This window comes from Olleya namhaensis, from assembly GCF_900114005.1.
GTDB lineage: Bacteria > Bacteroidota > Bacteroidia > Flavobacteriales > Flavobacteriaceae > Olleya > Olleya namhaensis.
This window is the reverse complement of the sequence record NZ_FORM01000002.1, coordinates 403,701-461,371: the sequence shown is the minus strand read 5'-3', so window position 1 is coordinate 461,371 and position 57,671 is coordinate 403,701. Positions and strand designations below refer to the sequence as shown.

At 33.0% G+C, this 57,671-nt stretch carries 54 protein-coding genes and 1 tRNA gene (2 of these 55 cut by a window edge); 17 read left to right on the top strand and 38 right to left on the bottom strand.

Annotation, left to right across the window (positions count from 1 at the left end):
* The 6 genes from BMZ09_RS05165 to BMZ09_RS05140 all read right to left on the bottom strand — a co-directional run.
* On the bottom strand, positions 1-633 hold the 5' portion of the coding sequence (locus BMZ09_RS05165) for a chloride channel protein (RefSeq protein WP_090838144.1). The gene continues 1,149 nt to the left of window position 1, outside the view; only the first 633 of its 1,782 coding nucleotides appear in the window; the start codon lies at positions 631-633; its stop codon lies off the left edge, out of view.
* A 47-nt stretch (positions 634-680) separates the two neighbouring features.
* Positions 681-2,435, bottom strand: a complete 1,755-nt coding sequence (gene aspS / locus BMZ09_RS05160; protein ID WP_090838142.1) for an aspartate--tRNA ligase — start codon at positions 2,433-2,435, stop codon at positions 681-683.
* A gap of 92 nt (positions 2,436-2,527) precedes the next feature.
* A complete protein-coding gene (locus BMZ09_RS05155) occupies positions 2,528-6,040 on the bottom strand; it encodes an efflux RND transporter permease subunit (protein WP_090838140.1) in 3,513 nt (1,170 codons plus the stop codon).
* Between the two features lie 11 nt (positions 6,041-6,051).
* Complete coding sequence (locus BMZ09_RS05150; protein ID WP_090838138.1) at positions 6,052-7,221, bottom strand: efflux RND transporter periplasmic adaptor subunit; 1,170 nt, start codon at positions 7,219-7,221, stop codon at positions 6,052-6,054.
* A gap of 20 nt (positions 7,222-7,241) precedes the next feature.
* On the bottom strand, positions 7,242-8,549 hold the full coding sequence (locus tag BMZ09_RS05145) for a TolC family protein (RefSeq protein ID WP_090838136.1): 1,308 nt from the start codon (positions 8,547-8,549) through the stop codon (positions 7,242-7,244).
* Between the two features lie 3 nt (positions 8,550-8,552).
* Entirely contained in the window at positions 8,553-9,158 is a 606-nt protein-coding gene (locus BMZ09_RS05140; protein ID WP_090838134.1) for a TetR/AcrR family transcriptional regulator, read from the bottom strand.
* Between the two features lie 127 nt (positions 9,159-9,285).
* Here BMZ09_RS05140 and BMZ09_RS05135 point away from each other — a divergent pair, with 127 nt between their 5' ends.
* The 4 genes from BMZ09_RS05135 (at position 9,286) to ric (ending at position 11,897) form a co-directional block, all read left to right on the top strand.
* Positions 9,286-10,260, top strand: coding sequence for a polyprenyl synthetase family protein (locus BMZ09_RS05135; RefSeq protein WP_090838132.1), 975 nt, complete (start codon positions 9,286-9,288; stop codon positions 10,258-10,260).
* A 5-nt stretch (positions 10,261-10,265) separates the two neighbouring features.
* Positions 10,266-10,616 carry a hypothetical protein gene (locus BMZ09_RS05130; protein ID WP_090838130.1) on the top strand — a complete coding sequence of 117 codons (351 nt, stop codon included), beginning with the start codon at positions 10,266-10,268 and terminating at the stop codon, positions 10,614-10,616.
* A 62-nt stretch (positions 10,617-10,678) separates the two neighbouring features.
* Complete coding sequence (locus BMZ09_RS05125; RefSeq protein ID WP_090838128.1) at positions 10,679-11,113, top strand: RrF2 family transcriptional regulator; 435 nt, start codon at positions 10,679-10,681, stop codon at positions 11,111-11,113.
* A gap of 49 nt (positions 11,114-11,162) precedes the next feature.
* Positions 11,163-11,897 (top strand): iron-sulfur cluster repair di-iron protein, encoded by a 735-nt coding sequence (gene ric / locus BMZ09_RS05120; RefSeq protein ID WP_090838126.1) that lies wholly within the window; start codon positions 11,163-11,165, stop codon positions 11,895-11,897.
* A gap of 76 nt (positions 11,898-11,973) precedes the next feature.
* Here ric and BMZ09_RS05115 read toward each other — a convergent pair whose 3' ends face one another.
* The 12 genes from BMZ09_RS05115 to BMZ09_RS05060 form a co-directional block, all read right to left on the bottom strand.
* The gene (locus BMZ09_RS05115) at positions 11,974-13,971 is read right to left on the bottom strand and encodes a TonB-copper family protein (protein ID WP_090838124.1); all 1,998 of its coding nucleotides are present in this window, start codon (positions 13,969-13,971) and stop codon (positions 11,974-11,976) included.
* Between the two features lie 69 nt (positions 13,972-14,040).
* Positions 14,041-14,892 carry a hypothetical protein gene (locus BMZ09_RS05110; protein WP_090838122.1) on the bottom strand — a complete coding sequence of 284 codons (852 nt, stop codon included), beginning with the start codon at positions 14,890-14,892 and terminating at the stop codon, positions 14,041-14,043.
* 104 nt (positions 14,893-14,996) lie between these two features.
* The gene (locus tag BMZ09_RS05105) at positions 14,997-15,392 is read right to left on the bottom strand and encodes a hypothetical protein (RefSeq protein WP_090838119.1); all 396 of its coding nucleotides are present in this window, start codon (positions 15,390-15,392) and stop codon (positions 14,997-14,999) included.
* An 82-nt stretch (positions 15,393-15,474) separates the two neighbouring features.
* Entirely contained in the window at positions 15,475-16,257 is a 783-nt protein-coding gene (locus BMZ09_RS05100) for an ABC transporter permease (protein ID WP_090838117.1), read from the bottom strand.
* Positions 16,250-16,957 carry an ABC transporter ATP-binding protein gene (locus BMZ09_RS05095; protein ID WP_090838115.1) on the bottom strand — a complete coding sequence of 236 codons (708 nt, stop codon included), beginning with the start codon at positions 16,955-16,957 and terminating at the stop codon, positions 16,250-16,252. The genes BMZ09_RS05100 and BMZ09_RS05095 overlap by 8 nt, the downstream gene beginning before the upstream one ends.
* Entirely contained in the window at positions 16,951-18,186 is a 1,236-nt protein-coding gene (locus tag BMZ09_RS05090; protein ID WP_245741089.1) for a nitrous oxide reductase family maturation protein NosD, read from the bottom strand. Before BMZ09_RS05090 ends, BMZ09_RS05095 begins: the two co-directional genes overlap by 7 nt.
* A 4-nt stretch (positions 18,187-18,190) precedes the next feature.
* Positions 18,191-18,628: a nitrous oxide reductase accessory protein NosL gene (locus tag BMZ09_RS05085; protein WP_090838111.1), complete on the bottom strand. Its 438-nt coding sequence runs from the start codon at positions 18,626-18,628 to the stop codon at positions 18,191-18,193.
* A gap of 29 nt (positions 18,629-18,657) precedes the next feature.
* Positions 18,658-19,275 (bottom strand): hypothetical protein, encoded by a 618-nt coding sequence (locus BMZ09_RS05080; protein WP_090838109.1) that lies wholly within the window; start codon positions 19,273-19,275, stop codon positions 18,658-18,660.
* 152 nt (positions 19,276-19,427) lie between these two features.
* Complete coding sequence (gene nosZ / locus BMZ09_RS05075) at positions 19,428-21,398, bottom strand: Sec-dependent nitrous-oxide reductase (RefSeq protein WP_090838107.1); 1,971 nt, start codon at positions 21,396-21,398, stop codon at positions 19,428-19,430.
* A gap of 29 nt (positions 21,399-21,427) precedes the next feature.
* Positions 21,428-22,000: a fasciclin domain-containing protein gene (locus tag BMZ09_RS05070; protein ID WP_090838105.1), complete on the bottom strand. Its 573-nt coding sequence runs from the start codon at positions 21,998-22,000 to the stop codon at positions 21,428-21,430.
* 6 nt (positions 22,001-22,006) lie between these two features.
* A complete protein-coding gene (locus tag BMZ09_RS05065) occupies positions 22,007-22,510 on the bottom strand; it encodes a c-type cytochrome (protein WP_090838103.1) in 504 nt (167 codons plus the stop codon).
* A 179-nt stretch (positions 22,511-22,689) separates the two neighbouring features.
* Positions 22,690-23,229, bottom strand: coding sequence for an alpha-ketoglutarate decarboxylase (locus BMZ09_RS05060; RefSeq protein WP_090838101.1), 540 nt, complete (start codon positions 23,227-23,229; stop codon positions 22,690-22,692).
* A 117-nt stretch (positions 23,230-23,346) separates the two neighbouring features.
* Between BMZ09_RS05060 and BMZ09_RS05055 the strand changes: the two genes are divergently transcribed.
* The 3 genes from BMZ09_RS05055 to odhB are packed head-to-tail and all read left to right on the top strand — an operon-like array spanning position 23,347 to position 27,735.
* Entirely contained in the window at positions 23,347-26,103 is a 2,757-nt protein-coding gene (locus BMZ09_RS05055; protein WP_090838099.1) for a 2-oxoglutarate dehydrogenase E1 component, read from the top strand.
* A 16-nt stretch (positions 26,104-26,119) separates the two neighbouring features.
* Positions 26,120-26,488 carry a DUF3887 domain-containing protein gene (locus BMZ09_RS05050; protein WP_090838097.1) on the top strand — a complete coding sequence of 123 codons (369 nt, stop codon included), beginning with the start codon at positions 26,120-26,122 and terminating at the stop codon, positions 26,486-26,488.
* Between the two features lie 32 nt (positions 26,489-26,520).
* Positions 26,521-27,735 carry a 2-oxoglutarate dehydrogenase complex dihydrolipoyllysine-residue succinyltransferase gene (gene odhB, locus BMZ09_RS05045; protein ID WP_090838095.1) on the top strand — a complete coding sequence of 405 codons (1,215 nt, stop codon included), beginning with the start codon at positions 26,521-26,523 and terminating at the stop codon, positions 27,733-27,735.
* Positions 27,736-28,373: 638 nt separating this feature from the next.
* Here the strand turns inward: odhB and BMZ09_RS05040 are convergent.
* The 6 genes from BMZ09_RS05040 to BMZ09_RS05015 form a co-directional block, all read right to left on the bottom strand.
* Positions 28,374-29,021, bottom strand: a complete 648-nt coding sequence (locus BMZ09_RS05040) for a response regulator (protein ID WP_090838092.1) — start codon at positions 29,019-29,021, stop codon at positions 28,374-28,376.
* Positions 29,022-29,081: 60 nt separating this feature from the next.
* Positions 29,082-29,534 carry a retropepsin-like aspartic protease gene (locus BMZ09_RS05035; protein WP_090838090.1) on the bottom strand — a complete coding sequence of 151 codons (453 nt, stop codon included), beginning with the start codon at positions 29,532-29,534 and terminating at the stop codon, positions 29,082-29,084.
* Positions 29,518-32,106 carry a CHAT domain-containing protein gene (locus BMZ09_RS05030; protein ID WP_143067786.1) on the bottom strand — a complete coding sequence of 863 codons (2,589 nt, stop codon included), beginning with the start codon at positions 32,104-32,106 and terminating at the stop codon, positions 29,518-29,520. Before BMZ09_RS05030 ends, BMZ09_RS05035 begins: the two co-directional genes overlap by 17 nt.
* A 38-nt stretch (positions 32,107-32,144) precedes the next feature.
* Positions 32,145-34,103, bottom strand: coding sequence for a PKD domain-containing protein (locus tag BMZ09_RS05025; protein WP_090838086.1), 1,959 nt, complete (start codon positions 34,101-34,103; stop codon positions 32,145-32,147).
* Between the two features lie 173 nt (positions 34,104-34,276).
* On the bottom strand, positions 34,277-35,263 hold the full coding sequence (locus BMZ09_RS05020) for a hypothetical protein (RefSeq protein WP_090838084.1): 987 nt from the start codon (positions 35,261-35,263) through the stop codon (positions 34,277-34,279).
* A gap of 74 nt (positions 35,264-35,337) precedes the next feature.
* Complete coding sequence (locus BMZ09_RS05015; protein WP_090838082.1) at positions 35,338-35,778, bottom strand: hypothetical protein; 441 nt, start codon at positions 35,776-35,778, stop codon at positions 35,338-35,340.
* Between the two features lie 136 nt (positions 35,779-35,914).
* Here BMZ09_RS05015 and BMZ09_RS05010 point away from each other — a divergent pair, with 136 nt between their 5' ends.
* From BMZ09_RS05010 to BMZ09_RS04965, 10 genes are all read left to right on the top strand, one after another.
* Positions 35,915-36,496 (top strand): RNA polymerase sigma factor, encoded by a 582-nt coding sequence (locus BMZ09_RS05010; protein ID WP_090838340.1) that lies wholly within the window; start codon positions 35,915-35,917, stop codon positions 36,494-36,496.
* Between the two features lie 4 nt (positions 36,497-36,500).
* Positions 36,501-37,253, top strand: coding sequence for a tetratricopeptide repeat protein (locus BMZ09_RS05005; RefSeq protein ID WP_090838080.1), 753 nt, complete (start codon positions 36,501-36,503; stop codon positions 37,251-37,253).
* Between the two features lie 80 nt (positions 37,254-37,333).
* The gene (locus BMZ09_RS05000; RefSeq protein ID WP_090838078.1) at positions 37,334-38,101 is read left to right on the top strand and encodes a TatD family hydrolase; all 768 of its coding nucleotides are present in this window, start codon (positions 37,334-37,336) and stop codon (positions 38,099-38,101) included.
* Positions 38,102-38,228: 127 nt separating this feature from the next.
* Complete coding sequence (locus tag BMZ09_RS04995; protein WP_090838076.1) at positions 38,229-39,260, top strand: asparaginase; 1,032 nt, start codon at positions 38,229-38,231, stop codon at positions 39,258-39,260.
* A 71-nt stretch (positions 39,261-39,331) separates the two neighbouring features.
* Positions 39,332-39,419 (top strand) — tRNA-Ser (locus BMZ09_RS04990).
* Positions 39,420-39,640: 221 nt separating this feature from the next.
* Positions 39,641-40,420 (top strand): MotA/TolQ/ExbB proton channel family protein, encoded by a 780-nt coding sequence (locus BMZ09_RS04985; protein ID WP_090838074.1) that lies wholly within the window; start codon positions 39,641-39,643, stop codon positions 40,418-40,420.
* Positions 40,421-40,454: 34 nt separating this feature from the next.
* Complete coding sequence (locus BMZ09_RS04980; protein ID WP_090838072.1) at positions 40,455-40,898, top strand: hypothetical protein; 444 nt, start codon at positions 40,455-40,457, stop codon at positions 40,896-40,898.
* 2 nt (positions 40,899-40,900) lie between these two features.
* Complete coding sequence (locus tag BMZ09_RS04975; protein ID WP_090838071.1) at positions 40,901-41,509, top strand: ExbD/TolR family protein; 609 nt, start codon at positions 40,901-40,903, stop codon at positions 41,507-41,509.
* Between the two features lie 11 nt (positions 41,510-41,520).
* Positions 41,521-41,991 (top strand): ExbD/TolR family protein, encoded by a 471-nt coding sequence (locus BMZ09_RS04970; protein ID WP_090838069.1) that lies wholly within the window; start codon positions 41,521-41,523, stop codon positions 41,989-41,991.
* A 159-nt stretch (positions 41,992-42,150) separates the two neighbouring features.
* Complete coding sequence (locus BMZ09_RS04965) at positions 42,151-42,846, top strand: porin family protein (protein ID WP_090838067.1); 696 nt, start codon at positions 42,151-42,153, stop codon at positions 42,844-42,846.
* Here the strand turns inward: BMZ09_RS04965 and BMZ09_RS04960 are convergent.
* The 14 genes from BMZ09_RS04960 to BMZ09_RS04895 all read right to left on the bottom strand — a co-directional run.
* On the bottom strand, positions 42,841-43,446 hold the full coding sequence (locus BMZ09_RS04960) for a phosphatase PAP2 family protein (protein WP_090838065.1): 606 nt from the start codon (positions 43,444-43,446) through the stop codon (positions 42,841-42,843). The two genes, BMZ09_RS04965 and BMZ09_RS04960, sit on opposite strands and share 6 nt — an antisense overlap.
* Positions 43,447-43,499: 53 nt before the next feature.
* Positions 43,500-44,960 (bottom strand): RNA polymerase factor sigma-54, encoded by a 1,461-nt coding sequence (gene rpoN, locus BMZ09_RS04955; RefSeq protein WP_090838063.1) that lies wholly within the window; start codon positions 44,958-44,960, stop codon positions 43,500-43,502.
* A gap of 126 nt (positions 44,961-45,086) precedes the next feature.
* Positions 45,087-46,517, bottom strand: coding sequence for an asparagine--tRNA ligase (gene asnS / locus BMZ09_RS04950; RefSeq protein WP_090838062.1), 1,431 nt, complete (start codon positions 46,515-46,517; stop codon positions 45,087-45,089).
* A gap of 36 nt (positions 46,518-46,553) precedes the next feature.
* Positions 46,554-48,965, bottom strand: coding sequence for an efflux RND transporter permease subunit (locus tag BMZ09_RS04945; protein ID WP_090838059.1), 2,412 nt, complete (start codon positions 48,963-48,965; stop codon positions 46,554-46,556).
* Positions 48,966-49,028: 63 nt separating this feature from the next.
* Positions 49,029-50,318 carry a DUF5686 family protein gene (locus BMZ09_RS04940; RefSeq protein ID WP_090838057.1) on the bottom strand — a complete coding sequence of 430 codons (1,290 nt, stop codon included), beginning with the start codon at positions 50,316-50,318 and terminating at the stop codon, positions 49,029-49,031.
* A complete protein-coding gene (locus tag BMZ09_RS04935) occupies positions 50,305-51,042 on the bottom strand; it encodes a peroxiredoxin family protein (RefSeq protein ID WP_090838055.1) in 738 nt (245 codons plus the stop codon). The genes BMZ09_RS04940 and BMZ09_RS04935 overlap by 14 nt, the downstream gene beginning before the upstream one ends.
* A gap of 77 nt (positions 51,043-51,119) precedes the next feature.
* The gene (frr, locus tag BMZ09_RS04930) at positions 51,120-51,677 is read right to left on the bottom strand and encodes a ribosome recycling factor (RefSeq protein ID WP_090838053.1); all 558 of its coding nucleotides are present in this window, start codon (positions 51,675-51,677) and stop codon (positions 51,120-51,122) included.
* Between the two features lie 69 nt (positions 51,678-51,746).
* The gene (gene pyrH / locus BMZ09_RS04925; RefSeq protein ID WP_090838050.1) at positions 51,747-52,454 is read right to left on the bottom strand and encodes a UMP kinase; all 708 of its coding nucleotides are present in this window, start codon (positions 52,452-52,454) and stop codon (positions 51,747-51,749) included.
* Between the two features lie 228 nt (positions 52,455-52,682).
* A complete protein-coding gene (tsf, locus tag BMZ09_RS04920) occupies positions 52,683-53,642 on the bottom strand; it encodes a translation elongation factor Ts (protein ID WP_090838048.1) in 960 nt (319 codons plus the stop codon).
* 87 nt (positions 53,643-53,729) lie between these two features.
* Entirely contained in the window at positions 53,730-54,521 is a 792-nt protein-coding gene (rpsB, locus tag BMZ09_RS04915) for a 30S ribosomal protein S2 (RefSeq protein WP_090838046.1), read from the bottom strand.
* A gap of 224 nt (positions 54,522-54,745) precedes the next feature.
* Positions 54,746-55,132: a 30S ribosomal protein S9 gene (gene rpsI, locus BMZ09_RS04910; RefSeq protein ID WP_090838045.1), complete on the bottom strand. Its 387-nt coding sequence runs from the start codon at positions 55,130-55,132 to the stop codon at positions 54,746-54,748.
* Positions 55,132-55,587: a 50S ribosomal protein L13 gene (gene rplM, locus BMZ09_RS04905; protein WP_090838043.1), complete on the bottom strand. Its 456-nt coding sequence runs from the start codon at positions 55,585-55,587 to the stop codon at positions 55,132-55,134. The genes rpsI and rplM overlap by 1 nt, the downstream gene beginning before the upstream one ends.
* Positions 55,588-55,812: 225 nt before the next feature.
* Entirely contained in the window at positions 55,813-57,255 is a 1,443-nt protein-coding gene (gene mptB, locus BMZ09_RS04900; RefSeq protein WP_317042601.1) for a polyprenol phosphomannose-dependent alpha 1,6 mannosyltransferase MptB, read from the bottom strand.
* Positions 57,256-57,350: 95 nt separating this feature from the next.
* Positions 57,351-57,671 carry the end of a cellulose synthase family protein gene (locus tag BMZ09_RS04895; RefSeq protein WP_090838041.1) on the bottom strand. It continues 1,170 nt past the right edge of the window, so 321 of the gene's 1,491 nt are visible here — the last part of the coding sequence; the start codon falls outside the window, past its right edge; it ends in the stop codon at positions 57,351-57,353.

Here is a 57,671-nt window from a genome sequence, read left to right as displayed (position 1 = left end):
AAAGTACGACGTTAACACGGAAGATACTGATGCTATTAATAAAGGTAATAACGAGGCGAAGGTTAGGTCCAAACTAAAGACTTCAACCGCAAAAATAATTGCTGCAATTGGTGATTTAAATATAGATGAAATAGCGCCTGCTGCTGCACAACCAATTAATAATGTGCGTGTTTGTTGATTAACATGAAACAGTTTGCCTAAGTTAGAACTGATTGCAGATCCTGAAGCAATAGCTGGTCCAAGTAATCCGACAGATCCCCCGAAACCAACAGTTAAAGGTGCGGTTATTAAAGGAATGTAAATTTTGGAACGCTCTATTAGTCCACTACGTTTTGATAATTTAAATAATATGGAAGGGATGGCGTGTTCTACCTTTTTTTTAGAGACATATTTGGTAAATAAATAGACTAAAAACAACCCAAATACCGGTAGTATAAAATAGACTTGATTTTTAGAAAACACGACAAGGTTATCTAAAGCACTCTCTATAGTAAACGTAATGTTTCTTAATGTTACCGCAGCTAATCCTGCCAATAGTCCAACTAGTCCACTTAAAATATAAGTAAAGTTTTTTTCGGAGATGTTTTTAATTCTCCAAATAAAAAAACGTTTATGTAGTGGCTGCTTTGGCATTAATTAAATGTAATAAAAAATCCTGCAATTTGCAGGATTTTTTATTTTTATGATTGTAAATCTAATTTAAGATTTAATTCTTTTAATTGTGCATCATCAATTGGAGCAGGCGCGTCAATCATGACGTCTCTACCAGAATTGTTTTTAGGGAACGCAATAAAGTCTCTAATAGTTTCTTGACCGCCTAAAATAGCAACTAATCTGTCAAGACCAAAAGCTAAACCACCGTGTGGTGGTGCGCCATATTCAAAAGCATCCATTAAAAATCCAAATTGAGCTTTAGCTTCAGCTTCACTAAATCCTAAATGTTTAAGCATGATAGCTTGTGTCGCTTTATCGTGTATACGTATTGATCCACCACCAATTTCGTTTCCGTTAAGGACTAAATCGTATGCGTTTGCTTTTACGTCTCCTGGGTTAGTGTCTAATAATTCTATTTGACCTGGTTTAGGTGATGTAAAAGGGTGGTGCATGGCGTGGTAATGACCGGTTTCTTCATCAAGTTCTAATAATGGGAAATCAATAACCCATAATGGAGCAAATACTTTAGGGTCACGCAAACCTAAACGTGTTGCTAGTTCCATACGTAAAGCACTTAATTGTGCACGCACTTTATTAGTGTCTCCAGACAATACACAGACTAAATCTCCTGCTTTTGCGCCTGTTTTTTCTGCCCATTTAGCTAAATCGTCTTGGTCAAAAAACTTATCTACAGATGATTTGTATGTTCCATCCTCGTTTACACGACAATAAATCATACCTAAAGCACCAACTTGTGGACGCTTTACCCAATCAATTAATTTATCTATTTCTTTACGTGTATATGCGTTTCCGCCAGGAACAGCAATACCAACGACTAATTCTGCCGAGTTAAATACACCAAAGTCTTTATGTTGTGCAACATCATTTAATTCGCCAAACTCCATTCCAAATCTAATGTCTGGTTTGTCATTTCCGTATAAACGCATCGCATCGTCATATAACATACGTGGGAATTTGTCAACCTCTACACCATTTACTTCTTTAAGTAAGTGACGTGTTAAGTTTTCAAACACGTTTAAGATATCTTCTTGCTCTACAAACGCCATTTCGCAGTCAATTTGCGTAAATTCTGGTTGTCTGTCTGCACGTAAATCTTCGTCTCTAAAACATTTTACAATCTGGAAGTATTTGTCCATTCCACCAACCATAAGCAATTGCTTAAAGGTTTGAGGTGATTGTGGTAAGGCGTAAAACTCGCCTTCATTCATTCTAGAAGGGACTACAAAATCTCTAGCACCTTCTGGAGTAGACTTGATTAAGTATGGTGTTTCAACTTCAATAAAGTCGTTACCTGATAAAAAGTTTCTAACTTCTTGTGTTACTTTAGCTCTAAAAATCAAGTTGTTTTTTACCGGATTACGTCTAATGTCTAGGTAACGGTATTTCATTCTAATATCTTCACCACCATCTGTTTTGTCTTCGATAGTAAAAGGAGGAAGTAAAGATTGGTTTAGAATGTTTAATTCTTTTACTAAAACTTCAATTTCTCCTGTTGGGATATTTTTATTTTTTGATTCACGCTCTATAACCGTACCCGTAACTTGTATTACAAATTCGCGACCAAGCTTTTGTGCTTGCTCCATCATTGCTTTAGGTGTACGCTCTTCGTCAAAAATAAGTTGTGTTATTCCGTAGCGATCACGAAGATCTACCCACATCATAAAACCTTTATCTCTTGATTTTTGAACCCAACCTGAAAGGGTAACTTCTGTATTTATATGTGATGCTGTTAACTCACCACAGTTATGACTTCTGTACATAATATTTTATTAGAAATGCAAAAGTAAAAAATCCGAAGTAAAGACTTCGGATTTTTTGTTTAAATCATTGTTGTTATTATTATAAAGAACAATTATTCTTCATTTAGTGATTCTATAGTTAACGTTTCTTCTGTTGTATCTGAAGAAAACTTAGCTCTTAACCACATTTTTAATTTAACTGATAAGAAAAATAATATTGGCACTACAATTAATGTTAAGAATGTTGCGATTAATAGACCGTAAATTACGGTCCATGCTAATGGCCCCCAAAAGACTACGTTGTCTCCTCCCATATATATGTTTGGATCAAGCTCAGCAAACAATGTAAAGAAGTTAATATTTAATCCTATAGCTAATGGTATTAGACCAAAAATAGTTGTAATTGCTGTTAGTAATACAGGTCTTAAACGTGCTTTACCAGCCTTAACAATACTTTCAAAAAGGTCTTGATTAGTTAGGTAGTCTTCTTTTTCTAAATCTAATTCGGCTTTTTTTCTATCAATAAGCAATTGTGCATAATCTAAAAGCACCACACCATTATTTACTACAATTCCGGCTAGCGATATAATCCCCACCATGGTCATCATAATAACAAAAGCACTTCCAGAAATTACAATACCACCAAATACACCAATAAAACTAAGGAAAATAGCGATCATGATTATTGTTGGTTTTGATACCGAGTTAAATTGAAAGATTAAGATGAAAAAGATTAATCCTAAACCTGTAAAGAACGCGCCAACTAAAAATAGCATTTGCTTGTTTTGCTCTTCTATTTGTCCTGTGTAATCAATTTTAATGTTTTTAGGTAAGTCTTCATAACTTTTCATTTCGTTTTGAATTTGACTTACTATGGCAGCAGCATCTGTATAACCTGGAGATAATGCAGAATACACTGTTACAACACGCTTGGTGTCTTTATGTTTAATGGCACTAAATCCTGAGTTGTTTTCGTATTTAGTAACTGCCGAAACAGGGACACTTTTTATTTGTCCAGTATTGTCTCTAAACGTAATGTTTTGATTAAATAAAGCACTTTTGTTGTATCTGTTTTCTTCGTTAAAACGAACGTAGATATCAAAATCGTCACCATCTTCTTTATAAATACCGGCTTTAGATCCAAAGATAGAACTACGTAATTGTTGTCCTACTTGTACAGCACTAATACCAAGTTCTCCTGCTTTCTGTCTGTCAATAGTAACACGCATGGTTGGCTTGTCCTTGTTAACGTCTATTTTTAGCTCGTCAATACCAGAAATGTTTTTAGTATTAATAAACTCTCGCATGTTTTCTGCGGTAGCAATTAGCTCGTTATAGTCGTCACCTTCAATTTCAATATTAATAGGTGGTCCAGCAGGCGGTCCGTTAGCATCCTTTTCGACAGAAATTAATACTCCAGGATAAATACCAACTAATGCGGCTTGTACTTCTTGACGTAGTAACTCACTATCTTCTCCACGTCTAAATTTAAACTCACGCATGGATGCTGTAATCTTCCCTTTATGAGGCATCTCTGCAGCAGATCCGCCATCAGTTTGTGGGTTTCCGGCACCTTCACCAACTTGAGCAACGGTACTTTCTACTAAAAAGTTTTTACCCTCAAACATGTATTTTTCTTGGTTTACAACTGTAAAGACACGTTTTTCGATTTCTTTAGTAATAGCATTTGTTTTCTCGATTGCTGTACCTTGAGGATACTCGATATAAACAATAATCTGATTTGGTTTGTTATCTGGAAAAAACTCAACTTTAGTTCTTTTAGCACTTAAAGACATACCAAAAGCGATAAATGACGCAATTAATAATAAGAAAGTACCAATACTTAAAACGTAAGGTCTCCATCCAGAAAGTGCACCACGTAATTGACGCTCATACCAGTTTTCTAAATTTACTAATGCTTTGTTTTGGAAGCTATTTGCCCATTTACGGATAAAGAAACGATACGCCCATAACATTACAGCTGTAAAAATCATAACGGTTCCTAAACCTTTATAAGTCCCACCAAATAATAGTATAAGGATACCAAAAGTAGCCACTATTAATGTTGTTCTGATAATTTGCTTTAATGGCATGTCTTTATCTTCAATAGTCATGAATTTTGATACCAATACCGAGTTAAAAAATATGGCCACAAATAGGGACGATCCTAAAACTACAGACAATGTTATTGGTAAAATTTTCATAAACTCTCCCATAATTCCTGGCCAGAAGGCTAATGGTGTAAAGGCTGCAACAGTTGTTGCTGTTGAAATAATAATAGGAAACGCAATTTCTCCAATACCTTTCTTGGCAGCTTCAATCCTGCCCATACCTTCGTCTTCCATTAAACGGTACACATTTTCTACAACCACAATACCATTATCAACCAACATACCAAGTCCCATAATAAGACCAAACAGGACCATTGTATTTAAACTTTGTCCAAGTAGCTCTAATATCATTAAAGACATAAACATCGACATTGGAATAGCAAAACCAACAAATAGTGCGTTTTTAAATCCTAAAAAGAACATTAAGACAGTTACTACCAGTATAACACCAAAAATAATGTTGTTTACTAAATCGTCTACTTGGCCAATAGTTTTTGAAGACTGATCATTAGTAATGGTAACCTTCAAATCTGGAGGAAATACATTAGCAATAGCATCTGCAACAATAACCTGAATTTGCTCTGCAGCAGCAACCATGTTTTTACCAGCACGCTTTTTAACATCTAGCATAACAACAGGAGCTCCGTATTCTCTAGCAAATGTTGTTTTATCTTCTTCATGGAATGTAACAGTAGCAATATCCTTAAGGTAAATAGAATTTCCTTTTTCAGATTTAACCACAAAGTTTTCTAATTCTGATGGCTTTTCAATTTCACCTAAAACTCTAATAGTACGTCGTTGTCCGCTTGCTTTTAAATTACCTGCAGACATGGTTAAGTTACCATTGTTTATAGCGCCGATAATATCATTAAAAGTAACTTGTGCAGCCATCATTTTATAGATGTCTACAGCAACCTCAACTTCTTTTTCTTGGGCACCACGGATGTCTGCTTTTTTAATTTCTTGTAAATCTTCAATATCATCTTGAAGGTATTCAGCAAAATCTTTTAATTTTTGAATTGGATAATCTCCTGAAATATTAATGTTCAGGATTGGCATTTCTTCAGATAAACTTAATTCAAACACATCAGGTTCTACTTTAGCACCATTAAAGGTTGGCCAATCTTCGCCTGACGTTTCTGTGTCAATTTCATCTTTAACCTTTTGTTTGGCTTGATCTACAGTAATACCCTCGTCAAACTCTACAATTAACATCGAGTAATCTTCTTGCGATGTTGAGGTAATTTCTACAACATTACTTACTGTTTTTAGTTTGTCCTCTAAAGGATCCGTAATTAGTTTTTCAATATCCTCAGCAGTGTTTCCTGGGTAGATAGAACTAACGTAAATCTTGGTTTCGTTTACTTCCGGAAAGTTTTCTCTAGGCATACTGAAAAAGGCAGCAATACCTAGGTAAAAGATAACAGCAATTAGCACATACATTGTGGTTTTGTTATTAATTGCCCACGATGATAAACCAAATTCTTTATCGACTTGTTTTTTCTTTTTAGTCATATTTTTTTGGTTTAGTATTTAATTACTTTAACAGTTTGTCCGTCTTTAACACTACGTGCACCTTCTTTAATAAGTTCGGCACCATTTTCTATGTTTGATAACACTTCTATAACATCACCTTGCGTTCTTCCTGTTTTGATAATAACCTTGCTAACAACACCCTCGTCGTTATCTTTTTTGTTTTTTACAACATACACGTATTGTTCTCCTTCTGCATTTTCTGATATAATGCTTTGTGGTACCAAGATGGCTTTCGTGTTTGTATAGTCGTTAATTTTAAGTCTTGCAGTTAAGTTAGGTTTGATACTTTTATCCTTGTTTGGTACATCAATCTCTACTTTAAACGTTCGGTTTGCAGGATTGATAATATCTCCAGCTTGACGGATTTTAGTATCTATTGTTTTTCCTAAAACAGGAAACTCAACCATTACATTTTTACCTTTAACGACATCTGCTACATAGCTTTCAGGGACATCGGTTTCAATATACATATTGCTTAAGTTTACAATCTGCATTAATGGTGTTTGACCAGCTCCAACAACACTTCCTTTTTCTGTAATAACATCATCTATAGTTCCACTAAATGGCGCTCTAACTGTTGTTTTATTAAGTTGTTGCTGTATTTGGTTAATAGCTTGTTGTTGCGCTTCGTAAGAAGATTTAGCTTGTAAAAACTGAATTTCGCTTCCAATTTTCTGATTCCATAAACGCTCTTGACGTTCAAAAGTTGTTTTAGCTAAGTTTGCTTGTATTTTATATTGAGCTAATTGTTGGCTTAATCCACCATCATCAATTTTAGCTAAAATTTGACCTTTAGAAACACGTTGTCCTTCTGTAACATATACGTTTGTAAGGATACCGCTAAACTCAGGTGTAATAGTTAAAAGGTTTTTGGTTGTTACGTTACCTTGTAACTCTAACACATGATTAAAGATCTCTTCTTTTGCAATAATGGTTGTTATTAGAGGAATGTTTTGTGTCGTATCTAATGTTTTAATACGGTCATCTAATAGTTTTATTTTAGAATGAATAGCATCTTGGTCTGCAACCAATGCTGCTCTTTTAGTTCTAATGTCTTCTAAGTTGTTTTTTTCTAGAACTTTTTCGACTGTATTTTTTTTATCTCCATTACAAGAGGCTAATAAAATAGCTAAAAAAGAAAGTGTTATTATATGTTTCATAATTAGTGTTTGTAAAGGGATTAGTTAGTTGTGTTTAGTAAAGTATCTAGTTCTGCTTTTTTAGTAATAACATCTAACATGGTTTGAAGTAATTCTTGTTGTGCAGTATATAATTGTGTTTGTGCTTGTCTTAAATCGAAACTAGAGCCAATACCTTCAAAAAATTTAGTTTGATTTTTTTGTTCGATACGCTCTGCTAAGGTTAAGTTATCTTTTTTGTTTTGGTAATCTTCTATTGCAAATTGGTAATCGCTTTTAGCAGCATTTACTTGAAGATTTAGCATCTCTTCAGTTTCGGTAAGATTAATTTCTGCTTTTTCTAAATTGATTGCTGCACGTTGTGTTGCTGCGCTTCTCATTCCTGAGCTAAATATTGGCACATTTAAACTCACACCAAAAATAGAAGAACCAAACCATTTTTCTTGTGTATTTGTAAAGTTGAAAGACTCTCGGTTTCCTGTGTAAGAACCATTAATAAAAGCACTTAAACTTGGTAATGCTTTACTTTTTTCTAACTTGACTAATAGCTCTTTTGCTGTCTTATCGTTTTCGGCTATTTTGTAGTCAATATTATTTTCTACGTTGTTATCAGTATCTAGTACTTCTAATTTTATGTTTTGTAATGTTAGCGCATCTAAATCCTCAGTTAAAACAGTTTTGTCATTAATAGGTTTTCCGATAGTTAAATTTAGCATTTGGTAAGCTAAATCTCTTAAACGTGTGGTATTGTTTAGTCTACTTTTTACGCTAGATAGTGTGATTTTTAATTGCTCTACACTTTCTTCTTCTTCTAAACCGTTTTCAAAAATCTTTGTTACTTCGTTTAGGTTTTTGTCCAAAACAGTAATATTTCGATTTAAAATCGAAATACTTTCTTCTGCCAATAAGACATTTCCGTAGGCATTAATTACCGCTTTTCTAACTTCTAAATCTGTTTTAGTTTTTGCGTTTTTAGAAATTTCTAAATACACTTTAGCAGATTGTAATCCCACAAGGTAAGACCCATCAAATAATAATTGACTTAAAGTAGCTGTACCAGTTAACGTGTGTCGTGATCCAACTTGTATGATTTGATCACCAAATACAAATACATTACGTTTTAATGCGTTTTGGTAATCTACTGCAGCACTAAGTTGTGGCAGTCCTGTTGCTGTAGTTTCCCATTTTTGCTTTATGGCTGCATCAATATCTAAAGCAGCATTTTTTACTGTTCGGTTATTTTCTAAAGCATAATTAATAGCCTCTTGTAAAGACAACTGTGTGGCAGTCTCTTGAGAATAGGCAATAGTGCTAAGAAGTAAACTAAATATTATTAGTATGTTTCTCATTATTTAGGATTGATTGTTAGTTATAAATTTGTTCAAAGTTTGTAACCCTTTATCGTTACAAATAGCTCTTAAATGGTATTCTAAGTAGTTTTCCATTAAATACTCCATCGTAAATAATTCTGAAGGAAAAATGGTTTCATCCTTAATACCAGACATACCATTAAAATACATTCTAGAAATAAAATCCACATCAATATTTTTTCTAAATAAATCTGTGTCAACTCCTTTTTGTATACTTTCTTTTACGGAAACATGCATTTTCTCAAATTGTTTCATGCGTAATTGAAGGTGTATTTGTGGGTAGTATTTTTTTAGCTGAAACTGTGGTGATGTTTTTTCGTTTTTAAGATAATTCATTACAAACATCTTAATATCGTACAATTCTTCTATTGGATTATGCGATGCTTCGCAAATACAATCTATTCCATCACAAATATTATTAAACATATTTAGTGTGGTTGCTTCTACTAATTTAGTTTTATTAGCAAAATGCTGATATATTGTTTTCTTAGAGATCCCTAATTCATTAGCGATATCATCCATTGTAACACTCTTGAAACCAAGTGTTAAAAACAATTCTCCAGATTTATTTATAATTTTTTCTCTCATATTTGACTGCAAATATACAATAGGAAACTTTAAAAACAATAAAAGTTTCCAAAGTATTAATTGTTTTTTAACATTGGCTTTTTACTAGAGTTTAGTTTGTTAGTACTATTTGCTTTATTTTTGCATGATGCAAAACATTTTATCATATCAATCTGCTTTTACAGATTACTTAGAAGGATACGCGTCACCTAAAGAACCAGAGAATTTATATAGTCCAATACACTATATTTTGCAATTAGGAGGAAAGCGATTACGCCCCGTGTTAACATTAATGACTGCCGAAATTTTTGGTATTGATTATAACAAAGCTTTAGATGCTGCTTTAAGTATTGAGGTGTTTCATAATTTTTCTTTGGTACATGATGATATTATGGATGATGCGCCTTTAAGAAGAGGACAGCAGACAGTGCATGAAAAGTGGGACCTTAATACTGGTATTTTATCTGGAGATGCGATGTTGATTATGGCTTATCAGTTATTTGAAAACTATAATCCTATTACATTTCAGGCGTTAGCAAAGTTATTTAGTAAAACCGCTTTAGAGGTTTGCGAAGGACAACAATACGATGTTGATTTTGAAACTAGAGATGATGTCACTATCCCTGAGTATTTAAAAATGATTGAATACAAAACTGCGGTTTTGGTTGGTGCTGCCATGAAAATGGGTGCTATTGTTGCAGAAACGTCTGAAGAGAATCAGAATAATATTTATCAATTTGGTCGTTTATTAGGAATCGCGTTTCAGTTACAAGACGATTATCTAGATGCTTTTGGTGATCCAGAAACCTTTGGTAAACAAGTGGGAGGAGACATTATTGAAAATAAAAAGACCTATTTATATTTAAAAGCCTTGGCTTTTTTAGATAAAAAAGATAGAATACAATTAGAGCAATTATTTTCAGTACAATTAGATGATAATTCAGATAAGATAGAGACAGTAAAACAGTACTTTATTACTTCGGGTTCTGCAAAAGCAACACAAGATGCTATAAAGGAATATACAGAAGAAGCCTTTAAAGTTTTAGATACACTTAGTATTGCTGATGATAAGAAAAGTTTATTAAAAACTTTTGGAACTAGTTTGATGACAAGAAGCGTATAATATAAATGAAATTACCTTCTACATTTAATCAATTAATAGACGAGGCAAACACTTTAGATCTCTATCAAAAATTAGTTTTACAACTTAATAAAGATTTTTTATACGCTAATATAGATTTGGATTTTGATTCAGATATTTTACCTAGTAGCTTAAAGTTATTATTGCACGAAACGGTTTATAAACTTATTCAGGAAAAATTTGCAGAGTACCTAAACCTATTATACATCATAGATGTGTCTGAAGAGGTGATAAAACAATTGGATGGGAGTGATACGTTGCAATTGGCAGATCAGGTTTCTTTTTTAATCTTAAAAAGAGAATGGCAAAAGGTTTGGTTTAGACATAAATATTCTTAATAGGATAAATTAGTCCTATTTAAAAATATTAATTATCTTTGTGTAACTAATTAAGAATTATAATGTTTTCAAAAGCTTGCGAATACGGTATTAGAGCCTCGATTTTTATTGCTAAAAACTCGTTTGATGGCAAGCGCGTTAGCCCTAAAGAGATTGCAGCAGAAATTGATTCGCCTCAAGCTTTTACAGCTAAAATTTTACAAGCATTAGTTAAAAATAACATTGTTAACTCTGTAAAAGGAGCTTACGGTGGTTTTGAAATTGATAAAAAAGACATTGCTTTAATTAAGTTATCTCAAGTGGTTGAGGCTATAGACGGAGATGCTGTTTATAGTGGCTGTGGTTTGGGCTTAAGTAAGTGTGACGAAAATCATCCTTGTCCGGTACATGATAAATTTAAGGTTATAAGAGATGGACTTAAAGTGATGTTAGAAACTACTAATTTAGAAGAATTGGCACTGGGTATAAAATCTGGGGCCTCGTTTTTAAAGACCTAAAAAAAAATTTAAACATAAATAGGATAGATTTATCCGAAATAGAATTGATATGGAAACATTACATGAAAATAGTCAAAAAGAGATTGGGCAATTTGTAGCCGAAGATTTTAGAACAGCAGCGCTTTTTAGTAAGTATAAAATAGATTTTTGTTGTAGAGGAAACAGGACGGTAGAGGAGGTATGTACTAAAAATAATATTGATAGTAATTTATTGTTAGATGAATTGGATGCTATCATGCGAAGCACTACTGGTCAAAATATAGATTATCAATCTTGGCCTATAGATTTGTTAGTGGATTATATCCAAAAGAAACACCACCGTTATGTTGAAGAAAAAACACCTATACTACGTCAGTTTTTAGCTAAATTATGCAAAGTACATGGTGCAAATCATCCAGAATTATTTAAAATAAACGACTTGTTTACTGCGTCTGCTGGCGAATTGGCATCACACATGAAAAAAGAGGAATTGATCTTGTTTCCGTTTATAAAGAAAATGGTTAAAGTTAAATTAAGCAATGGTGTTTTACAAGCGCCGGCTTTTGGTAGTGTAGATAGTCCTATTGCTATGATGATGCATGAGCATGATAATGAAGGTGTCCGATTTAGAGAAATAGCTGAATTAACAGCAGATTACACGCCACCTGCAGATGCTTGTAATACCTATAAAGTAACGTATGCTATGTTAGATGAATTTGAAAAAGATTTACATCTACATATTCATTTAGAAAATAATATTTTATTTCCAAAAGCTAAAGCATTGGAAGCTCAGTTTGAGAACTAGTAGTCTAGTCTACTGTAAAACAGAAAAAGCCCATAACACGTAATGTTATGGGCTTTTTTAATGGTATTTGTTAAAATTAGAAGACTACAGATACATTCATGTAAAAATTGCGTCCTTGTCTTTGTATGTTATTCCAATCTGCGTAGGTAGAATATGTCGTGTCCAAAATGTTTTCTACACCATATTTTAGTATAAACTTGTTGGTGTCAAGGAAAAACACATGTCCTAAGTTGAGGTTTAAAACAGAGTATGACGGTGTTTCGTCTTCGCCATAAAAATTACTGTAATTACTTTGGTTTCCATTACCCTCTAATTGTAAAGCTGCATTAAAGGTTTTAATGTTATAGTTTAATTCAGCTAAAAAAGAAAACGGTTTTATTAATGGTAAATTCTTGTTATTACTGCCTTTTCCATAATTATAACCAACACTTGCATTTGCCGAGATGGTATTGCTGAATTTGTAAGATGTATTTACATACATATCAAAAATAGAAGCGTTTGGTAACGCATTATAAACACGTACGCCATTGGCTCCAATAGTCATTGGACTTAATGTTGTGTCTATGTTTCCTATGATATAATCCATTAAATAGAAGTAAGACGATTCTAATCCAATAGTGAAATTGTTAAAAATATAATCAGCTTTAAAATTAGCTTCAATAGCTTTTTCGTTTTTTAAGGTTGGGTTTCCTATGTTATCATAATTATCAAAACTATTATATAAGAAAAAGCCATAGCCTTCGCTAACAGAAGGCGCTCTTTCTCCGTAGCCTACTCCAAATGAATAGTTTGATTTTTCTTTTTTTAAATTATAATTTGAAGAAAAGCTAGTTAAAAATCTACTTTTGGTAGCATCTATTTCTGGGTAAAAAATCTGTAAACTTTCTAATCCAACCGCTTTTGCTATTTTGTTGCGGTGGTATCCTAATCTTAGTGATGTTACAATTGTTTCTTGATTATTTAACGCATAGCTATCTTTTGCATAAATACCAGTGTACAATGTTCTAATATCTGGCCAAGTATACATAAACATGGCAGGTTGGTCAGAGTCGTTTGGATACATGGTCATTTCTGCTAAAGCCCGGTTGTAAAACCCGTTAAAATTAAATGCTAATAGGTGTTTATTAACCTGTGCGGTTGCTTTGCTATAAAACCCATAGGTATCACTCCAACCTGGCATATCCATTCTAATTGGGACATCAGGACGTTTTGAGTCGTCCATTATATGTGTAATGGTATTAAAATATAGCTTGGTTTCTAAGGTTTTAATAAACGTAGAGTCGTTGCTGTAATTATGGTTTACAGATGTAATTAAAGCTTCAGCCAAAGACACATCCATTGGTAAGGCGGGATACCCAACGTCTGTTGCTTTATCGTAAATTATGTGAGCATCAAAAGACTGGTTTTCGGATAATTTGTAGCCTGTTTGAAGCGAGACATTAAATTTTTCGAATTGAGAATATAATATTTCTTTACTATTTCCGGCATCATAATTATCCGATTTACGGTAAATTCCGTCAGCATTAATATAAAATTTGTTTCCAGAATATTCTACGTCTAAGCCTCCGGTTTTATAGTTTCCGTTAGTTTCATAACCTACATCAGCACTAGTTTTTAGTCCAGATTCAAAGTATTTAGATTTTGGAATTTGTAAATCAATGTTTCCTCCAACACAATGTCCATTTTCTGTGCCTTCTTGTCCTGATCCAATACTAACTTTTTCTAAGTTAGAGACATCTACGTAAGATGTAATGGGATCCATTTTATCTGTACAAGCACCAAATATTTGCATACCATCAATGGTAACACTTAAGCGATCACTTGTCATATTATTGATGGAAGGCTCCCAAGCATAATTACCACGTTTAATCATGGTTATTTTGTTTGATTTTTCTAGAAACTCATCAATACTGGATAATGTTTTTTCTTGTCGGTAGTTACTTAGTTTTCGTCTCCCTAAAACAATAACCTCTTCTAACTTTGTAGTATCTTTTTTTGTAAAAGTGGTGTTTTCTTGAGCAAATGTAAATCCGCTAAAAAATAAGCTGATACTAAATATTATAAACTTTTTCATTAGTATTTTATTTAAACAGACACACTACAAACTAATGTGTCTGTTATCATTTTTGAAGTCGGTTTTGAGTTAAAACTCTAGCTCTAAGTATAATGAGCTTTGTGTGTTTTCTTCGGTAACATCTTCACCTTTTAAAACCTCACCATTGGTGTTTAGTAGTTTTAAATTAAGTACCCAATAGCCAGTCATTGTTAATGCTAAATCAGCATTGTACATTTGTTCTGCACTGTTATAAGTTAAATCCGTGTTGTTAGGCGATGTGTGATTACCCATACCTGGCATTCTTGGATCTAGTGTTATTGTAAAATCTTCTACCACTGGAAATGTCATCATGTTTTCCATTTTGAAAAGCCCAACTTTTAGATCGTTAATCGCAATTTTAGGCTCGTTTGGCTCTGCTAAAGCAACAATGTATCTGCTATCATCACTTCCCATAAAACTTGCAGAATTTTGATTGTCATTTTGCAGTACTGTAATCGCGTCTGTAACGGTATAATCTATTCCGTTAATGGTGTAGTTTACTGTTAGAGACCATCCAGAGCCATCAAGATTAGTCATTTGGTAGATTATAAAACCATCGTAAACCGTATCTTTTCCTAACGTTTTGGTTATTGTAGATTTAGGTGAAGAATGTTCCATGGTTGGCATCTGCATCATTGGTATCCAAGATAAATTAGCATCTTCAACATAGCTGTTTGTAGCGTTGTCAATAACTCTTAGGCTTATAGCGTTGTAACCGGTTTTAAATTGACCAGTCGTATTAAATAACTCGATGGTATGAGTGTCATTAATTAGATCCTGAATTTTTGTTAGTCCTGTAACTTCGTTTGTGATTCCTGAGTCATCGTCGTCATTGTCTGAAGAACAAGACACGTTTAATAATGCGATAAAAAGGATTGGAAATATATATTTAAGTTTCATTTTTTTTCTTTTTTGTATTTAAAATTATGCTAAAAACGTCCTGCTAACGTCATAAAATGAGTTAGAATGAGAGTAAAATCAAAATGATTTTTAATCGAAAAAAATTAACTAAAATTTGGTGGAGGTGTGTCTATGTCTAGATACATTTTTGAGACTTTTAAATCAGAAAAATGAATATTTTGTTTTAATACGATTGGTTCTATTGGCTTTGTTTCCAAAGTAAAAATACTTGCAGGACAATACACATCTAGACTGATGCGCTTAGTCTCTTGTAATGGTATGTCAGGGTCAGATTCAGGGTTGTTTTCTGTAAGCTCTTTACGTAATTGGCATTTTCCATTACACCCTTTTTGATCTTCTTTTTGGACGCAAAGTGTTTTTGCAATTTGGTCTTGATTTATCACAAAATCAGCAACAATAACCATAGTATTTATATTATTAGCTAATAATATAAATACTAAAACAAACGTGGTTATTTTTGCTGTTATAGCTGAAATCATAGTACAAATTTAGAAATTGTTATGTGATTTAAACATGATTATTGTCATAGAACCATTTAGGTTTATGATGAGTATGTGAGACTTAGAAATCTTTCTTTTTAGATTTGTATATAATTCTAGAAACGGGTAATACAACCCAAACAGAAAGCATTACAAAGGATACTATTAATCCCACATTAGTCCCGAAAAATTGTTTAAAAACAGCGCCAGTATAGCCTAGTAAAGCAGAGATGTCTAGTTTTAAAAGTATTAAAGTTCTTGATAAATCTATAGGATTTAACATGGTGCCTATTAGTGATAGTTTATCTAAAGGATAGTCTTCAAACATAATAAGTGTCATTAAAAATAAGCCATCGTAAATTACTGCTAGAAATAACCAAAGTAAAATAGCATAACCAAACCCTTTAATCTTGTTTTCGTTAGATAGTGCAATATTAAAAGCTAATGCAGTAAAAATTAGAGTTAAAAATGTACCGGTAATTATTAATAATGAAAAATCCCAGATAGCACTACTTTGAAACAGTCCGTAAAACACAAACGGAATCCCTAACCCTAAAATTAAACTCATAGATAACGATAGGGCAACACCTAAATATTGTCCCATAAAAATGGAGGATCGTTTTAATGGTTGTGCTAATAATAGTTCCGTAAATTCTTTATTGTTATAGTAATACATAACACCAAAAATGGTTCCAATTAGTGGTACTAAAACAATGATAACATTCATTAATGTAATGACGGCTTTTGATAAGTCGTTATTTAAAAACAATAACACAATACCAAGTAGTAAATAAAATGCAAAGTAGACGTAACTCCAGCGACTACGCATTAAGTCGTAAAAACTATATTTTAATATTTTAAGCATGATTATCGGTTAATATAGACGCAATTGCATGCTCAAAATCGGGCTGCTGTGTCTTGGTTTTTAATTCTGAAATTGAGCCTTTAAAGTATATTTTACCTTCTAGGATAAATACAATTTCATCTGATATTTCTTCAACAAAACTCATGATGTGTGAGGTGATAAGTATTGTTTTTCCTTTGGCTTTTTCGGCTTTAATTAAATCTTTTAATCGTATTAATGATATTGGATCTAAACCAGTAGTGGGTTCGTCTAAAATAATTAATGGACTATTAAACATAAACGTTAATACTAGATTAACTTTTTGCTTTGTTCCTCCAGATAAATTACCTAGTTTTTTATCTAAAAAAGGGTCTAATTTAAACAGATCTATCAGACGTTGGTCTTCTGAAGTTGGTTTACGTAAATCCTTAATCATTTTGATTAATTCTTTTACTTTTAAATTACTGGGGAAGTTTGCTATTTGTGGCAGATAGTCAATTTTATGCCTGTATTCTGGATTTTTTTTAATGTTTTCTCCAAGGACTGTTATGTCACCTTTATTAGGGATTACCATGCCCAAAATGGCTTTAATCAATGTTGTTTTTCCTGAACCATTTGGTCCAAGGACAGCAAAAATCCCGCCTTCACTAATGCTCAAGTCTACACCGCTTAATACTTGGTTTTTTCCGAACTTTTTATGTAAATTTTGAATGGTTACCATGTTATTTTTTTTATTAGCGGGTTATTATCTAGTAAATTGTCTGGCGTAAATACTGGCGACACTTTTTCTGAAAAATCAATGATATCTATAAACATACTACGCAGTAAAATGATAGTCTCTGGTGTGCGATTCACGATGTAAGAAAATAGTTTTACAGGTCTGTAAGGAACGTCTCCAACACCATTTTTGTCTAAGTCATAACCGGTGTAATTACTCCAGTAATTTTTATCAAAAACATTATCGTTAACATTACTGTTGTAAGCAATGTCAAAGGAGTTGTATAAAAAATTGTTTTCCGTAAATGTATTAGTATAACAAGCCCCTTTTACTTTGATGGCCCATCCGTTATTTGAAAAATTATTGTGTTTATAAATAATACGGTTAGAACCCTCTATGTTGATTCCTATGGTATTGTCTTCAAAAGTATTACCTATGATTTCGGCATCATTTATTTCTTTTAATAGCATGCCGTAAGAAGCTGTTCCCCAGTTTTCTTTAAAAAGATTATTGTACATTTTTATGCGCTTTGAAAACATAACAGCGACACCTGCACCATTATTTTCAAAGGTGTTGTCTTGGTAGATGTCATCGTTAGAAAACATAAAGTGTAAACCATAACGTACATTTAGGGTGCTCGTGTTGTTTTTGATAAGGCATCCGTCAGAAAATTCTAAATAAATACCATCTCTAACATGCTCTACATAATTATGTTCAATTTGGATGTTTTTACTATACCATAATTGTATTCCGTTTCCGGAATTGTACTCTTCAACAGCATCACCAATAATTTTGTTATGATACACTTTACCATCTCTTGACTTTTCAATGTAAATACCAAAAAATAATTTTTCGAGAACTAGATTCTGAATCACGAAATTTTTGCTATTTCTTACTCTAATAGCAGCATAATCTTCCGTATAACTTGTACCTACATTTATTATAAATAATCCATCAACTGTAACATTGTCTGCTTTTATGATGATGATCTCACCTTTAGATTCTCCATCAATTACAGGGTAGTTTTTACCAATAATAGTCAATGGTTTGTCTATAATAATAGCATGTTCTTTATACGTCCCTTTTTTTATAATAATAGTATCAAAGTCTTTTGCTTGACTTATAGCTTTCTTTACAGTGTTAATAGGGCATGTTTTACACACTTCAATAGTTTGTGCAATAGCGGTGTTAACCATAAATATGGCTAACAAAATAAGGCTTGAATATTTCATGTGCCTAGTTTTTTAAATGCGCTAATACTTGTGTCCAAGAATATAACTCACCGCCTTTCTCAGCTTTTATTTTTTCGGCTTCAGCCTTAGTTTTAAAAGCAGTCAAAAATGCGCCCATTGGGCTTGGAATACTTTTACTAATTAAAAAAGTGGCTTGTTTAGCATCGATAAGAGCTTCTGGTTCTGAGAAATGATTCGTCAAGTATAATTCTATTTCTGAAGTATCAAATTCATCAAAATAATTAACCATACACTCCGTTGCATCAAATTTGTATGTTTTACCTTTTTTGGTAACAAACTCTGCAGCGTGCACTTTATCTACGATGGTCATTTTACAAAAGTGACAACCATCGCTACCATATGCTATGGCTTTTGGAGAGACATTACAACTTGTAAAAATAAGGAGTAATAAGACTGGTAAATAGTGTTTTAGTGTTTTCATTGTTTTAGTGTTTTGAAAATATAAAATTACTATGTTGTTTTCTTGACACTTGTTTTTCGGCCTAACCAAAAAGCAACAAGTGTTAAGGACATACCTACAAACATTAGATATCCTCCTGTATGTGGTAAAGAAGTAACATCAAAGTTTAATAGTTTTTTAAAACCAATTAGTGGTGGTTTATATGACATTGGTGAGCCATCAGGGTTGGTAACTTTTATAATAGCGTGTGGATCTAGATTACCACCGTAATCCACTAGCCAGTTATTAAAGTCATACATACCCAATATGCCTAGGACAGACATTAAAATAAACCACCCTAAAAAAAACTTGTAGCTTACTTTGTCTAAAAATCCTAAAATACCAATTATAATACCTAGAAGTGCCATTCCGAATATTACTTTTGGAAACATGGAGAACTCCCACATTTCGTCAGCTTTAGGTATAGTTTTCATACCTATGTAGTGATTTAATCCGTCAATGTTTTGTAAATCAAATTCTGATACGCCTTTAATACCATCAATATATATATTCATCCCTAATGGGTCTGGATATTGAGGAGCTCCAAGCATAATGTTCCATAACGGAAATTTAAAAAGCCCTAATAACAGTAATGAACCAATAATCATTATAATGCTAGCCTTTTTCATGATAAGTTGTATTTAATGTTGTAATCAGTGAGGTTTCTGTGTAAGCAGAATAAAGTGTTTTAAAAAAGAAAGGCGAGAGCGAAAATTCAACTCTCGCCTTAATTAGAGAAATAAACACTAAAACAAAATTTCTCTAATTTTATAATTATTAGTTATTCGATATCTTCACCTAGAGACCACTTAATTGGTGTGTCTGAATCAGCTGCAGATACCCTAATGTAACCTTGCATTTCTTGGTGTAATGCAGAGCAGAAATCGGTACAGTAAAATGGCCATACACCAACTTGTTTAGGTTCCCAAACAGATGTTTTTGTTTGTCCTGGCATTACTAGTAACTCTGAATTATTTTGTCCTATTACCGCAAATCCGTGTGGGACATCAAAATCTTGCTCTAAGTTAGTTACGTGGAAGTATACTTTATCTCCAACTTTTATCCCTTCAATATTGTCAGGTGAGAAGTGACTTCTAATAGTTGTTAAGTATATGTGTACCTCTTTACCTTCTCTAACAACCTTAGTGTCTGCATCAGATTTTGCAGCATATGGATGCTTGTTATCTGCTAGCTTATAGATTTTTTGAGATTGCTCCTTTATAATACTTGCTTCCATTGCAGCAGCGTAATGTGGCTCTCCATGCGTTGGGAAATCTAATAATAGCTCCATTTTGTCTCCAGAGATATCATATAATTGTGCTGAGTGTTCCATCTCTGGACCCGTTGGTAGGTATCTGTCTTTAGTAATCTTATTCATGGCAAACATGTATTTACCTTGTGGTTTTCCAGAGTTTCCTCCAGGGATTGTTAAGTGACCAACAGAGTAATAAGTAGGTTTTCTATCGATAACTTCCCATGTGCCTATTTTCCATTTTACAACTTCAGAAGAAATAAAGAATGTTGTATAAGCATATCCTTTTCCATCAAATTCAGTGTGTAATGGTCCTAAACCTGGTTGCTCCACAACGCCTGCTAACACATCTTCAAAGTTTAATATTGGGATTCCGTAAGCTTCTCCAGCAAATTTTTCTTTCTCAATAGCGTCTAACATTTTTGTAAAAGAATGCACTGTTAAGTTTGCAGATAGTTTACCATTACCTACAATGTATTCTCCAGAAGGATCTACATCACAACCGTGAGGTGATTTTGGTGTTGGAATAAAGTAAACAGCTCCAGGAACATCAATTGGGTTTACAACACGAACCTCTTTTTTCATAGTAGATGTCGCTGTGTGCGTTTCCTCGTCATATACGTTATGTGCATAATTAGCAGGCATCATTGTTCCTCCTCCATTATTTACATATTCTTCAATCTTTTTCCAGTTTATAGCTGCAATAAAATCTTTGTCATTTTGTGACGCATTAACCTCTAAAAGTGTGCTTGCCTCTTCAGTATTGTAGGTTGTAAAGAAAAACCAACCATGAGATTTTCCACGTCCAGGGTGCGATAAATCATAGTTAAAACCAGGCATAAGGATTTGGAATTTAATATCCATGTTACCTGTTTCTGGCGCTACACTAATAAAAGATAAAGCACCCTGAAAGTTTCCTTTGTAGTCTTTAATTGGCATATCACGTTGTGGAATTGGTACAGAAAAACGTGTTCCTGCAACAACATACTCTGTGTTTTCTGTTACAAAAGAAGAACTGTGATTACCTGCACTATTAGGTACTTCAATAATTTCTTCGGTTTCAAATGTGGTAAGACTAAGTCTTGCAATACGAGGCGTGTTGTTTTCATTTATAAATAACCAACGACCATCTAATTCTCCTTTTGATTGAGAGATATCTGGATGATGCGCATCTCCCCAAGGGATAAATCCGTGAGAGGTGTTTAACATTGGTTTTGTTTCTTCAGAATACCCGTAACCAGAGGTTGGGAATTGAGAAAAGACAGGGATTTCTTTAAACATTCTACCAGAAGGTAAACCGTATACTGTTACGTTACCACTATATCCACCTGATAGGAAGGCGTAATGCGAGTCGTACTCTCCGGGAGCAACATAGACGCGTTCGGCTACGTTACTAGCTAATGCTCCAGATTTACCACCTGAGTTATTACCTTTGTTGCAACTTGTAAATCCTATTAGGATAACTAGCATTGCAATACTTGATGTTATTATATTTTTCATCGTTTAAACTGTTTTAGTTAGTGTTTTAGTTATTCTGTTGGCGGTAATAAAACTTTATCTATGATGTGTACTATTCCGTTTCCGGCTTTGACACTACCTAGTATTTTAGCGCCTCCAATCATTGGTTCTCCGTCTACTACTTCTACTTTTACGTAGTCATTATTAGCTTGTCCTAATTTTTTAAACTTCTTTAAGAAATCTTTAGAGTAGTTTCCTGGTGTTACATGGTATTTTAAAATATTTGCTAAAGCCGCTTTATTTTCTGGCTTCAATAAATGTTCTACAGTGCCTTCTGGTAATGCTGCGAAAGCAGCGTTAGTTGGAGCAAATACCATTAATGGTCCTGCATTAACTAACACGTTTTCTAATTGTGCCGCTTGGACAGCAGCAACTAAAGTGGTGTGGTCTTTAGAGCCCATTGCTATGCTTAAAACCGTTGTGCTTCCAGCATCTTTAATAAAGGCTTGCCCTGTTCTTTCTTTACTGTCACTTTTAGTTTCTTGGTCTGTTGTTGTTTCACTCGTACCGTTAGTTGCGTTTTTACAAGCGTATAAGGTTAGCGTGATAGCAAAAACAAAAAGCAATTGTTTAATTAATTTCATAATAGATTATTTAAGTGTTCTGAAATATTCTAGGACCGCTCTTGCTTCTTTTTCAGTAAGGCCTTGATTTGCCATAGGAGAACCATTAAATTCCATTAATAATTCTTTAGCTAAAGGGTCTTCTTTTACCATTTGTTCAGGATTTAAAATCATATTCATAACCCATTCTGGAGTACGACGCTCTAATATTCCTGTTGGAGGTGGTCCAATAAATTTTTTGTTTGTTCTGTGACAAGCAGTACACATTTTTTTATAAACGTCTGCGCCATGAGTTGCCATAGTTTGGTCTACTTCTGCAGCTAGTGTTACCGTTTTTATTGGTCCTATACCTTTATTAGTTAGGTCTACTTGTTTAGATGGAGGTGTTTTTTCTGCTTTTGGTGCAGTTGTTTTTTCCGTAGTTTCTTTTTTCTTATAAGAAAAGCCTTCTTTTTTCTTTTCTTCTTTACCACCACAACTAATTAGCATGGTAATAAATAATACAGTCATTAATTTTAGTGTTGTCTTCATAATATATTAGTTTTATTGGACAAAAATACAGACATAATAAACCTTAAAATATGATATAAGTCATATTTAGGATAAATTTGTCTTAATTAAAAACAAGAGCTATTTGGGTATAAAAAAAACCTTTCTACAATAGTGTAAAAAGGCTTGTTTATTAGGTGTTTATGATGTTTGTTTGGCGGCTAAAAGAATACTCTTACAAATGGTACCCAAGCGTTAGCGTATATGCTTTTGTCCTCGTCATAAAGCACATCGTAACGTATTCCTATAGTTACATTGTTTGTGGTGTAACCTGCGCCAACAAAAAAGGACGGTACCCAATATGTGTCGTCAACAATTGCAGGATTATCAAAATTTCTATTAACATGGTTTTGTTCAAATTCACCGGATAATTGTATATCTCTAATTGGGCTATATAATCCAAGTATGCTTGCTCCTAAAATAGTAGATTTATATACGTTTTTACTTGAATTATAAGTTCCGTTTAATCCAACACCTAAAGCAAAAGCGTTATCAAATTGATAAATAGCAGTTGGTGCTAATGTTGCACTAAAAAAGTTACTTCCGGTACTTAAACCTAATCCTCCTCCAAAACGGACATTTTTCCAAAATTCGCTTTTTTCTTGTGGTAAATTATCTTGCGCATTTGCAAAAGTCATAAAAAAACAGGACAATATTGATAATATGATAATTTTAGTACTGTTAAATGATTCTATTTTCATAATAATTAATTTTGGTGTTTTAGATATGTTATAAATATAATAAAACCATCTCTATATATAGTAAAAGTTGTATTTTTGATAAAATTTTGTTGAAGCGAACACGTCTTAAAGAAAATAATGGATAAATACTCCTTTTTAAACGCAGCACATACAGCATACTTTGCTGATTTATACGAACAATACTTACAAAACCCTGACTCTGTAGAGCCTAGTTGGAGAGCCTTTTTTCAAGGTTACGACTTTGGATCGGAAAATTACGGATTAGATGGAGAGCAAGCAGAAGCGGTTTCGACCCTTGTGCCTGAGCATGTTCAAAAAGAATTTCAAGTAGTTAAATTAATAGATGGTTATCGTAACAGAGGGCATTTGTTTACTAAAACAAATCCTGTTAGAGATCGTCGTAAGTACGAGCCAACACTTGCTTTAGAGAATTTTGGGTTGTCTGATGCCGATTTAGATACCAACTTTAACGCTGGAGATATTTTAGGTATCGGTGCACAAACACTTAGAGAAATTCTAAAACACTTAAATAGTATTTATTGTGATGCTATTGGTGTAGAGTACATGTATATTAGAAAACCTGATGAAATTAAATGGATTCAGAGTAAACTTAACATAAACGATAACCAGCCAAATTTTTCTGGAACGCAAAAAAAGCACATCCTTAAAAAATTAAACGAAGCGGTATCTTTTGAAAGTTTTTTACATACTAAATATGTAGGACAAAAACGTTTTTCTCTGGAAGGAGGAGAATCTTTAATTCCAGGATTAGATGCAGTAATTGAAAAAGCAGCAGAACTTGGTGTCCAAGAGTTTGTAATGGGAATGGCGCACAGAGGACGTTTAAGTACCTTAACAAATATTTTTGGAAAATCTGCAAAAGACATTTTTAGCGAGTTTGACGGAAAAGATTACGAGCAAGAAGTTTTTGATGGTGATGTAAAGTACCACTTAGGGTGGACAAGTAACCGCAAAACAGATAGCGGAAAACAAATAAACTTAAGTATTGCACCAAATCCATCGCATTTAGAGACGGTTGGAGCAGTAGTTGAAGGTATAGTTAGAGCAAAGCAAGATGAGTTTTATAGCGATAACTTTAGTAAAGTATTACCAATAGTGGTCCACGGAGATGCAGCAATAGCAGGTCAAGGATTAGTCTACGAAGTAGTGCAAATGGCACAGTTAGATGGTTATAAAACTAATGGGACAATTCACGTAGTTGTTAATAATCAAGTAGGTTTTACAACTAACTATTTAGATGCTAGATCTAGTACTTATTGTACAGACATTGCTAAAGTAACTTTATCACCGGTATTACACGTTAATGCGGACGATGCAGAAGCTGTAGTACACGCTATGTTATTTGCTTTAGATTTTAGAATGAATTTTAAGCGTGACGTATTTATTGACCTTTTAGGATATAGAAAATACGGACATAATGAAGGTGACGAACCTAGATTTACGCAACCAAAATTATATAAAGCAATTTCTAAACATGCTAACCCAAGAGATATCTATGCGGCCAAGTTAATTGAGCAAGGTATTATTGATAAAGGACATGTTAAGCAATTAGAAAGCGATTATAAAGCTAGCTTAGAAGAAAAGTTAGAAGATTCTCGTAAGGAAGATAAGACGGTTATTACTCCGTTTATGGAAGAACAATGGAAGGATTTTACTCAGGTAGATGAAACCGTTATGATGAAACCAATTGATACAACAACATCTGCGGATAGGTTAGCAGCAATTACTAAAGTGATTTCTAACTTACCAAAAGACAAAAAGTTTATCAGAAAAATAGAACGTCTAATTAATGAACGTCAAAAAATGTTTGACGAAAACAGATTGGATTGGGCTATGGCAGAGCATTTAGCTTATGGGTCATTATTAGAAGAGGGATACAACGTGCGTATGTCTGGACAAGATGTAGAGCGTGGTACTTTTTCTCATAGACATGCAGTAGTAAAAGTAGAGGATAGCGAAGAAGAAATACTATTACTTAATAATGTTAGTGATAAACAAGGTCAATTTCATATCTATAATTCATTACTATCAGAGTATGGTGTTGTAGGTTTTGACTATGGATACGCTATGGCAAGTCCAAATACATTAACTATTTGGGAAGCACAATTTGGAGATTTTAGTAATGGTGCACAAATCATGCTTGATCAATATATTTCTGCAGGAGAAGATAAGTGGAAAACCCAAAACGGATTAGTCATGTTATTACCACATGGTTATGAAGGACAAGGAGCAGAGCACTCTTCAGCACGTATGGAACGTTATTTACAGTTGTGTGCAAAAGACAATATGTTTGTTGCAGATTGTACAACACCAGCTAACTTCTTTCACTTGTTAAGACGTCAAATGAAATTTAATTTCCGTAAGCCATTAATCGTGTTTACACCCAAAAGTTTATTGCGTCATCCAAAATGTGTTAGTACAGTAGATGAGTTTGCAAACGGAAGTTTCCAAACATTGATTGATGATACAACTGTGGATGTTGATAAAGTAAAAACTTTAGTGTTTTTAACAGGTAAATTTTATTACGATTTAGATCAAGAACGGGAAGATTTAAACCGTGACGATGTTGCATTAGTAAGAATAGAGCAATTATTTCCGTTACCAACAGAGGCTATTAAAAATGTATTGAGTAAATTTAAACATGTAGACGATGTAGTTTGGGCTCAAGAAGAGCCAAGAAACATGGGAGCTTATTCGCATATGTTAATGAATTTAGACGAAGCTAGAAACTTTAGGTTAGCGTCAAGACGTCCTTATGGTGCACCAGCAGCAGGTAGTTCTGTTCGTTCTAAAAAGCGTCATAAAGAAGTTATAGATTATGTGTTTGACAAGTCAAAAAATAATCAGCGTTAAGCAATAAAATAGAAACATGAAAAAAATACTTTTAATTTTAGTATTCTTAGTGTCCTCAATAGGGATTGCACAAGAAAAGGATAACTATAAAAAAGCAGTCGCTAGTTTTCAAAACCATTTTAATAATGGCGATGTCACTAGTATCTTTAACATGTTTGACGATAATTTTAAACAGGTTTTAACCCTAGAAAAAGCAAAAGCTTATTTTAAAGATGAGGTAAGTATGGATGCTTTAGGGAAAATTAAAACAATAGAGTATAAGGATACTGTTAGAACAGGAAATAATTATACTATTACTTTTGAAAAAGGAGTTTATAATGCTTACTTCTTTCTTGGAACCGATAATAAATTTGAATTTATTCAATTAAATTCAGCAAAAAAATAAACGATAACACAACAATATAAAGTTACATTAAGATGATTTTAGAAATGAAAGTGCCTTCTCCAGGCGAATCTATCACAGAAGTTGAAATAGCAGAATGGTTAGTTCAAGATGGTGATTATGTAGAAAAAGACCAAGCTATTGCTGAAGTAGATAGTGATAAAGCAACGTTAGAGCTACCTGCAGAAGCAAGCGGAATAATTACGCTTAAAGCTGAAGAAGGAGATGCTGTAGCGGTTGGTCAAGTTGTATGTTTAATTGATACTAGTGCTGCAGCTCCAGAAGGTGACGCACCAGTAAAAGAAGAGAAAAAAGCTGAAGCAGCACCAAAAGCAGAAGCAGTTAAAGTTGAAGCTCCAAAAGCAGATACTTACGCTTCAGGTACTGCAAGTCCAGCAGCTAAAAAGATTTTGGCTGAAAAAGGAATGAATACTAACGGAATTTCTGGAACAGGAAAAGATGGACGTATCACTAAAGATGATGCAGTAAATGCTGTACCTTCTATGGGAACTCCAACTGGTGGTGATCGTAGTTCTTCAAATTCTAAAATGTCAATGTTACGTCGTAAAGTAGCAGAGCGTTTAGTGGAAGCTAAAAACACGACAGCAATGTTAACTACTTTTAACGAAGTTAATATGTCGCCTGTTTTTGCTTTAAGAAAGGAATATAAAGAAACGTTTAAGTCTAAACATGGTGTTGGATTAGGGTTTATGTCATTTTTCTCATTAGCAGTTGTGCGAGCATTACAAATGTATCCTGCTGTTAATTCTATGATTGATGGTAAAGAAATGAAAACATTCAATTTTGTAGATATTAGTATTGCTGTTTCTGGACCAAAAGGATTAATGGTACCAGTAATTAGAAATGCTGAAAACTTAACCTTTAGAGGTATAGAGTCTGAAGTTAAACGTTTAGCGCTTAGAGCTAGAGATGGTCAGATTACTGTAGACGAAATGACTGGTGGTACTTTTACAATTACCAATGGAGGTGTTTTTGGTAGTATGTTATCTACTCCAATTATAAACCCACCTCAAAGTGGTATTTTAGGAATGCATAATATTATCGAGCGTCCAATAGCTGTAGATGGGAAAGTAGAAATACATCCTATGATGTACGTTGCATTATCTTATGACCATAGAATAATTGATGGTAAAGAAAGTGTAGGATTTTTAGTAGCGATTAAAGAAGCATTAGAGAACCCAGTAGAATTACTTATGGGTAACGACATTAAAAAAGCATTAGAGCTTTAATAACTGTTTATAATACATAAAAAAAGGGAGCAACATTGTTGCTCCCTTTTTGTTGTTATTGATTTTTATTTGTCAAAATAGATAAACAAATTAAAAGCTATTATTACTACGGTTAATATAATAATACATCCAGCAATTATGCGGTTTTGCTCTTGTGTTCTTTTTTCTAAATCCATATTATGTGTTTAATTTAAAAACTCTGCACCATTACAGTACAGAGTTTCCTTAAATAATTCTCCCTAAGAACTAATTAATAGCAATGTAAAGGTAGAGGATATATACGACCTGTGAAATACGTAGAACTACGTATTTTTATCTGAGATCTAGTCATAAAAAAAGCTCCAAAACAAAAGATCGTTTTAGAGCTTTATCAATTTTCCCAAAATTGATTACTAATACTATAAAGGTAAATTATTTATATAACCTATGAAATACGTAGAACTACGTATTTTAATTTGAGGTGATTTCAAAAAAAAAGCTCCAAAACAGAAATCCGTTTTAGAGCTTTATCAATTCTCCCAAAATTGATTAATAGCAATGTAAAGGTATAAGATATAAATGACCTGTGAAATACGTAGAACTACGTATTTTTATTTGCTTTTAATATATCTTAAGCTAGTGTTATATTGGGTTTTGACTTATATGGTAGCGTCGTTTATTATGTCTTTATTCATATTTGCCCAAAGCATCAACTCGTTATGCGATTTTTTTAAATCTAATTTTTTTACAATATTACTCCTATGCTTCTCAATGGTTCTTGGAGAACACATCAGTTGTTCTGCAATTTCTGTTGAGGTCAGTTTCTCTGATAATAGCTTAACCACCTTAATCTCTGTGGGTGTTAAAAGTTCTGTTAAGGTAGAGCTAGAGTAGGTGACCTTAGCATTAAGGTAAGACGCCATTTCTTGACTAAAGTAATGTTCTCCTTTTAAGGTATGAGCAATACAGGTTTCAATTTCTTCTACAGCAAATTCTTTTAATATATAACCGTAAACATTACATGCTCTAGCCTTATCAAATAAATGCTCCTCGTTATCAAAGGTTATCAGGATAACTTTTGTGTCTAATTCGTTTTTAAAACAAGCTTCTGCAACTTCTAAGCCTGTCATTTTAGGCATTCTAATATCTAATAATGCTAAATCTGGTTTTAGCTTAACAATAAGATTGTAAGCTGTTTGACCATCTTCGGCGCTACCAATAATATCAAATCCTTTGGAAGTAATAAAATCAGAAAGGCCTCTTAGCATTAAGGGGTGGTCATCTGCTATTACAATAGTTGCACTCATAAATTAAAGGGTCTTTTGGGAGGTTGTTTGTAACCAATAAAACTAAATAAAAATAAAGGCTTATACTAATTTTTTAAGGTACAAATATTTTTTTTCGTAATCAATTATTCCTTTTACCTTCTTTAAAATGTCTGCTCCAATTATACCGTCAACAGGTTGTGCGTTGTGGTTTATTAATGCCGTATTAACATGACTTAAATCAAACAATACTAAAGCCGATTTGTATATTTTTAGACGTCCTAGTTTAATAGTATTGTTTTTAGAAACCTGAGTTGCCATATTGGTAGCACCTGCTCCTGCAGCTAGTATTTTAGAGTCTTTGACCTTTTTTAGTTCAAATTTTTGAGCAGCTTCAAAACCAACACAACTATTGGAAGCACCAGTATCTAAAATAAACAATCCTTTTACACCATTAATAGTTGCTTTTATTTCAAAATGATTGGTTTTAGTTAGTTTTAGTTTAACTCTAATATAGTCTTTGGCAAATAAAAAGTCTTTAAGTGTGTTGTCCATTTTTGCGTCTACGTATTATAATCCATAAAAGTAAAGCAATACCTAAACCAATAAAAGTAAAAAGGATATATTTTGTTTTACTAGTTGGTTTGATCGGCGTTAAATGGCCATAATACATAAAGGCGCTCCAGTAATATGGTGACTTTTTTACATTTGAAATAGATGGGTCATTTAAGTAATCTAATTTAGCTAAATGATTAGCTGCAAAAGGCGACTTTGTAGTGTTGTAATTTTTGTAAAATGAAGCCATTAATTTAGACGTCGATAAATCATTAATTTTCCATAATGAAAATAGAATGTTTTCAATACCCGCATATTGAAACCCACGAACCAAATTCATGCTACCTTCCCCTTTTGTAAGTCGCCCTATGCCAGTTTCGCAAGCACTTAACACAACCAATTGATTGTTTAAATCAAGGCTGTAAAGATCGTTTAAAAATAATTTTTGGTCAATAAAATCAATGTTTGCTGGAATGTTAAATGTACCACTGCTTGCGTGTGTAGATAAATGTAAAACACCGTAATTTTTTGCTTGTTGTAAGGCATCGTTTTTGGTAGCGGCTTGATGCATTAAAAATTTAGCATTGGTTTGTTTATCTATGCTCTCGGCTTCGTTTAAAGAGTAAGTTAGTGTGGCGTTACTGTTTTGAAATACAGGAAAGACACCCAAAACACTATCGGTATATTTAAAGTCAGAAGTGTTTAAATATAATAATGCACTTGTATTGTAGGCTAAAGTTTGGGTATTAGCAACAAAGGGCATTTTGGAATAACTTGTAGTGTTTGTCTTTTGGCTTAATAAGCTTTCAAAAGGAATAAAGTTTAAAAAACCATCGGTTATGATTATTACATTTTTGGATACTGAAGTAGTGTCAAACTGTAATAATTGATAGAGGTTAAAAGCGTCTGCTGTAAAATTTGGGATGTTGTTGTTTATTGCAGACGAATTATTAAAATAGTCAATATACTTTGCTATTGACTGATCAAAAACGGAGTCTTTTTTAATTTTATTAAGCGCTACTGTTTTATCAGAAATTATAAATTGAAAGACATCTGTTTCGCCATAAAAGTACTCAACTAATAAGGCATTATCTTGTTTTAATTTACTTTGAAGTTGTTGGATTGATGCTGAAGTATCGCTGGACTCAGGATATTTATTGTTAATATTTTCTTGTAACTGTTTTAAGGTCCTACTTACTGTGGTTAACGCTTGGCTTACAGTGTCTGTTTGTACCCCGTTTTTTTGATACTGTGCTTTTATCAATGTGTTGGTTAAACGTGCTTGTTGTTTTAAAAAGTAATCTTCTTGTATTAATAAGCTGTCTTCAGGATAACGTTCTAGTAGTGTTTTTTTGCCAACCATTTCCTTTAAAATAGCTCCCTTGTTTTTTTCTGCATAATTAAAGGCGAGTTCAATGTAGGTTGTATTAGAGGTTGTTTGAAAAGCATCAAAAAGTAAATTTATACAAGATTCACTTCGTTTTCTGTTGGCGCTTAAATGAATAAGTTTAGCTTCCTGAGAGGTCAAGGTACTTGTAAGCAAGTTGGAAACATAAAAACTTAAGTCGTAACATGCCAATGCATTGTTATGATTGGGTTGTAATTCAGCAAGTAAGTCAAAAATATCTATAAAGGTGTTTTCTGGATATAAGGTTTCCTTTTTTGGAAGTCCATTATAATCTTGATTAGGAATCAAAAATTTTAATGCTCCTTTTAGCTCCGTTAAGGACGCTTCAGACTGATCTAATTTATAGTGAAGTTGTGCTTTTTTGACATGCAGTTTTGCTAGCATTCTGCTGCTACTAGTAGTGTTATTATAGGCTTTGGATATTATTTTATTTAAATGTTGGAGCGCCTGTTTGTGTTTTTTTGTTTTGATAGCAAGATTGTAATCTGTTTCTAACGTGTTCAGGTTATACGCCTCCACATTGTTTTTGGTAGGAATATCTTCTGTGCTTGATATAAGATTTAATGCAATTTGGCAATTAACATTTATTTGAATTAGTTTTTGCTTTTGACTAGCGGTTAGTCCGTTAGTGTTTAATCCATTTTTAGCTACAGTATTTGCAGACTTAAATTTACCAATAGTGTAATATAGTTGTGCTAAATTTATAGTACCACTAATTTTGTTAGGGTTGTCTTTTTGTTTTTCTGCAAGAAAAAGATAGTGTTTAATCGTGTTTTCTGCGTTGGTGTAATCTCCTACCTTATTATAAAGGATGCCTAATGGTTTTAAGCAATACTCTGTAATGTTATAGGTATATACTTTGTTTAACTCTTGTTGGTTATAAACATCTAAAGCTGCTTCGTAAGCTGCAATAGCTTTTGTCTGTTGATTGATATTGTCTAAATGATTGGCTTTGTTTACTAATAAAAACAAGTAGGCAAAATAATGGTCTTTTGTTTTTAGTTGCGGTTTAAAATCGGTTTCTTTATTTAATAATTTTGAAAATGTTTCAGTATTTCGGTTTGCATTAAAAGCTTCTGTAGCAACATAGATCGCTTCTTCTAAATCCTGCGAAAAACAACTTCCGAAGATTAAAAAAAAGAATATGATAAGGCTATGTTTCATAAAAAAAATAAAGGCTAAATAGGGTTTGCTTCTGTTACTTAAAATTTCCAAATGGCATAAAACTGCATGTAGTTATAGTTTTCTTTAAAATTGAAAACATAACGAGCGCCAACGCTAGGCCCAATTCTTGCAAAACCAGCAGTGGCTTCCACTAAAAAGCCTGTTCTGAAATTGGTAAATGATGACGATTCTGATGTAGTGGATGATGTCGGATCTAAATTTGGGACTGGAAATGTACCGGCTTCATCTTCAAAATAACTGGTAGTTGCGGTGACCTCGCTTTTTTCGCTGACAGATAACATTCCTTGTAATCCTGCGCCTAGACCAATATAATTATTGATGTTGTATCTAGCAAGAACAGGAAGTTCCCAATCAATATTATCATATGCTTTTGTCGTTGTTGTGCGTTCCCAATATGGGAACCCAACTGGTGTGTCTTCATCTAAAGTGTTGGTAAAGGTTGATTGTCCGTTATAGGTGTGAAAACTATTTAAAAGCTCGACTTGCCAATACCATTTATATGATTTGTAAGGTGATATTGTAGCACCAACAAAATAACTTTTAGAATTATCTAAATCTGAAAACGAGTTGTAACCGGCTTTAGCGCCAATTGAAATACCTGGCAAAAACCTAGTTGTCGAGTAATTGGTAATTATAGGATCGTTTTTATCAAAAATTATGGCTGTACGGGATTTTGTTTTTTGTTTATGAAAATCCTTTCCAAACTTAATCTGATACTTAACAAAGCCTTTTGTGGAGTCGTAGACTTTTACATTTTTTTGCTCGCTGCCTGGTAAATAAATGTTTTTGAATGTAAAAATGGCTTGCTTTGCAGTGTATGTTGTGTCTAAACAACTGTATTGCACATTGTGTTTTGGGCAAATCTTGACTTTTGGATACATGTCTAGGACCTCAATAGATGCTTTATCAAACATATCAGGTATGTCAGTTTCTAGTCTAATGGTAGATGCTGGACCTTCTCCGTTATTCTGAAATCTAATTTTAAACTTCGGTTTTTTAAATCGTACCAATCGGTAGTTTAAAAAAGTCGAGTTTGATGACATTTTATTTGGGTCATGAGATGTCACAATTTCCATTTCCATGTCTTTTACATTGTGGTTGTCATAATTATTATCAGGAATATAAACGCCTCTAACAGAAATTATAGCACTGGTATCTTTTAGCATTTCGGGCGTTGTTTTTAATGTGTAAAATACATTACGCTCCTCATTAGGTTGCATGTTGTTAAAGCTTAATTGACTTGAGTTCTTGTAATTTGCTTTTGCTTCGGCTAGGGTTAATGGTAAGTTTTGTCTTTCGGTAGAATCTTGAGGTGTAAAATAAGCACGCAAGCTTTGAGTTTCCGCGGAAGCGTAATAAGTATTGTTTTCCGTTTTAGACGTGTAAACAAAATCGTTGTTGTCTTGTTTAGTTTCGCCATGATATGTTCTGGTATCAGTGATTTCAAAATTGGCATCGTTGTAAACGGTTTCATTATAAAACAGCATTAGTTTACCATTGGTCGCGTAGTCTTTTTTGTTTTTGTATTTAAATATTACTACTATTTCCTCTTGTGGGATAGGCTCTCTGTTGCGTTGCAAATCTATGCCATCATCCATAGAGGCTTCCTCGCTAATGGTATTGTCAGCATTATCTACCTTAATCTTTTTTGGTCGTGTAGTTGGTGGTTTACCGGTGTCGTAATTATTAGTGGCCCAAAGTTTAACTTCGTATTCTCCTGCTTTTTTATAGCTTTTTGATGGTGTATTTTCCTTACTGTACGTACCATCTCCAAACTCCCAATAATTAGTGTAAAAAGCTTTTGGGGCACCTGCTATTTGGTTTAACGCGGGTGCATTGGCATTAAATTGCACTTGATTACCAACCATTTTATGTTCTATTGTGGCAATTGGTGTTACGGTGTCATTTACGGGTTGTTGCTGCGCATGACCTAATAGGACAGAGCAGGTTAGTAGTAAGGAGAAAAGCGTTTTCATGTTTGAGATTGATTTAATAGCGGAATAAATTTAGTGATTAATTTATAGATGCCTATTTATAAATCGATTATTGGTGAGTTTGAGTAAATTATTGGTGGGTTTTGGTAAAGGATTAGGACGTAAAAAAGTCAGAAAAATTAATTTCTGACTTTTAAATTTAAGTAGGCTAATGGTTATGGTAAACCATTTATTAATGCTGTTAGTGCAGCTTCAGTACCGGTAGTGGTTTCTGATAAGGTAAACACTATGGTTCCGTTATCTACTATTGTTACTGGTTTGATAGCGTATCTCCAAACCCCATTATCTTCAGTCACAAAAATAACATGACATTCTAATCCAATTGGGATTTGTCCATAATGCTCGCTAAATAATTGTAAAGTATCATCAAAGGTATCCAAAGCTGCTAAACCAGACTCTTCTCCGTCGTATGATAAATAAATAGCACTATTAGAAAAATCATATCCGTTTGGTGCCTCAACTAGTAGTTGTGTTTTTGGTCTAGAATCGCTGTAAAAACGATCTACGTTTGACCATCCAAAACCTTGAAGGATGCCATAATACTCAGTTCCCTCTACAAAAACATCTGCACCTTGTGCTGGGTTATCTACTTCGTCCCAAGTTAGGTTATCTTCTGCATCAATCTGGCCTTCCCAAAGTGACATTAAAGGATCTGCACCGCCTGTTAAACTAGCAGGTATTACTAGTTGTAAACCACAATTGGTAGTTAATGGAATCCCGTTTTGGGTCGCTTCAATAAAAAACTCACCTCCTGATATTAATACACTTTTATCGCCATTTGGCATTTCACCCATGGTTGGTTTGTGTGTGGTTAGCATGCTTCCTTTGTCAAATAACTCTACGTATTCTAAATCTACTTGTCCGCTTACTGGGTTTCCGTTTAATGTTAAGCAGTTTCCGTTGATGTTTATTTGCACACCATTTGCAGACGTTAGTGTAATATTTCCATCGCTAGGATCAAATTGGAAATTTTGTGTGTGATTAGCTAAGGCGTTAGTTCTAATATTTTTAAATTCTTGCGCAGTAGCCGGAATAATGTTGTTTTGAGAGTCAAAATCATCATTATCATCTTGAGGATCACAACTAGTGAAAAATAAAGTGGTGATAAAAAAGGTTCCTAAAATTGTTTTTAAATGTTTCATAATTTTAAAGTTTAGTTGTTTTACAGCTTTATATAAACAGGGTAATGGTTTTGTTACCCTGTTTTAAGTGGTTTTTATTTTGTGTTTCCGTTTGCTATTATTTTGTAGGATACAATATCACCTTTGGCTACTAAATCAATCATTTTTTTAGCTGAAAATTCTGATGTAGAAAATCCCTTAGCATATCCTTTTTCGCTTTTAACTTCCCAAAAGTAAATACGACTATCTTTTTTAAGTAATTCGCTTCTTAGTACAAAGTAGTTGGTTATTTTTCGTTCTAAAACAACTTCAGTCTGTCCTACTATATTAGATCGTTTTTTAGCTTCAAATAATGTTGTTGCAGTCCCGGAAAATGTTCCGTTTGTTGTAGTTACTGTCCAGTCGTAAACTTGGATAACGTCATCGTTAGTAATTTCTAAAAATGTTGTTGAGTTACTAATTGGTTTTAATGTGTTAGCATTAGCGTTTAATAATCCTAATACTACTGTTGCGATAATTAAAATTGAATGTCTCATAATTTCTAAGTTTTAAATTTATTTTTAGTTTTTGTGTTGTCAGATTTTGTCTGTTACACCCTTATATCAAAACCATTTAAAATTTGTTACCCTTATTTACTTAAGTTTTTTTAAATTCGTTGGAAACAAAGGGTTTATGAGTGAGAAAAAAATACACGAAGACCAGAAGTATGTTGATGGCCTAGTGGCTAACAACTCCTTTATTATACAAGCTATCTATGATACGTTTGTCCCTAAAGTGATTAACTATATAAAGCAGAATAGTGGCGATGCAGATCAAGCGCAAGACATTGTTCAGGACACCATTATAACTATATATAATCAGGGCAGTCAAAAACAATTGCAATTAACGTGTCCTTTTGATGCTTACTTTTTTTTATTGTGTAAACGTAAGTGGTTAAACTATTTGAAAAAAAACAATAAAAAAGAGGTAACAATTAACGAAGAGGTGCTATCTAAAGATGACGACGCACAAGAGCTGTCTTTTGAAACCTCACTATTTGAAGATAAGCAAGTCTTATTTAATCAAATGTTTCAAAAACTTGGAGCGGCTTGTAAAGATTTACTTAAAGCAACCTTTAAAACCAAGTCAATGGAAGAAGTTGCTAAAAGTTTAGATATAAGTTATGCTTACGCACGAAAGAAAAAATCACTTTGTATCGGGCAATTAACCAAGTTAGTTCAAGAGTCGCCATCATTTAATCAACTTAATTATTAAAGTTATGGAAGCACAAGATTATACCCTTTTTGAATCTTATTTATCAGGTGATTTATCCAAAGAAGAACAAATCGCTTTTAAAGCTAGGTTAGACACTGACCATGCCTTTAAAGAAGCTTTTACTATCTATAAAGAATTTTCTTCCAACTTAGAACATAGCATTGGTAACGAAGAAAAAAATGCTGATTTTAAAGCTAATTTAGAAGCAATTTCTGCAAAGTATTTTAATAAAGAAACAACAACGGGTAATATAGAATCTAAAAAGACATTTAGTTTATACAAATATGCCATAGCAGCAAGTGTTGCTTTAATAATGGGCTTTTTTGTGTATAATCAGTTTTCAGGAGGCGCAAGTTACTCGGATTTTAACACACATCAAACGGTAGATTTTTCGGTTAGAGGATCAGAAGGTAATGTGGGGCTGTTAATTAAAACTACAAAAGCATTTAATAATAAGGAATATGAGAAGGCTAGGACTTATTTGGAAGAGTTACTACAGGACGACCCTGATAATGTGGAGTATAACTTTTATTATGCTATTACTAATATCGAGTTAGATAATTTCGCTAAAGCGGAAACAACTTTAGAGATAATCTCACAAGGAAGCTCTGCCTATATCAACAGAGCCAAGTGGTACTTAGCACTTAGTAAGTTAAAGCAAGATAAAAACGAAGCTTGTATTGCTATACTAAAGACAATACCGGCAGATGCAGATGATTATAGTCAAGCACTAACGTTATTGAAAAAAATAGAATAATAAAGACACCTTATATATAAGGACGTAAAATACTTATCTAAAAGTCATCATATCCATGATGACTTTTTTATTTTTGCCACATGATAATTACAGATACACATACACATTTATATAGCGAAGCTTTTGATGAAGATAGAAAAGCAATGATGGAACGCGCATTGGATGCAGGCGTATCTAGATTGTTTGTTCCTGCAATAGACAGTACATATACAGATAGTATGTTGCAGTTAGAAAAAGACTATCCAAAACAGGTGTTTTTAATGATGGGTTTACATCCAACACACGTAAAGGAAAATTATAAAGACGAGTTAGCACATGTTACAGAGATGCTTAACACGCATAAATTTTATGCTGTTGGAGAAATTGGTATAGACTTATACTGGGATAAAAGCACTTTGGAGATTCAGCAAGATGCATTTAGACAACAAATACAATTAGCAAAACAACATAATTTGCCAATTGTAATACATTGTCGTGATGCTTTTGATGAGGTATTTCAAGTTTTAGAAGAAGAAAAAGGTGACGATTTATATGGTATTTTTCATTGTTTTACGGGAAGTTTAGAGCAAGCACATCAAGCCATATCATATAACATGAAGCTTGGTATTGGAGGAGTAGCGACATTTAAAAACGGAAAAATAGATCAGTTTTTGAATCAAATAGATTTAAAACATATCGTTTTAGAGACTGATTCGCCTTACTTAGCACCAAAACCATACAGAGGTAAACGTAACGAAAGTAGCTACATTGTTAAGGTGGTAGAAAAGTTAGCGGAGATATATCAAGTCTCAGAACAGCAAATAGCAGATAGCACTACGGACAATTCAAAAATAGTTTTTGGGATATAAGTTTGCTTTATTAAGCATAAAGGTAAAACCTATTTGCTAACCTATACTTACACTATATTTGCAAGGACTGCGCATAATTATATATTTTAATTAAGCATAATAATTTTGGGTAACACCTACTAAGACTATGACTAAAACTATTCCTAATATACTCCTTATTTATACAGGTGGAACCATTGGTATGATTAAAGACCCTGAAACAGGAGCTTTGCGTGCTTTTGATTTTGAGAATTTATTAGTCCGTATACCAGAACTTAAGTTGTTAGAATGTACTATTGAAACGTATTCATTTAAACAGCCTATAGATTCTAGTAACATGAATCCTGACTATTGGATTCAAATAGCAGAAGTTATAGAGACTAATTATGATGCGTTTGATGGATTTGTAGTGTTACATGGTAGTGATACTATGAGCTATACTGCTTCAGCTTTAAGCTTTATGCTAGAGCATTTAGCAAAACCGGTCATTTTTACAGGGTCCCAATTACCTATTGGCGATCTACGTACAGATGCAAAAGAAAACTTAATTACATCAATACAAATTGCTTCTTTACAGTATTATAATAAACCCGTTATAAAAGAAGTTGGATTGTATTTTGAATATAAATTGTACCGTGCTAATCGTACCACAAAGATTAATGCAGAGCATTTTGAAGCATTTGCTAGTTTAAATTATCCAGATTTAGCAGAAAGCGGAGTCCATTTAAAGGTTAATAGCGAGTATTTGTTTAAACCAAATGCAAGAAAAGGCTTGGTGGTGCATAAAGCATTAGATTCTAATATTGCTTTAGTAAAGTTGTTTCCTGGTATTTCTAAAAACATATTAGAAAGTATTTTTAATACAGAAGGATTAAAAGGTGTTGTTCTAGAAACGTATGGCGCAGGAAACTGTTCTACAGAAGAGTGGTTTTTAGAATTGCTAAAAGACACTGTAAATAAAGGTATTCCTATTATTAATGTGACACAATGTTCAGGCGGAAGTGTGTTAATGGGGCAGTATGAAACTAGTGAAAAGCTTAAAAGAATAGGTTTAATCTCCGGAAAAGACATCACAACAGAGGCTGCATTGTGTAAATTAATGTATTTGTTAGGAGAAAATATATCTGCTAACTTATTCAAAACCATATATGAAACGGCGTTGCGAGGAGAAATGTCTTAAAATTAACCCATAAAATTTTAACTTATAGTTTTTTTTTTGTTATTTGCCCTACTGTAATTAGTAGTATTTACAGAGAGGTGGCCGAGTGGCTTAAGGCGCACGCTTGGAAAGCGTGTATGCGTTAATAGCGTATCGAGGGTTCGAATCCCTTTCTCTCTGCAAGAAATTTGAAACGGACGGGTGTTTTATTGAAATGGTTTTTACGTTATAAAAAAGCCTTTAATTGACAAACATCTTAAACTTTTGGATTTTTTTGATAACTTTTAGTAGTAAAAAGCAAAACTTATTGGTTTTACTTCAGCTCTTTTTGTTATTTTTATTTTTAATTACAATTTTTTTATATCTTTAACACTTTAACTAATAAAATTAAGAACAACAAAATGAAAAGAATTTTTTCTATCCTAGCCATAGCGTGTATCATGGCATTCGGAACTGCAAATGCAACTACTAGTGCTGCAATGACTGCTGCAACTACTGTAGTACTTACACAAGACGATACAACTACTGCTGCTGCAACTGCAGACGAAAACTTAACGTTTCACCAAGAACTTAAAAAACGTTTTATTGAAGGTGGACCAGGTTTTATGGGTATTGTATTATTATGTTTAATTCTAGGATTAGCAATAGCTATCGAAAGAATTATCTTTTTAAATTTATCTACAACTAACTCTAAAAAGTTAACTCAAGATGTAGAGGATGCACTTCAATCAGGTGGTTTAGAAGCTGCTAAAGAAGTTTGTCGTAACACAAAAGGACCAGTTGCCTCTATCTTTTACCAAGGTTTAGACAGAGCAGATGGAGACTTAGAGTCTGCTGAAAAAGCTGTTGTAGCTTACGGTGGAGTTCAAATGGGACAATTAGAGAAAAACGTATCTTGGATTTCTTTATTTATCGCATTAGCACCAATGTTAGGGTTCATGGGAACTGTAATTGGTATGATCCAAGCTTTCGATAAAATTGAAGCAGCTGGAGATATGCAACCATCATTAGTAGCAGGGGGTATTAAAGTAGCCTTATTAACTACTGTATTTGGACTTATTGTAGCAATTATATTACAAATTTTTTATAATTACATTATCGCTAAGATAGATAGTATTGTTAACGATATGGAAGACTCTTCTATTAACTTAATGGATATGTTATCTAAGTACAAGAAATAATTTACTCAATAACTAACTTTAAAAATTAAAGAATATGCACAAGATTTTAAAAATAGTTGCTTTAGTATTGAGTTTAGCTGGTATCGGAGTTTTAGTAAATATTATTGTAAAAGGAGATGAAACTATTAAAGCAATGGCTTTAGATGGTGACACTTCAGTTGTAGAGCCAATGGCTATTATAGCTTACATAACATTAGGACTAGTATTAGCATTTGTATTGTTTTTTATCTTAAAAAACTTATTTACAAGTGGTAAATCACTAAAAAGTACATTAATTGGTTTAGGTGCTTTTGCAGCTGTCCTTTTAATTGCTTATGTTGTTTCAGGAGGAGATACTAACATCTATAAATACAATGGATTAGTAGCATCAGAAGGCGAGTCTACAATGGTAGGTGCTGGATTAGTAGCATTTTACATCCTTATTTTAGGTGCAATTGCGACGATGTTTTTTTCAGGTATTAAAAAATTAATTAAATAATTATGGCAAAAAGATCAGCACCAGAAGTTAATGCCGGCTCTATGGCTGACATTGCCTTCTTATTATTAATATTCTTCTTAGTTACAACAACTATTGAAGTAGATTCTGGTATTAGTTCAAAACTGCCACCAGATGAAATCATCGATCCACCTATAATTAAGCAGAAAAACATATTTACTGTCGAGTTAAACAAGGACAACCAAATGTTGGTTGAAAATGAGTTAATGGATGTCAAAGATTTAAAAGCAGCAGCTTTAAAATTTATTGATAACGGTGGAGGAGAGAATGCAGAAAAGAAGAAATGTGATTATTGTAATGGTGCTAAAGACCCTTCGTCTTCAGATCATCCTCAAAAAGCAATTATCTCTATAACGCATTCTAGAGCTACAGATTACAATACGTTTATTGTAACTTACGATCAATTGGTTAGTGCTTACACTGAATTAAGAGAACGTTTAGCGCAAAGGCTTTACAGACGTTCTTTTAAAGAAATGGAGTTGACTTATGATGATTCTAAATCACCTCAATTTAAAAGTGAAAAGTTAAAAGCTAAAATTGATGATATTAAGGACAAGTATCCTAGAATTATCTCTAAAGCAGAACCTAAATAATTTATTAAACTATGTCAAAATTCAAAAAAGAAGGCAGTAAAGAATTGCCAGCTATTTCTACAGCATCTCTACCGGATATTGTATTCATGCTATTATTCTTTTTTATGGTAGCAACCGTAATGAGAGACAGTAGTTTGAAAATTAAAAATAATTTACCTTCTGCTGCGGAAACTGAAAAATTAGGTCAAAAAAACTTAATCATGTTTATATACGCTGGGAAACCAAGTGACCAATATAAAAGCATGGGTGAGGAACCTAAAATTCAATTAAACGATAAGTTTGCTGAATTGAAAGAGATCGCGGCTTTTGTGGCTGCAGAGCGCGCATCTAAGCGTGAAGCTGAAATACCACAATTAATTGCAGCTTTAAAAGTTGATAAAGAAACAAACATGGGTCTTATATCAGATATCGAGCAACAATTACGTAAAGTAGGACAATTGAAAATTAATTATACTACTAAAAAAGGTAGTGGACTTAAATAAAAATTACTCTTAATTTTATAGCAAAAAGGTGTTTTGATTTTTTCAAAACACCTTTTGTTTTTTTATATCTTTATGGTAAAGGATTTATCTATAATTGCAAAACTAGATCATGTTTGTTCTGTTAGGTAATTCTGATTATTATATGCATTTGTTTTACGTATGAAATACATAATATTTTTATTTGCTGTTTTATTTTTTGCGCCAACTAGTTTTGCTCAAGAAGCAGTGGGTTATCAATCCGTTGTTGATTCGCTTTACAGAGAGGATCAATTTTATTTGGGTATAACCTATAACCTTTTGAGTAGCAAACCAGCTGAGGTCTCTCAAAATTCATTCTCAAGTGGTATTCACATGGGAGTTATAAGAGACATGCCAATAAATAAAAATAGAAACAAAGCTATTGGAGTAGGTTTAGGATTGTCTTTTAATTCTTATAATCAAAACTTATTAATTTCAGAGAGTAATGGAGTAACATCATTCTCAGTGCTTGATGAAGACGAAACAAGCTATTCTAAAAATAAATTTTACACTTATATAGTAGAAATGCCTATTCAATATAGATGGAGGACATCTACGCCAACTGAATATAGTTTTTGGAGAATTTATACTGGTTTTAAAATGGGATATGTGTTTGCCAATGGGACTAAATATTTAGGAGATTCTGAAGATATCAAATTGACTAATTCCGATGCTTTTACTAAGCTTCAGTATGGATTAACGTTGAGTGCTGGTTACAATACGTGGAATTTTTATCTGTACTATGGACTGAATACGATGTTTGATAATCAAACTATAGATTCTAAGTCTTTAGATATGTCTTCAATCAAGGTTGGTTTAATGTTTTATATTTTATAACCAATACTTTAATACTATTAATTGCGGTATAATCCCAATTAGTAACCCTGCTAATAACTCTTTAGGTGTGTGTGCTTCCAGATATAATCTAGAGGTCGCTACTGCACCTGTAATTATTGCAAACAAGGCTAAGCTACCATTTATATTGATACTAAAATGTATCGCAAACGCAACAAAAAACATAAATACACCACCTGTAGCAATTAAGTGTATACTGGCCTTAAATTTTAATAGTGCTAGTGCAAGGCAAGTTAAGTTTGATAGTAGTACAGCTACAAAAAAGTAGTGTAACTCTGCTATTTGATTTTCTGGAAATACACGGTATATAATTAAACTTACAATAACGCAATTAACAACCAATGGTATAATACGTTCTTTAGTTGTTTTTAAATGTATAGTCTCCGTTTTACCTAATGTTTTTAATAGAAAATAAACCATTATAGGTAACACTACAGAAAGTATAGTTATGGAAACTAACTTAGCATATACAAACGGTTCTGGACTAAAACGTGGTGATTTTGTAAAATAGAAATGAATTGCCAATAAAGGCATTATTATAGGATGAAAAACAACCGATATGCTTTTAATTATCCATTTCATTTTAAATAGGTATTGAGCTGTTTGTAAGTGTTAATGTTTAGTAATTGATAACATTAGATTTTCTTACGTAATCTAGCAACAGGTATGTCTAGTTGTTCTCTATATTTAGCAACAGTACGGCGCGCAATAGGATACCCTTTTTCTTTTAATATTTTTGCTAATGCAGCATCTGTTAAAGGCTTTTTCTTGCTTTCTTCTTCAATAACAGTTTCTAATATTTTTTTGATTTCTCTTGTAGATACTTCCTCTCCTTGATCATTAGTCATTGATTCAGAGAAAAATTCTTTAATCAATTTTGTACCATATGGTGTGTCAACATACTTACTGTTTGCAACACGCGAGACTGTAGAGACATCCATTTCTATCTCGTCAGCGATATCTTTAAGAATCATAGGTCTTAAATTACGCTCATCACCGGTTAGAAAGAACTCTTTTTGGTAATTCATAATAGAACTCATAGTAACAAATAAAGTCTGTTGACGCTGCTTAATAGCGTCTATAAACCATTTTGCTGCGTCTAGTTTTTGTTTGATAAACATAACCGCATCTTTTTGCGACTTAGATTTGTCTTTACTTTCTTTGTAACCTTTAAGCATGTTATTATACTCTCTAGATACATGCAGTTCTGGTGCATTACGACCATTTAATGTTAGTTCTAATTGGCCATCTACTATTTTTATTGCAAAATCAGGTACGACGTGTTCTACAATTCTATTGTTACCTGCGTATGATCCTCCTGGTTTTGGATTTAGACGTTCAATTTCGTGAATGGCATCTTTTAATTGAATTTCAGTAATATCAAATTTCTGCATTAATTTTTTGTAATGCTTTTTTGTAAACTGATCAAATGCATTATCTATAATGTCTGTGGCTAATTGTACATCTGGTTGTTTCTCTTTTCTATGTAATTGTATACTTAGACATTCTTGAAGGTTTCTTGCACCAACACCAGCGGGATCTAATTGATGTACTATTTTTAAGACTTTGCCAACTTTTTCTTCATCTGTATACACACTTTGCGTAAATGCTAAGTCGTCTACAATATCACTTAATACACGACGGATATATCCGCTCTCATCAACACTACCTACTAAAAACTCGGCAATATCACGTTCGTCATCAGACAAGCGGTACGTATTTAATTGGTTTACTAAATGTTGCGTAAAAGATGTTCCGGCAGCATAAGGGACACTTTTTTCTTCATCATCCGCGCTGTAATTGTTTACGCTTGTGCGGTAATCTGGTATTTCGTCATCGCTTAAATAATCATCTACATTAATATCTCCAGCATCTATTGTTTCGTTATCATCAAAGTCATCTTGAGTATTATCCAGATCGTTATCAAACTCGTCAACATTTTCTTCCTTCCCAGTATCTAATGCAGGGTTTTCTTCTAACTCTTGCTTTAAACGTTGTTCAAATGCTTGCGTTGGCAACTGTATCAATTTCATTAATTGAATTTGTTGTGGCGACAACTTTTGCGATAATTTGAACTGTAAATATTGTTTAAGCATGATTTGTTTTAGAATTAGGATAAAAATAAAAAAAACAATCTACATTTTTGATTTTAGTAGATTGTTTTAATATATAATTTTATTAATTAGATAAACGGTTTTGTTTCATAGTTTATCTAAGCTAGTTTAAAACTCAGCATTTTGAGGTGTTCTAGGGTAAGGTATTACATCTCTGATGTTTCCCATTCCTGTTGCAAACATTACTAAACGTTCAAAACCTAAACCAAAACCAGAGTGTACTGCAGTTCCGTATTTACGTAAATCTAAGTACCACCATAATTCTTCTTCAGGAATATCTAGTACAGCCATTTTTTCTTTTAAAACGTCAAGACGTTCTTCACGTTGCGATCCTCCTACTATTTCTCCAATACCTGGAAATAAAATATCCATAGCTCTTACCGTTTTTCCATCTTCGTTTAAACGCATGTAAAAAGCTTTGATATTTGCTGGGTAATCAAATAATATTACAGGACATTTAAAATGCTTTTCTACTAAAAAGCGTTCGTGTTCTGATTGTAAATCTGCACCCCATTCTTCAATAATATAATTGAATTTTTTCTTCTTGTTAGGCTTAGAGTTTCTTAAAATATCAATAGCTTCAGTATAACTAACGCGTTTGAAATTGTTTTCTGTTACAAACTTTAATTTCTCGATTAAAGATAATTCGCTACGCTCTGCTTGAGGCTTCGTTTTTTCTTCATCTAAAAGACGCTTGTCTAAAAACTCTAAATCGTCTGCATTATGTTCTAATACATAAGAAATAACCGATTTCATAAAGTCTTCAGCTAAATCCATATTACCCGCTAAGTCCATAAAAGCAACCTCAGGTTCAATCATCCAAAATTCTGATAAATGACGTGATGTGTTTGAGTTTTCTGCTCTAAATGTTGGTCCAAAAGTATATACTTTACCTAAAGACATGGCGTATGTTTCTGCTTCTAATTGACCAGAAACAGTAAGGTTTGTGTCTTTTCCAAAAAAGTTTTTAGTTTGGTCTACGCTACCATCTTCTGTTAATGGTGGATTTTTTTGATCTAAAGTACTTACTCTAAACATTTCTCCTGCTCCTTCTGCATCACTACCTGTTATTATTGGCGTGTGCATGTAGTAAAACCCATTGTCGTTAAAGTATTTATGTACCGCAAAAGATAATGCAGATCGTAAACGCATAACTGCACTAAACGTACTAGTACGCGTACGTAAATGTGCATTTTCTCTTAAAAACTCAAAACTGTGTTTTTTAGGTTGAATTGGATAGGTTTCTGGATCAGAATCTCCTAAAATTTCAATTTTAGTTACTGTTACTTCAACAGATTGTCCTTTTCCTTGACTTTCTACAAGTTCTCCTGTTATGGAAACTGCAGCACCTGTTGTAATACGTTTTAATAGTGCTTCGTCTGTGTTTTCAAAATCGACTACACATTGGATATTATGTAATGTTGAACCGTCATTTAAAGCAATAAATCTATTAGCTCTAAAGGTACGAACCCAACCTTTTATTTGTATTTCTTGTAATTTGGTTTCTTTAAGTAAAGTTGCTACTGTAAATGATTTCATTTTTAAAAAATTTAATTAAAAATAGAGTGTTCTCTTTTATTTTTCTTCGGAAACAGATGTGTTTTCATCATCATCGTCTCGTGGTATAATATTAATTGTTGGCTCTTTTAATACTTGTTTATTGGCAATGCTTCGTTCTAAAGATAATAATAACGATGGTAATAAAAGTAAGTTAGATAACATCGCAAATAATAGTGTTACTGATACTAATGCACCCAATGCTACTGTACCTCCAAAACTTGAAATTATAAATACAGAAAATCCGAAAAACAATACTATAGATGTATAAAACATACTAACACCTGTTTCGCGTAAAGCGCCATAAACAGATTTTTTTATTTTCCAATTATTGGCCTGTAATTCTTGTCTGTACTTTGCCAAAAAGTGAATGGTGTCATCCACAGATATTCCAAATGCAATACTAAAGACTAATATGGTTGAAGGTTTTATTGGCACACCAATGTAACCCATTAATCCAGCAGTTACGACTAACGGTAATAAGTTTGGAATTAATGACACAACTATCATTCTAAACGATCGAAACATATATGCCATAAATAGCGAAATTAAAATAACAGCTAAAGACAATGATATGGCTAGGTTTTTTACTAAATATTTTGTTCCTTTTTGAAAAACTAATGCTTTACCAGTCATGGTTACATTGTACTGTTCTTCGGGAAATACATTAGTAATTTTATCTTGTAAATTTTCCTGAATACGCTCCATTTTGTCAGTCCCAATATCTTTCATAAAGGTGGTGATACGCGCATATTGTCCAGTACTATCAACAAAGTTTTTTAGTAAATCGACATTTGAAGTCGAGTTTTTAGCATAGGATAATATAAAGTTATTTTCCATACTAGTTGGTAATTGGTAGTATTTTGGATTACCGTTATAGTAAGCTTGCTTAGAATATTTTACTAATCCTACAATTGAAATAGGTTTAGAAAATTCAGGAGTCTCGTTTATAAACTCTTCAATTTTATTCATTCGTTTTAAGGTAGCCAATTTCATAACGCCTTGCTTACGCTTGGTGTCAATCATTATTTCTAAAGGCATGATACCATCAAATTCTTCTTCAAAAAATCTGATATCTTGAAAAAATTCTGCTTTTTTAGGCATGTCTTCTATCAGACTTCCAGATATTTTTATTTGAAAAATACCAATCAAGCATACAATTAGTAAAACAATAGAAGTAATATAAATAGTAATACGTTTGTCTTTTACCATACGTACTGTCCAGTTTACAAAACCACCAATCCAACGCTTGTTTAGATGTTCTAAATGGCGCTCTTTAGGATAAGGTAAAAAGGTGTAAATTATTGGTATAATTAAAAGACACAATACAAAAATAGCAAGTATGCTTAGTGAGGCAACAACACCAAACTCTTTAAGTAATGTGCTTTCCGTTAAGATAAATGTAGCAAAACCAGAAGCAGTAGTTACGTTTGTCATTAATGTGGCATTACCAACTTTGGTAATAACACGTTGTAAACTTTTTACTTTATTACCATGCGACTTGACCTCGTGTTGGTATTTGTTTATTAAGAATATACAATTTGGGATTCCGATAACAATTATTAATGGCGGAATTAAGGCTGTTAGTACTGTGATTTCATACCTAAGCATCCCTAGGATTCCTAACGTCCACATTACACCAATGCAAACAACAACTAATGATATTAGTGTGGCTCTAAATGATCTGAAAAACAAAAAGAAAATTAATGAGGTGACTAATAACGCAGCAAGAACAAATAGATTAATCTCATCTACTATATTTTGAGCATTAAGTGTTCTAATATAAGGCATTCCAGAAACTCTAACATCTAAGCCTTCTGCTTTTTCAAAAGCCTCTATTTTTTTGACTAGATTGTCTACTATAAAGTCTTTTCTTGCAGGCGTATTAACTATATCTTTTTTTAAGTATATGGCTGTTCTAACCGTTTTGGTTTCTTTATTAAATAAAAAGTTATCGTAAAAAGGATATTGGTTAAATAGCTGATCTTGAAGTTTTTCGATTTCTGCTATAGTTGAAACCGAATCTTTTATAAACGGTTCTAGCGTAAATTTTTCGTGTTCTTGATCTTTTACTAATTTTTGTAGGTCTTTTATTGAAACTACTGTTTCAACTTCTGGTGCGTTTCTAAAACTATCAGAAAGGGCATTCCAGGCATTTAACTTTTCTACGGTAAATAGTGTCGTGTCCTTGACACCTAAGACCACCAGGTTACCTTCTTCTCCAAAGACTTTTAAAAAGTCGTTGTAAGTTATATTTACTTCATGGTCGTCAGGAAGTAGGTTGGCTTCACTATACGTAAAACGCATATACTTCCATTGTGTACTAAAAAGTATAGTAACGACAACTACTCCAAGAAGAATAGTTATTTTGTTGCGCAAAATTAATCTTGCTACAACGTCCCAGAAATTTGCTGAAAATAGTTTAAACATAATGCTCTAAAAAACGGAGCAAAGGTATATAAATCCATTGTATTTAGTAAGACAAATTTAGTTTTATAATGTAATATTAAAAGTGAATTTTATTGCGATATTATCTTCTTCGTTAGGTAAGTGATAAGCACCATATCTGTAAGTCCCGCTTAGTCCAAAACCGAATAGCAATTTGTTAATCTCAAAACCACTTTCTGTGTATCCATGATCTAGCGTACCAAAATTTACGTTTTCATGTCTAGATATATTATTCATGTTACCTAGTGCGTAACGCGTAACTAACACTAGTTGTGGATTAAAGTGTTTAGCTATGGCAAAAGGTTTTACATAATGTTTAACAACAAGTGTAGAGAATCTGTCCGAGAAAAACTCGTTAAAATACATGGTTTCAAAACTGTTTATACCGGCTACAGAAAATCGTTGCAAAATGGTTTCTTTAGTAATGTTGTTAGGGTAGGCATGATAGAGATGCGTTAAAGGCGTGTTTCCATGTGCTATACCGGCAGATAAAGTCCCTATGGTGTATGAGTGTTTGTTGTGTTTTATTTTATGAATGGTTCTAAAATCTAACTTAGAAAAATTAAAGTCCGCGTTAAGTACATCTCTAAAACTTTTGGTGTATTGTAATGTAAATTTTGGATACCCTTCATTTTTTATAGTAGCGCCTTCTTTATTTTTTTCGGTATTATTAAATGGATCCCATTGCAATGCTATTTTTGCGGTTGTAGTTTCAAAACCGCTATACTTTTGTCCATTAAGATTATAGTTATAAGCATAAGTTGGTCTTATGTTGCTTATTGCTAATTCCGTTTTTGTATAAAGTTCTGGGGTTATCTCATGTTCTAAAGATATAGAAGAAGTGATATGTTTATGAAATAAATCTATGTTTAGTAATCGCGGCTCGAAAAAAGAAAACGATCGGGTATCTGTTATAAAGGCAGAACTTCCTGTTTCTTTTAAATCGTCAACATAAGAAATGTTAAACCAAGTTTTGGTGTCTTTGTTGATTCTAAATCCACCACCTATTTTGTATTTAAAACTATCGTCTTTAAATCCGTAAACTAAGTAAGAATCAATTCTGTATTTTTCTGAAAATTTATCGTTTGTAATTCCGCCTAAACCTGTTCTAAATCCTTCGTATTGGTTAAATTTAATTAGGTAACGCAAATCAAAATTCCATACTTTGGTAGGAAAAAAACCATTTCCAATTTGCTTTAAAAGTTCTCCGGATTTTGTAGAATCACTTACTTTTAAATTGTTACCCTCAGGATCCTGGGCGTAACTAGAAGTTATACTAAAAAAGCTTAATATAACTAGACAGTAGTTAAGCTTTAATAATTTATAGTGCTGCATTTATTGCTTTGGTAAGTACCGTTTTTATATTGGTTCTATAACCTATTTCTTTAGCTACAATATGTCCTTCTTTATCAATAACGATTGATGTAGGATAGCTTTGAACACCATACGTGGTAATAACGTCATTGGCATTAGGTGCGATTGTAAAGTTGAAATCTGAGTTTTCTAAAAATTGTTCTACTAAATCTTTAGAATTAAAAGTGATAGCCAAAAACTTGACTTTTTTATCCTTGAAGTTAGCCGTTAGTTTGTTTAGTTCTGGCATTTCTTTAACACAAGGTCCGCATTTAGTAAACCAAAAATTAAGTACCACAACATGTCCCTTTAGTTCAGATAATTTAATGGTGTTTCCGTCTAAATCTGTGGTAATAAAGTCTAACGCTTTTTCGCCTTTAGTAAAATTAGCTTCAGGATTTTTAGCTATAACATTGTTAGCCGCTTTAACACGTTTAAATACAATCGATTTTATGGCTTTGTTTTGATCTACGTAAAATAAGGGTTTGTAGTCAGAGTTAGTCATTAATTGTACTTGCGACATTGGTAAAAGTTTACCTTTTTCGTTGTACAATAATACATCTGGAGTAATTGCTATCTCCATAGTTTTTACTTCCTCATCGGATAAAAGACGTTGGTCTGAAGGTAAAAACTTATAGTCTTGTGCTTGTAGTAAGCCAAAACATAAAAATGCCAATAAGAAAGCAATAGATTTTAAAAACTTCATAAGTATTAATTTAAATACTAAAACGTTTAATTTTAATAAAAGTTATAAAAAAAGCGACTAATTAGTCGCTTTTAAGATTATACTGTCATGATCTCAGTTTCTTTACTAGAAAGCAGTTCTTCAATTTTCTTAACGTATTTATCCGTTAATGCTTGTACATCTGCTTCTGCGTTTTTCTGAATATCTTCAGAAGCATCTTCCGTTTTCTTAATATCGTTGTTTGCATCTTTACGTGCACTTCTTATACCAACTTTAGCATCTTCAGATTCTACTTTTGCTTGCTTGGCAAGTTCACGTCTACGCTCTTCAGTTAATGGTGGTACACTAATAATTAATAAATCACCATTATTCATTGGGTTAAAACCAAGATTGGCAATCATAATTGCTTTTTCTATAGCTTGAAGCATGTTTTTTTCCCAAGGTTGTACTGTAATTGTACGACCATCAGGTGTGTTAACGTTGGCAACTTGACTTAATGGTGTCTGCGACCCATAATAATCAACCATAACACTTCCTAACATGGCAGGACTTGCTTTTCCAGCCCTAATGTTTACAAATTGTTTTTCAAGATGCTTAATGGCTTTTTCCATTGCTTCTTTTGTGCTGTCTATTATAAATGTAATGTCTTCGTTCATGGTAATGTGATTTAATACTTATTGACTTTCAAAAAGCGAGCCAATTTTAAACGTAATATAGTATTCTAATTATAAACTTACTTGTGTTCCTATTTTTTCTCCTGACACTACTTTCATTAAATTCCCTTTTGTATTCATATCAAATACAATAATTGGAAGGTCATTTTCTTGACTTAATGTAAATGCTGTAGTATCCATTACTTTTAGACCTTTACGTAAAACGTCATCAAAAGTGATGTGATCAAATTTAATAGCTGCGCTATCTTTTTCTGGATCTGTATTATAAATACCGTCTACACGTGTTCCTTTTAAAATAACATCAGCTTCAATCTCAATAGCTCTTAAAACCGCAGCAGAATCTGTAGTAAAATAAGGATTACCTGTTCCACCTCCAAAAATAACAACACGTCCTTTACGTAAATGGCTCATTGCTTTTCTACGGATAAAAGGTTCTGCAACTTCGTTAATTTTAATGGCAGTTTGTAATCTAGTTTTAATGTCAGCATCTTCTAGTGCTTGCTGTAAAGCTAAACCGTTAATAACGGTTGCAAGCATTCCCATATGGTCACCTTGTACACGATCCATTCCATTCATAGCCCCAGCCACACCTCTAAAAATGTTTCCGCCACCAATAACTATGGCTACTTCAACACCTTTTTCTGTAACTGCTTTAATTTCTTGAGCATATTCAGAAAGGCGTTCTGGATCTATACCATATTGACGGTTTCCCATTAGGGCTTCACCTGATAATTTTAGGAGTATGCGTTTATATTTCATGTGTGTGTTATATTGTTTTTAGCTGGTGACGTGTTACTTCCGGCTTGTACTTCTCTTGTTTATAAGAAGAGTGCATTATTGAAGTTTTATAAGTCGTACTGAAAGTTTAGCAAAGCTAAGTGTTTTTATGCATAAAAAAAACCACTAACTCTAAAAATAGAGTAGTGGTTTTAAATATGTATAATTATTTTTAAATTTTTCGCTTACGCGGAAATAAAAACAGTTAGTCTATCCTAAAGATACACGTTTGAAATCTGTTACAGTAACATTTTTAGTTGCTACGTAAGCTTCAACAGTTACTTTTTCGTCTTTAATAAAACGTTGATCTAATAAACATTGTTCTTGATCTAAAGTTGTGTTGTCAGAGATGAAACGGTCCATTTTACCAGGTAAAATTTTGTCCCAAATTTGTTCTGGCTTACCTTCAGCTTTTAATTCTGCTTTAGCAGCTTCTTCAGCTTGAGTAATAACTTCAGGAGTCAATTGAGACATAGAAATGTACTGAGGTACATTTTTTAATGTTTTTCCTAAACGTCCTAATTCGATGTTATCTTTTTCAATTACGGCAATTCTAGCTTCAGTTTCTGAGGCAACAAATGCAGGGTCAAAATCTTTGTATGATAATGAAGTTGCTCCCATAGAAGCTACTTGCATTGCTACGTCTTTACCAACAGTTTCTTCTTTTTCAGATAAACCAACTAAAGCACCAATTTTGTTAATGTGAACGTAAGAACCAACATAAGGAGCTTCTAATCTTTCAAAAGCGTTGATTTCTAATTTTTCACCTACTACACCAGTTTGTTCAACTAATTTTTCTGCAACTGTCATACCTCCAAAGTCTGCAGCTAAGAAGTCTTCTTTGTTATCAAAGTTAAGTGCGATGTCTGCGAATTGACCTGCTAATGCTAAAAATGATTCATTTTTACCAACAAAATCAGTTTCACATCCTAATACGATTGCAACACCTACAGTGTTGTCAGCGTTAATTCTTACTGCAGCAGCACCTTCAGAAGAATCTCTGTCAGCTCTTTTTTCTGCTACTTTTTGACCTTTTTTACGTAAAACGTCAATTGCTTTGTCAAAATCACCACCTGCTTCAACTAATGCTTTTTTGCAGTCCATCATTCCTGCTCCAGTAGCTTTTCTTAGTTCGTTTACTTGTGCTGCTGAAATTTTTACTTCGCTCATAATAAGTATAATTTAAAAAAAGTCGTTTAATTATTTTTCAACAAAGAAAAGAATCAAACGACTTATTAGTGTTTTGTAAATGTTATTTTATTCTTCTTCGTCTTTAGCTACTACTGCTTTTTTAGGTGCTGCTTTTTTCTCTACTTTAGCTGCATCTTTACTAGCTTTAGCTGCTTCCTTGTCTGCTTTTTCTGCTTTACGTTCGTTTAATCCTGCAGATACAGCATCAATTACGTGCGTTAAGATTTTGTCAATTGATTTTGAAGCATCATCATTTGCTGGTATTACGTAATCTACTTGACGTGGATCAGAGTTAGTATCTACCATTGCAAAAATTGGAATGTTTAATTTTTGAGCTTCTTTAATCGCGATATGCTCACGTTTAATATCAACAACAAATAAAGCACCAGGTAAACGCGTCATGTCTACGATAGAACCTAAGTTTTTCTCTAACTTAGCTCTTAAACGATCAACTTGTAAACGTTCTTTTTTAGATAACGTTAAAAACGTACCGTCTTTCTTCATTCTATCAATAGTAGCCATCTTTTTGATTGCCTTACGGATAGTAACAAAGTTAGTTAGCATTCCACCAGGCCATCTTTCAGTAATGAAAGGCATGTTAATGCTACCTGCTTTTTCTGCTACGATATCTTTTGCTTGCTTTTTTGTTGCAACAAATAAAATCTTACGACCTGAAGCTGCAATTTTTGCTAATGCATCTCCAGCTTCTTCGATTTTAGCTGCTGTTTTATATAGATTGATTATATGGATACCGTTACGCTCCATATAAACGTAAGGTGCCATATTTGGATCCCACTTACGTGTAAGGTGACCGAAATGTACACCTGCTTCAAGTAATTCTTTTACTTCTACTGCCATTTTGTAATAGTTTACGTTCTTGTGAATTAGCAATAATTAAGTGGTCATTTATAAATAAATTCGCCTTAATTATTTAGATGCTAGACTAAATCCTGTGTATTTTGTTTGTAAAGACACTAGGACAACAATAACTGTGTTTATACTGATTTTACATCAGTACCTTTTAATTTAGTTTGAATATGAACAAAAATCTGTAAAACAAATTTTGTACATGATTCTGGATATTAACGTTTAGAGAATTGGAATTTCTTACGCGCTTTTTTCTGTCCGAATTTTTTACGCTCAACCATTCTTGGGTCTCTTGTCATTAATCCTTCAGGTTTCAATACTAATCTGTTTTCTGGATCGATTTCGCACATTGCACGAGAGATCGCTAAACGGATAGCTTCTGCTTGACCTGTAATACCACCACCAAATACGTTTACTTTAATATCAAATACACCTTCATTCTCTGTTAAAGCTAATGGTTGGTTTACTTTGTATTGTAAAGTTGCAGTATCGAAGTAGTCTTTAATGTCTTTTTTGTTAATCGTAATATTACCTTTTCCTTCAGATAGGTAAACACGAGCAACTGCGGTCTTACGACGACCAATTTTGTGAATTACTTCCATTACTTGAATTCGTTTAAGTTAATTACTGTTGGCTTTTGCGCTTCATGAGCATGAGCTGTACCAACAACAACATTTAAATTACGGAATAATGCTGCACCTAATTTGTTTTTAGGTAACATTCCTTTTACTGATTTTTCTACTAACCTTGCTGGATCTTTTCCGAACATTTCTGTAGCAGTTAAACTTCTTTGTCCACCTGGGTAACCTGTGTGACGAATGTACGTTTTGTCATTCCACTTGTTTCCTGATAAGTTGATTTTTTCTGCATTGATAACAATTACGTTATCTCCACAATCAACGTGCGGTGTGAAGCTAGGCTTGTGCTTTCCTCTAATTAGTTTTGCAACTTTAGAAGACAAACGCCCTAATGTTTGACCTTCTGCATCTACTAAAACCCACTGCTTATCTACAGTAGCTTTGTTTGCTGAAATCGTTTTGTAGCTTATTGTGTCCACGTTATTAATTATTTTTTATTAAACATTCCTCTCTCAAAAAGAGTTTGCAAATTTACGATTATATATTTGATTACCAAATAGTGATGCAACTTTTATTTAATAAGTCTGTTGATATCTTTTGGGCAATCTTAAACTGTTGATACTATATTATGTAAAGTTGCTAATCTTTATATTGGTATAAGCTAACAACGTTTTTGATGGGTGTTTTATTTTTACGTTTTAATTTTATTTGATCTCTAAACGTCTACCTTTTGTAAATAATTCGAAAATTATTATTGCATACACTACTAAATACTCGGCGCCAATGATCCATAAATTCTCTGTATTATCGGCGTTGGCGTAGGCCAAATAACTTATAATAGCTATAAAGCTCCAAACTATTGCGTATTTATAATTTGTAAATACGGATAGTAATAAGATAGACGCGATGTACCAAGGGTGAACTGTAGTACTTAGCAGTAAGTATATTGTAAAAGCAATTAGCATACTTTTTACTAAGGTACTAAATACTTGGTTTTTTCTAAATAGTGCAAGGCACCAGATAGATGTAAATATTATGACAGGTAATATTTTACCTATTATTGCTATTTGGTTATAGCCTGTTATAAGATATCCAACTTCTCTAGCTAAATAATAGAGGCTTGCGTTAAACTCGAAATTACCAAACCATAACCCTACAGTTTTAGAATAGTTATTTATAAACGTCATTGAGAAAAACGGTGCAAATAACAAAAGTGTTGCTGTCCCTATGATTAAATAAAAGCTAATTAGTTTTTTGAAATCTATTTTAGTGTGATCTTCTTTAAGTCTAAACCATTTTACAAATAATGGTAAAAATAGTAACGGGACTAATTTTGTCGAAATAGATAACGCAAAGACAACTGCAGCCCATTGCCATTTGTTTTTATGTAATAAGTATAAACTTAGGATTAAGAAGAATAACATTACACCTTCAAAATGTAAATTACCTGTTAGTTCTATTATTATAAATGGGTTTAAGATGTACCAGAATATTTTATGTGGTTTTAGTCCCAGTCTTTTTAATAGCTTGGCACCAAAATAAAGGGTTCCGATATCTGCTGCTATTATTATAAGTCTTAATCCTATTACTGATCCTAATATATTTGATGAAGAGAATAGATTGGCTACAATAAAAAGTAGTTGGTTTATGGGAGGATAGTTGGAGTAGTGGCTGGCGTTAAGCTCTTGCATGCCTACTACTAGTTGTTGCGCTTGGCTTATTGGATACTCTCCTAATGCTATAAAATTTGCAGGTGTATGCAAGTAAGGATTAAATCCTTGCAATATCATACGTCCGTCCCAAATAAAACGGTAAAAATCTTGTGATAGATTAGGTATGGCTAGCAAAAATACTAATCTACTTATTATTGCAATACCAACTAAAAGGGTAAAGTTGTCTTTATTGTTGTTTACTATTTTAAGGAATAATCCAAATAATACAATATAAATGGAGATTAGATTGGTGTGGTCTGTTCTAGCTAAATCATAAGCAAATACACCGTACAGGCAAAAACTAGCTAGTATTAGCAGTAGTGTTAATTTGTTAGTTTTTAAAAAGAATGTATTAAGCATGATGCGTCCTGCGTTAGCGGTTGAAATGGCATCCTTTTTTGCGATATTGTAAAACAAGTCTTTGCTATTTACCAAGGGTTTGCTTTATAAAACAGTTTTACATGAAAGCAAAACTGTATCGCAGAAAAGATATAATGGAAGACGCGACCCTTGTGGTAACGCCCAAAATATTAGGCTTTAGAGGTTAGTGATTTGAAAAATACAAATCCAAATCCTATGGTTAACATTAAGTGAAAAGGGAATAAACCAAAGTCTCCACCCTTATCTCCAACCACAAAAGCACTGTACATACCAAACGCAAAGTATAGCATTAATGCACCTTCAAAAATAACATTAATAGATATGTTTTTACGTAAATATTTATTGCCTTTCCAACTGTCTTTTATTGTACTAATATTAAATTTTGGAGTACGTACAAACTCACTACGCTTACCAATATGACCTTCTAATACTGCAATAGAGTTGTGTAAAGAAAAGCCCATTGCTATCGA

Excerpts from the sequence above, each read along its gene's own strand:
- aspS (WP_090838142.1), bottom strand. The coding sequence starts at position 2,435 with ATGTACAGAAGTCATAACTGTGGTGAGTTAACAGCATCACATATAAAT.
- BMZ09_RS05155 (WP_090838140.1), bottom strand. The coding sequence starts at position 6,040 with ATGACTAAAAAGAAAAAACAAGTCGATAAAGAATTTGGTTTATCATCG.
- BMZ09_RS05150 (WP_090838138.1), bottom strand. The coding sequence starts at position 7,221 with ATGAAACATATAATAACACTTTCTTTTTTAGCTATTTTATTAGCCTCT.
- BMZ09_RS05145 (WP_090838136.1), bottom strand. The coding sequence starts at position 8,549 with ATGAGAAACATACTAATAATATTTAGTTTACTTCTTAGCACTATTGCC.
- BMZ09_RS05140 (WP_090838134.1), bottom strand. The coding sequence starts at position 9,158 with ATGAGAGAAAAAATTATAAATAAATCTGGAGAATTGTTTTTAACACTT.
- BMZ09_RS05135 (WP_090838132.1), top strand. The coding sequence starts at position 9,286 with ATGCAAAACATTTTATCATATCAATCTGCTTTTACAGATTACTTAGAA.
- BMZ09_RS05130 (WP_090838130.1), top strand. The coding sequence starts at position 10,266 with ATGAAATTACCTTCTACATTTAATCAATTAATAGACGAGGCAAACACT.
- BMZ09_RS05125 (WP_090838128.1), top strand. The coding sequence starts at position 10,679 with ATGTTTTCAAAAGCTTGCGAATACGGTATTAGAGCCTCGATTTTTATT.
- ric (WP_090838126.1), top strand. The coding sequence starts at position 11,163 with ATGGAAACATTACATGAAAATAGTCAAAAAGAGATTGGGCAATTTGTA.
- BMZ09_RS05115 (WP_090838124.1), bottom strand. The coding sequence starts at position 13,971 with ATGAAAAAGTTTATAATATTTAGTATCAGCTTATTTTTTAGCGGATTT.
- BMZ09_RS05110 (WP_090838122.1), bottom strand. The coding sequence starts at position 14,892 with ATGAAACTTAAATATATATTTCCAATCCTTTTTATCGCATTATTAAAC.
- BMZ09_RS05105 (WP_090838119.1), bottom strand. The coding sequence starts at position 15,392 with ATGATTTCAGCTATAACAGCAAAAATAACCACGTTTGTTTTAGTATTT.
- BMZ09_RS05100 (WP_090838117.1), bottom strand. The coding sequence starts at position 16,257 with ATGCTTAAAATATTAAAATATAGTTTTTACGACTTAATGCGTAGTCGC.
- BMZ09_RS05095 (WP_090838115.1), bottom strand. The coding sequence starts at position 16,957 with ATGGTAACCATTCAAAATTTACATAAAAAGTTCGGAAAAAACCAAGTA.
- BMZ09_RS05090 (WP_245741089.1), bottom strand. The coding sequence starts at position 18,186 with ATGAAATATTCAAGCCTTATTTTGTTAGCCATATTTATGGTTAACACC.
- BMZ09_RS05085 (WP_090838111.1), bottom strand. The coding sequence starts at position 18,628 with ATGAAAACACTAAAACACTATTTACCAGTCTTATTACTCCTTATTTTT.
- BMZ09_RS05080 (WP_090838109.1), bottom strand. The coding sequence starts at position 19,275 with ATGAAAAAGGCTAGCATTATAATGATTATTGGTTCATTACTGTTATTA.
- nosZ (WP_090838107.1), bottom strand. The coding sequence starts at position 21,398 with ATGAAAAATATAATAACATCAAGTATTGCAATGCTAGTTATCCTAATA.
- BMZ09_RS05070 (WP_090838105.1), bottom strand. The coding sequence starts at position 22,000 with ATGAAATTAATTAAACAATTGCTTTTTGTTTTTGCTATCACGCTAACC.
- BMZ09_RS05065 (WP_090838103.1), bottom strand. The coding sequence starts at position 22,510 with ATGAAGACAACACTAAAATTAATGACTGTATTATTTATTACCATGCTA.
- BMZ09_RS05060 (WP_090838101.1), bottom strand. The coding sequence starts at position 23,229 with ATGAAAATAGAATCATTTAACAGTACTAAAATTATCATATTATCAATA.
- BMZ09_RS05055 (WP_090838099.1), top strand. The coding sequence starts at position 23,347 with ATGGATAAATACTCCTTTTTAAACGCAGCACATACAGCATACTTTGCT.
- BMZ09_RS05050 (WP_090838097.1), top strand. The coding sequence starts at position 26,120 with ATGAAAAAAATACTTTTAATTTTAGTATTCTTAGTGTCCTCAATAGGG.
- odhB (WP_090838095.1), top strand. The coding sequence starts at position 26,521 with ATGATTTTAGAAATGAAAGTGCCTTCTCCAGGCGAATCTATCACAGAA.
- BMZ09_RS05040 (WP_090838092.1), bottom strand. The coding sequence starts at position 29,021 with ATGAGTGCAACTATTGTAATAGCAGATGACCACCCCTTAATGCTAAGA.
- BMZ09_RS05035 (WP_090838090.1), bottom strand. The coding sequence starts at position 29,534 with ATGGACAACACACTTAAAGACTTTTTATTTGCCAAAGACTATATTAGA.
- BMZ09_RS05030 (WP_143067786.1), bottom strand. The coding sequence starts at position 32,106 with ATGAAACATAGCCTTATCATATTCTTTTTTTTAATCTTCGGAAGTTGT.
- BMZ09_RS05025 (WP_090838086.1), bottom strand. The coding sequence starts at position 34,103 with ATGAAAACGCTTTTCTCCTTACTACTAACCTGCTCTGTCCTATTAGGT.
- BMZ09_RS05020 (WP_090838084.1), bottom strand. The coding sequence starts at position 35,263 with ATGAAACATTTAAAAACAATTTTAGGAACCTTTTTTATCACCACTTTA.
- BMZ09_RS05015 (WP_090838082.1), bottom strand. The coding sequence starts at position 35,778 with ATGAGACATTCAATTTTAATTATCGCAACAGTAGTATTAGGATTATTA.
- BMZ09_RS05010 (WP_090838340.1), top strand. The coding sequence starts at position 35,915 with ATGAGTGAGAAAAAAATACACGAAGACCAGAAGTATGTTGATGGCCTA.
- BMZ09_RS05005 (WP_090838080.1), top strand. The coding sequence starts at position 36,501 with ATGGAAGCACAAGATTATACCCTTTTTGAATCTTATTTATCAGGTGAT.
- BMZ09_RS05000 (WP_090838078.1), top strand. The coding sequence starts at position 37,334 with ATGATAATTACAGATACACATACACATTTATATAGCGAAGCTTTTGAT.
- BMZ09_RS04995 (WP_090838076.1), top strand. The coding sequence starts at position 38,229 with ATGACTAAAACTATTCCTAATATACTCCTTATTTATACAGGTGGAACC.
- BMZ09_RS04985 (WP_090838074.1), top strand. The coding sequence starts at position 39,641 with ATGAAAAGAATTTTTTCTATCCTAGCCATAGCGTGTATCATGGCATTC.
- BMZ09_RS04980 (WP_090838072.1), top strand. The coding sequence starts at position 40,455 with ATGCACAAGATTTTAAAAATAGTTGCTTTAGTATTGAGTTTAGCTGGT.
- BMZ09_RS04975 (WP_090838071.1), top strand. The coding sequence starts at position 40,901 with ATGGCAAAAAGATCAGCACCAGAAGTTAATGCCGGCTCTATGGCTGAC.
- BMZ09_RS04970 (WP_090838069.1), top strand. The coding sequence starts at position 41,521 with ATGTCAAAATTCAAAAAAGAAGGCAGTAAAGAATTGCCAGCTATTTCT.
- BMZ09_RS04965 (WP_090838067.1), top strand. The coding sequence starts at position 42,151 with ATGAAATACATAATATTTTTATTTGCTGTTTTATTTTTTGCGCCAACT.
- BMZ09_RS04960 (WP_090838065.1), bottom strand. The coding sequence starts at position 43,446 with ATGAAATGGATAATTAAAAGCATATCGGTTGTTTTTCATCCTATAATA.
- rpoN (WP_090838063.1), bottom strand. The coding sequence starts at position 44,960 with ATGCTTAAACAATATTTACAGTTCAAATTATCGCAAAAGTTGTCGCCA.
- asnS (WP_090838062.1), bottom strand. The coding sequence starts at position 46,517 with ATGAAATCATTTACAGTAGCAACTTTACTTAAAGAAACCAAATTACAA.
- BMZ09_RS04945 (WP_090838059.1), bottom strand. The coding sequence starts at position 48,965 with ATGTTTAAACTATTTTCAGCAAATTTCTGGGACGTTGTAGCAAGATTA.
- BMZ09_RS04940 (WP_090838057.1), bottom strand. The coding sequence starts at position 50,318 with ATGCAGCACTATAAATTATTAAAGCTTAACTACTGTCTAGTTATATTA.
- BMZ09_RS04935 (WP_090838055.1), bottom strand. The coding sequence starts at position 51,042 with ATGAAGTTTTTAAAATCTATTGCTTTCTTATTGGCATTTTTATGTTTT.
- frr (WP_090838053.1), bottom strand. The coding sequence starts at position 51,677 with ATGAACGAAGACATTACATTTATAATAGACAGCACAAAAGAAGCAATG.
- pyrH (WP_090838050.1), bottom strand. The coding sequence starts at position 52,454 with ATGAAATATAAACGCATACTCCTAAAATTATCAGGTGAAGCCCTAATG.
- tsf (WP_090838048.1), bottom strand. The coding sequence starts at position 53,642 with ATGAGCGAAGTAAAAATTTCAGCAGCACAAGTAAACGAACTAAGAAAA.
- rpsB (WP_090838046.1), bottom strand. The coding sequence starts at position 54,521 with ATGGCAGTAGAAGTAAAAGAATTACTTGAAGCAGGTGTACATTTCGGT.
- rpsI (WP_090838045.1), bottom strand. The coding sequence starts at position 55,132 with ATGGAAGTAATTCACAAAATTGGTCGTCGTAAGACCGCAGTTGCTCGT.